General features: G+C 72.6%; 56 protein-coding genes (2 of these 56 only partly in view). 33 read left to right on the plus strand and 23 right to left on the minus strand.

Annotated features, from left to right (window positions below):
* From ACFYTE_RS24630 to ACFYTE_RS24640, 3 genes are all read left to right on the plus strand, one after another.
* A protein-coding gene (locus ACFYTE_RS24630) for a hypothetical protein (RefSeq protein WP_388714226.1) crosses the window boundary here: on the plus strand, positions 1 to 161 show its final stretch. It extends 193 nt beyond the left edge of the window; 161 of the gene's 354 nt are visible here — the last part of the coding sequence; its start codon lies off the left edge, out of view; the stop codon is at positions 159 to 161.
* A 21-nt stretch (positions 162 to 182) separates the two neighbouring features.
* Positions 183 to 1,898 (plus strand): cation acetate symporter, encoded by a 1,716-nt coding sequence (locus ACFYTE_RS24635; RefSeq protein ID WP_388714229.1) that lies wholly within the window; start codon positions 183 to 185, stop codon positions 1,896 to 1,898.
* Between the two features lie 94 nt (positions 1,899 to 1,992).
* A complete protein-coding gene (locus ACFYTE_RS24640; RefSeq protein WP_388714232.1) occupies positions 1,993 to 3,198 on the plus strand; it encodes a sensor histidine kinase in 1,206 nt (401 codons plus the stop codon).
* Between the two features lie 24 nt (positions 3,199 to 3,222).
* Here the strand turns inward: ACFYTE_RS24640 and ACFYTE_RS24645 are convergent, their stop codons facing one another.
* From ACFYTE_RS24645 to ACFYTE_RS24665, 5 genes are all read right to left on the minus strand, one after another.
* Positions 3,223 to 3,393, minus strand: coding sequence for a hypothetical protein (locus ACFYTE_RS24645; protein ID WP_388714235.1), 171 nt, complete (start codon positions 3,391 to 3,393; stop codon positions 3,223 to 3,225).
* A gap of 116 nt (positions 3,394 to 3,509) precedes the next feature.
* The gene (locus tag ACFYTE_RS24650; RefSeq protein WP_388714237.1) at positions 3,510 to 4,460 is read right to left on the minus strand and encodes a cytochrome c oxidase assembly protein; all 951 of its coding nucleotides are present in this window, start codon (positions 4,458 to 4,460) and stop codon (positions 3,510 to 3,512) included.
* A 340-nt stretch (positions 4,461 to 4,800) separates the two neighbouring features.
* A complete protein-coding gene (locus ACFYTE_RS24655; protein ID WP_388714240.1) occupies positions 4,801 to 5,826 on the minus strand; it encodes a 6-phosphofructokinase in 1,026 nt (341 codons plus the stop codon).
* 253 nt (positions 5,827 to 6,079) lie between these two features.
* Complete coding sequence (locus ACFYTE_RS24660; RefSeq protein WP_388714243.1) at positions 6,080 to 6,808, minus strand: type 1 glutamine amidotransferase; 729 nt, start codon at positions 6,806 to 6,808, stop codon at positions 6,080 to 6,082.
* 31 nt (positions 6,809 to 6,839) lie between these two features.
* A complete protein-coding gene (locus ACFYTE_RS24665) occupies positions 6,840 to 8,078 on the minus strand; it encodes a MurT ligase domain-containing protein (RefSeq protein ID WP_388714246.1) in 1,239 nt (412 codons plus the stop codon).
* Between the two features lie 151 nt (positions 8,079 to 8,229).
* On the opposite strand from ACFYTE_RS24665, the gene def reads away from it, so the two are divergent.
* On the plus strand, positions 8,230 to 8,769 hold the full coding sequence (gene def, locus ACFYTE_RS24670) for a peptide deformylase (RefSeq protein ID WP_388714249.1): 540 nt from the start codon (positions 8,230 to 8,232) through the stop codon (positions 8,767 to 8,769).
* A gap of 110 nt (positions 8,770 to 8,879) precedes the next feature.
* Here the strand turns inward: def and ACFYTE_RS24675 are convergent, their stop codons facing one another.
* Positions 8,880 to 9,521, minus strand: a complete 642-nt coding sequence (locus tag ACFYTE_RS24675) for a TetR family transcriptional regulator (protein WP_388714253.1) — start codon at positions 9,519 to 9,521, stop codon at positions 8,880 to 8,882.
* 169 nt (positions 9,522 to 9,690) lie between these two features.
* On the opposite strand from ACFYTE_RS24675, the gene ACFYTE_RS24680 reads away from it, so the two are divergent.
* Positions 9,691 to 10,917 carry an acyl-CoA dehydrogenase family protein gene (locus tag ACFYTE_RS24680; RefSeq protein ID WP_388714254.1) on the plus strand — a complete coding sequence of 409 codons (1,227 nt, stop codon included), beginning with the start codon at positions 9,691 to 9,693 and terminating at the stop codon, positions 10,915 to 10,917.
* Positions 10,918 to 11,153: 236 nt separating this feature from the next.
* On the opposite strand, the gene ACFYTE_RS24685 is transcribed toward ACFYTE_RS24680, so the two are convergent.
* From ACFYTE_RS24685 to ACFYTE_RS24720, 8 genes are all read right to left on the minus strand, one after another.
* Positions 11,154 to 11,675 (minus strand): cupin domain-containing protein, encoded by a 522-nt coding sequence (locus tag ACFYTE_RS24685; protein ID WP_388714257.1) that lies wholly within the window; start codon positions 11,673 to 11,675, stop codon positions 11,154 to 11,156.
* Between the two features lie 7 nt (positions 11,676 to 11,682).
* Positions 11,683 to 12,897, minus strand: coding sequence for a cytochrome P450 (locus ACFYTE_RS24690; protein WP_388714260.1), 1,215 nt, complete (start codon positions 12,895 to 12,897; stop codon positions 11,683 to 11,685).
* A gap of 8 nt (positions 12,898 to 12,905) precedes the next feature.
* Positions 12,906 to 13,958 (minus strand): type III polyketide synthase, encoded by a 1,053-nt coding sequence (locus ACFYTE_RS24695; protein WP_388714262.1) that lies wholly within the window; start codon positions 13,956 to 13,958, stop codon positions 12,906 to 12,908.
* Positions 13,959 to 14,872: 914 nt separating this feature from the next.
* A complete protein-coding gene (locus ACFYTE_RS24700; protein ID WP_351733442.1) occupies positions 14,873 to 15,106 on the minus strand; it encodes a DUF6213 family protein in 234 nt (77 codons plus the stop codon).
* A gap of 25 nt (positions 15,107 to 15,131) precedes the next feature.
* Positions 15,132 to 16,517, minus strand: coding sequence for an NADP-dependent succinic semialdehyde dehydrogenase (locus ACFYTE_RS24705; protein WP_388714266.1), 1,386 nt, complete (start codon positions 16,515 to 16,517; stop codon positions 15,132 to 15,134).
* A 103-nt stretch (positions 16,518 to 16,620) separates the two neighbouring features.
* On the minus strand, positions 16,621 to 17,091 hold the full coding sequence (locus tag ACFYTE_RS24710) for an NUDIX domain-containing protein (protein ID WP_388714269.1): 471 nt from the start codon (positions 17,089 to 17,091) through the stop codon (positions 16,621 to 16,623).
* Entirely contained in the window at positions 17,088 to 18,626 is a 1,539-nt protein-coding gene (locus ACFYTE_RS24715; RefSeq protein ID WP_388714272.1) for an ATP-dependent DNA ligase, read from the minus strand. Before ACFYTE_RS24715 ends, ACFYTE_RS24710 begins: the two co-directional genes overlap by 4 nt.
* A 29-nt stretch (positions 18,627 to 18,655) precedes the next feature.
* Complete coding sequence (locus ACFYTE_RS24720) at positions 18,656 to 19,648, minus strand: NAD(P)/FAD-dependent oxidoreductase (protein WP_388714275.1); 993 nt, start codon at positions 19,646 to 19,648, stop codon at positions 18,656 to 18,658.
* 78 nt (positions 19,649 to 19,726) lie between these two features.
* Between ACFYTE_RS24720 and ACFYTE_RS24725 the strand changes: the two genes are divergently transcribed.
* The 6 genes from ACFYTE_RS24725 (at position 19,727) to ACFYTE_RS24750 (ending at position 25,237) form a co-directional block, all read left to right on the plus strand.
* Positions 19,727 to 20,353, plus strand: a complete 627-nt coding sequence (locus tag ACFYTE_RS24725; protein WP_388714278.1) for a helix-turn-helix domain-containing protein — start codon at positions 19,727 to 19,729, stop codon at positions 20,351 to 20,353.
* Between the two features lie 291 nt (positions 20,354 to 20,644).
* Positions 20,645 to 21,622, plus strand: a complete 978-nt coding sequence (locus ACFYTE_RS24730; protein WP_388714281.1) for an NADPH:quinone oxidoreductase family protein — start codon at positions 20,645 to 20,647, stop codon at positions 21,620 to 21,622.
* Entirely contained in the window at positions 21,619 to 22,800 is a 1,182-nt protein-coding gene (locus tag ACFYTE_RS24735) for an acyl-CoA dehydrogenase family protein (RefSeq protein ID WP_388714284.1), read from the plus strand. The genes ACFYTE_RS24730 and ACFYTE_RS24735 overlap by 4 nt, the downstream gene beginning before the upstream one ends.
* The gene (locus ACFYTE_RS24740) at positions 22,797 to 23,882 is read left to right on the plus strand and encodes an acyl-CoA dehydrogenase family protein (RefSeq protein ID WP_388714287.1); all 1,086 of its coding nucleotides are present in this window, start codon (positions 22,797 to 22,799) and stop codon (positions 23,880 to 23,882) included. Before ACFYTE_RS24735 ends, ACFYTE_RS24740 begins: the two co-directional genes overlap by 4 nt.
* 184 nt (positions 23,883 to 24,066) lie before the next feature.
* A complete protein-coding gene (locus ACFYTE_RS24745) occupies positions 24,067 to 24,930 on the plus strand; it encodes a phosphatidylinositol-specific phospholipase C/glycerophosphodiester phosphodiesterase family protein (protein ID WP_388714290.1) in 864 nt (287 codons plus the stop codon).
* Positions 24,931 to 25,042: 112 nt separating this feature from the next.
* Entirely contained in the window at positions 25,043 to 25,237 is a 195-nt protein-coding gene (locus tag ACFYTE_RS24750) for a hypothetical protein (RefSeq protein WP_388714293.1), read from the plus strand.
* A 1-nt stretch (position 25,238) separates the two neighbouring features.
* On the opposite strand, the gene ACFYTE_RS24755 is transcribed toward ACFYTE_RS24750, so the two are convergent.
* The 3 genes from ACFYTE_RS24755 to ACFYTE_RS24765 form a co-directional block, all read right to left on the minus strand.
* Positions 25,239 to 25,598 (minus strand): DUF779 domain-containing protein, encoded by a 360-nt coding sequence (locus tag ACFYTE_RS24755; RefSeq protein WP_388714296.1) that lies wholly within the window; start codon positions 25,596 to 25,598, stop codon positions 25,239 to 25,241.
* Between the two features lie 147 nt (positions 25,599 to 25,745).
* On the minus strand, positions 25,746 to 26,093 hold the full coding sequence (locus tag ACFYTE_RS24760) for a VOC family protein (protein ID WP_388714298.1): 348 nt from the start codon (positions 26,091 to 26,093) through the stop codon (positions 25,746 to 25,748).
* A 196-nt stretch (positions 26,094 to 26,289) separates the two neighbouring features.
* On the minus strand, positions 26,290 to 26,505 hold the full coding sequence (locus ACFYTE_RS24765) for a hypothetical protein (RefSeq protein ID WP_388714301.1): 216 nt from the start codon (positions 26,503 to 26,505) through the stop codon (positions 26,290 to 26,292).
* A 132-nt stretch (positions 26,506 to 26,637) separates the two neighbouring features.
* Between ACFYTE_RS24765 and ACFYTE_RS24770 the strand changes: the two genes are divergently transcribed.
* From ACFYTE_RS24770 to ACFYTE_RS24800, 7 genes are all read left to right on the plus strand, one after another.
* Positions 26,638 to 29,109 carry a SpoIIE family protein phosphatase gene (locus tag ACFYTE_RS24770; RefSeq protein WP_388714304.1) on the plus strand — a complete coding sequence of 824 codons (2,472 nt, stop codon included), beginning with the start codon at positions 26,638 to 26,640 and terminating at the stop codon, positions 29,107 to 29,109.
* A gap of 228 nt (positions 29,110 to 29,337) precedes the next feature.
* Positions 29,338 to 30,135 carry an SAM-dependent methyltransferase gene (locus ACFYTE_RS24775; RefSeq protein ID WP_388714306.1) on the plus strand — a complete coding sequence of 266 codons (798 nt, stop codon included), beginning with the start codon at positions 29,338 to 29,340 and terminating at the stop codon, positions 30,133 to 30,135.
* Positions 30,136 to 30,517: 382 nt separating this feature from the next.
* Positions 30,518 to 32,260, plus strand: a complete 1,743-nt coding sequence (locus ACFYTE_RS24780; RefSeq protein WP_388714308.1) for a sensor histidine kinase — start codon at positions 30,518 to 30,520, stop codon at positions 32,258 to 32,260.
* 117 nt (positions 32,261 to 32,377) lie between these two features.
* Positions 32,378 to 32,797: a roadblock/LC7 domain-containing protein gene (locus tag ACFYTE_RS24785; protein ID WP_351733392.1), complete on the plus strand. Its 420-nt coding sequence runs from the start codon at positions 32,378 to 32,380 to the stop codon at positions 32,795 to 32,797.
* Positions 32,794 to 33,150, plus strand: coding sequence for a DUF742 domain-containing protein (locus ACFYTE_RS24790; RefSeq protein ID WP_388714311.1), 357 nt, complete (start codon positions 32,794 to 32,796; stop codon positions 33,148 to 33,150). The genes ACFYTE_RS24785 and ACFYTE_RS24790 overlap by 4 nt, the downstream gene beginning before the upstream one ends.
* Positions 33,131 to 33,748: an ATP/GTP-binding protein gene (locus ACFYTE_RS24795; protein WP_388714314.1), complete on the plus strand. Its 618-nt coding sequence runs from the start codon at positions 33,131 to 33,133 to the stop codon at positions 33,746 to 33,748. The genes ACFYTE_RS24790 and ACFYTE_RS24795 overlap by 20 nt, the downstream gene beginning before the upstream one ends.
* Positions 33,745 to 35,001 (plus strand): cytochrome P450, encoded by a 1,257-nt coding sequence (locus tag ACFYTE_RS24800; RefSeq protein ID WP_388714316.1) that lies wholly within the window; start codon positions 33,745 to 33,747, stop codon positions 34,999 to 35,001. The genes ACFYTE_RS24795 and ACFYTE_RS24800 overlap by 4 nt, the downstream gene beginning before the upstream one ends.
* Positions 35,002 to 35,388: 387 nt before the next feature.
* Here ACFYTE_RS24800 and ACFYTE_RS24805 read toward each other — a convergent pair whose 3' ends face one another.
* From ACFYTE_RS24805 to ACFYTE_RS24825, 5 genes are all read right to left on the minus strand, one after another.
* Entirely contained in the window at positions 35,389 to 36,615 is a 1,227-nt protein-coding gene (locus ACFYTE_RS24805; protein WP_388714319.1) for a cytochrome P450, read from the minus strand.
* A 161-nt stretch (positions 36,616 to 36,776) separates the two neighbouring features.
* Entirely contained in the window at positions 36,777 to 36,980 is a 204-nt protein-coding gene (locus tag ACFYTE_RS24810) for a hypothetical protein (RefSeq protein ID WP_388714322.1), read from the minus strand.
* Positions 36,934 to 38,094: a cyclophane-forming radical SAM peptide maturase AmcB gene (gene amcB, locus ACFYTE_RS24815; protein ID WP_388714325.1), complete on the minus strand. Its 1,161-nt coding sequence runs from the start codon at positions 38,092 to 38,094 to the stop codon at positions 36,934 to 36,936. The genes ACFYTE_RS24810 and amcB overlap by 47 nt, the downstream gene beginning before the upstream one ends.
* Entirely contained in the window at positions 38,091 to 38,786 is a 696-nt protein-coding gene (locus ACFYTE_RS24820; RefSeq protein WP_388714328.1) for a tetratricopeptide repeat protein, read from the minus strand. Before ACFYTE_RS24820 ends, amcB begins: the two co-directional genes overlap by 4 nt.
* Positions 38,734 to 39,189 (minus strand): AAA family ATPase, encoded by a 456-nt coding sequence (locus tag ACFYTE_RS24825; protein ID WP_388714331.1) that lies wholly within the window; start codon positions 39,187 to 39,189, stop codon positions 38,734 to 38,736. The genes ACFYTE_RS24820 and ACFYTE_RS24825 overlap by 53 nt, the downstream gene beginning before the upstream one ends.
* Before the next feature lie 258 nt (positions 39,190 to 39,447).
* Here ACFYTE_RS24825 and ACFYTE_RS24830 point away from each other — a divergent pair, with 258 nt between their 5' ends.
* The 11 genes from ACFYTE_RS24830 (at position 39,448) to ACFYTE_RS24880 (ending at position 52,149) form a co-directional block, all read left to right on the plus strand.
* Positions 39,448 to 40,173, plus strand: a complete 726-nt coding sequence (locus ACFYTE_RS24830; protein ID WP_388714334.1) for a cupin domain-containing protein — start codon at positions 39,448 to 39,450, stop codon at positions 40,171 to 40,173.
* The gene (locus tag ACFYTE_RS24835; RefSeq protein WP_388714337.1) at positions 40,170 to 41,225 is read left to right on the plus strand and encodes a hypothetical protein; all 1,056 of its coding nucleotides are present in this window, start codon (positions 40,170 to 40,172) and stop codon (positions 41,223 to 41,225) included. Before ACFYTE_RS24830 ends, ACFYTE_RS24835 begins: the two co-directional genes overlap by 4 nt.
* Positions 41,222 to 42,331: a hypothetical protein gene (locus tag ACFYTE_RS24840; protein WP_388714340.1), complete on the plus strand. Its 1,110-nt coding sequence runs from the start codon at positions 41,222 to 41,224 to the stop codon at positions 42,329 to 42,331. Before ACFYTE_RS24835 ends, ACFYTE_RS24840 begins: the two co-directional genes overlap by 4 nt.
* A 1-nt stretch (position 42,332) precedes the next feature.
* Positions 42,333 to 43,181, plus strand: coding sequence for a hypothetical protein (locus tag ACFYTE_RS24845; protein ID WP_388714343.1), 849 nt, complete (start codon positions 42,333 to 42,335; stop codon positions 43,179 to 43,181).
* Positions 43,182 to 43,284: 103 nt separating this feature from the next.
* Positions 43,285 to 43,848, plus strand: coding sequence for a hypothetical protein (locus ACFYTE_RS24850; protein ID WP_388714346.1), 564 nt, complete (start codon positions 43,285 to 43,287; stop codon positions 43,846 to 43,848).
* Between the two features lie 75 nt (positions 43,849 to 43,923).
* Positions 43,924 to 45,693, plus strand: coding sequence for an asparagine synthetase B family protein (locus ACFYTE_RS24855; RefSeq protein WP_388714349.1), 1,770 nt, complete (start codon positions 43,924 to 43,926; stop codon positions 45,691 to 45,693).
* A 48-nt stretch (positions 45,694 to 45,741) separates the two neighbouring features.
* Positions 45,742 to 47,094: an aldehyde dehydrogenase family protein gene (locus ACFYTE_RS24860; protein ID WP_388714352.1), complete on the plus strand. Its 1,353-nt coding sequence runs from the start codon at positions 45,742 to 45,744 to the stop codon at positions 47,092 to 47,094.
* Positions 47,095 to 47,969: 875 nt separating this feature from the next.
* Entirely contained in the window at positions 47,970 to 48,590 is a 621-nt protein-coding gene (locus ACFYTE_RS24865) for a hypothetical protein (RefSeq protein ID WP_388714354.1), read from the plus strand.
* Positions 48,591 to 48,711: 121 nt separating this feature from the next.
* The gene (locus ACFYTE_RS24870) at positions 48,712 to 49,701 is read left to right on the plus strand and encodes an Acg family FMN-binding oxidoreductase (RefSeq protein ID WP_388714357.1); all 990 of its coding nucleotides are present in this window, start codon (positions 48,712 to 48,714) and stop codon (positions 49,699 to 49,701) included.
* A gap of 333 nt (positions 49,702 to 50,034) precedes the next feature.
* Positions 50,035 to 51,582 (plus strand): cytochrome c oxidase subunit I, encoded by a 1,548-nt coding sequence (gene ctaD / locus ACFYTE_RS24875; protein WP_388714445.1) that lies wholly within the window; start codon positions 50,035 to 50,037, stop codon positions 51,580 to 51,582.
* A gap of 3 nt (positions 51,583 to 51,585) precedes the next feature.
* A complete protein-coding gene (locus ACFYTE_RS24880) occupies positions 51,586 to 52,149 on the plus strand; it encodes a hypothetical protein (protein ID WP_388714359.1) in 564 nt (187 codons plus the stop codon).
* A gap of 33 nt (positions 52,150 to 52,182) precedes the next feature.
* Here the strand turns inward: ACFYTE_RS24880 and ACFYTE_RS24885 are convergent, their stop codons facing one another.
* A complete protein-coding gene (locus tag ACFYTE_RS24885; protein WP_388714361.1) occupies positions 52,183 to 52,671 on the minus strand; it encodes an inorganic diphosphatase in 489 nt (162 codons plus the stop codon).
* Positions 52,672 to 52,884: 213 nt separating this feature from the next.
* On the opposite strand from ACFYTE_RS24885, the gene ACFYTE_RS24890 reads away from it, so the two are divergent.
* From ACFYTE_RS24890 to ACFYTE_RS24905, 4 genes are all read left to right on the plus strand, one after another.
* Entirely contained in the window at positions 52,885 to 53,241 is a 357-nt protein-coding gene (locus ACFYTE_RS24890; RefSeq protein WP_388714363.1) for a hypothetical protein, read from the plus strand.
* Between the two features lie 249 nt (positions 53,242 to 53,490).
* Positions 53,491 to 53,691, plus strand: a complete 201-nt coding sequence (locus ACFYTE_RS24895) for a hypothetical protein (protein ID WP_388714366.1) — start codon at positions 53,491 to 53,493, stop codon at positions 53,689 to 53,691.
* 277 nt (positions 53,692 to 53,968) lie between these two features.
* Positions 53,969 to 54,499, plus strand: a complete 531-nt coding sequence (locus ACFYTE_RS24900) for an alpha/beta fold hydrolase (protein ID WP_388714369.1) — start codon at positions 53,969 to 53,971, stop codon at positions 54,497 to 54,499.
* A 137-nt stretch (positions 54,500 to 54,636) separates the two neighbouring features.
* Positions 54,637 to 55,179: the 5' portion of a MerR family transcriptional regulator gene (locus tag ACFYTE_RS24905; RefSeq protein WP_388714372.1), read on the plus strand. Its footprint extends 252 nt past the window's final position; only the first 543 of its 795 coding nucleotides appear in the window; its start codon is at positions 54,637 to 54,639; its stop codon lies beyond the right edge, outside the window.

Below are 55,179 nucleotides of genomic sequence, written 5' to 3' on the forward strand. Positions count from 1 at the left end.
CGCTGCCCCTGGTGTTCGCGGCGGCCCCGCAGGCCCGCCGCCTCGAATGGCTGGTGCTCGGCTTCGGCCTGTACGCGCCGCTCGTCCTGCTCGCCCGCTGGTACGTGCGCCGCGCCGAACGCAACGAGCGCGACCTGGTGCGTCTGGTCGAGGACCGCTGAGACGGGGGATCGCAGACCACCGTGAACACCAGCTACGCCGTCACCGCCGTCGCCCTCGTCGTCGTCGTCACCGTCCTCGTCGGCGCCTTCGGCCTCAGGGTCTCGCGCACCACCTCCGACTTCTACGTCGCCTCGCGCACCGTCGGACCCCGCCTCAACGCCGCCGCCATCAGCGGCGAATACCTGTCCGCCGCCTCCTTCCTCGGCATCGCGGGTCTTGTCCTGGTGCAGGGCCCGGACATGCTCTGGTACCCGGTGGGCTACACGGCGGGCTATCTGGTGCTGCTCCTGTTCGTCGCCGCACCGCTGCGCCGCTCCGGCGCCTACACGCTGCCGGACTTCGCCGAGGCCCGGCTCGCCTCACAGGGCGTGCGACGGCTCGCCGGGGCGTTCGTCGTCGGCGTCGGCTGGCTGTATCTGCTGCCCCAGCTCCAGGGCGCCGGGCTCACCCTGGCGGTGCTCACCGACGCACCCGACCCGCTCGGCGGGATCATCGTGGCCGTGGTCGTGGTGGCGACGGTCGCGGCCGGCGGCATGCGCAGCATCACCTTCGTGCAGGCCTTCCAGTACTGGATCAAGCTCACCGCCCTGCTCGTACCCGCCCTGTTCCTGGTGCTCGCCTGGCAGGGCGACGGCGCTCCCCGGCACGCCTTCGACGAGCCGGCCACCTTCCGGGAGCAGCGTTCGCTGCGCGTCAAGGACACCCTCGACCTGCGGCTCGACCGGCCGCTGACGGTCACCGTGAGCGGCACGGTCGACGGCCGCCGGCACCACACCGACCGGGTCGCCCTGCCCGTCGGCACCCACCGCTTCGAACGCGGCACCCGACTGGCCTTCGCGCCCGGCGACCCGGTGCCGGCCGCCGTACAGGGCGCGGGCGGCGGCATGTCCGCCTCGCTCGCCACGGGGCGCGAGGAACGCCCGCTGTACGCCACGTACGGGCTCATCCTCGCCACCTTCCTCGGCACCATGGGCCTGCCGCACGTCGTCGTCCGCTTCTACACCAGCCCGCACGGCGTCGCCGCCCGCCGCACCACCGTCGCCGTCCTCGCCCTGATCGGCGGCTTCTATCTGCTGCCGCCCGTGTACGGGGCGCTCGGCCGGCTGTACGCCCCCGAACTCACCATCACCGGCGACGCGGACGCCGCGGTCCTGCTGCTGCCCGGCCGGATGATCGGCGGCCTCGGCGGCGACCTGCTCGGCTCGCTGGTGGCGGGCGGCGCCTTCGCCGCGTTCCTGTCCACCGCGTCCGGACTGACCATGGCCGTGGCGGGCGTGCTCACCCAGGACGTGCTGCCGTCCCGCGGAGTGCGGCACTTCCGGCTCGGCACGGTGCTCGCCATGGCGGTGCCGCTGGCGGCGAGCGTGCTGGTCGGCGGGCTGCCGGTCGCCGACGCGGTGGGGCTCGCCTTCGCCGTCTCGGCGTCGTCCTTCTGCCCGCTGCTCGTCCTCGGCATCTGGTGGCGGCGGCTGACCCCGCCCGGGGCCGCCGCGGGCATGCTGGTGGGCGGCGGTTCCGCGTTCGTCGCGGTGGCCGCGACCATGGCAGGACTGCCCGGCACCGGTTCCCTGCACGCGCTGCTCGCCTGGCCCGCGCTGTGGTCGGTGCCGCTCGGCTTCCTCACCATGGTGATGGTGTCGCTGGCCACCGCGACCCGGGTGCCGCCGGGTACGGCGGCCATCCTGGCGCGGTTCCATCTGCCGGAGGAACTGCACGCTCCGCTGGAGGGGGCATGATGCGCCGTCGGACGTCCGCGGCGGCGTCTTCGCCGGTCACGCGGTTCCCCGCGCCCCTTCGGGGCGCTACCCGGTCGCGCGCGGAGGCCGGGCGATGACCGGTTTCCTCGCGGGCCTGTGTGTCGCCGTCCTCCCGCTGCTCGCCGCCGGCTTCTGGCTCGGGCGGCGCACCGCGCGCCCGCAGAGCCTCGGCGACCTCGGCACGCCCGTCGAGCACGCCACCTTCCAGACCCTGCACACCGCCTCGCTCGCGGCGCCCCCACTGCGCGCGGGCCTCACCGAGGAGACCGCGCGCAGGTCGGCCCGCAGGCTGCGCACGCTGCTCGGCACCGACGCCCTGTGCCTGACCGACCAGAAGGAGGTCCTGGTCTGGGACGGCGTGGGCGGCCACCACCGCGGGGAGGTCATGGAGCGGCTGGCCGGGCCGCTGGAGACCGGCCGCGGCGAGGCGTTCCCGCTGTCCTGCGCGACCCCGGACTGCCCGGTCCGCTGGGCCGTGGTGGCGCCGCTCACCGTCGACGACCGGGTGCACGGGGCGCTGGTCGCCTGCGCGCCGCGGGAGTCGGCCGTGCTGGTCCGGGCGGCGGGCGAGGTGGCCCGCTGGGTGAGCGTCCAACTGGAGCTGGCCGACCTCGACCGGTCCCGCACCCGGCTCATCGAGGCCGAGATCAGGGCCCTGCGGGCCCAGATATCCCCGCATTTCATCTTCAACTCGCTCGCGGTGATCGCCTCGTTCGTCCGCACCGATCCCGAGCGCGCCCGGGAACTGCTGCTGGAATTCGCCGACTTCACCCGCTACTCGTTCCGCAGGCGCGGCGACTTCACCACCCTCGCCGACGAACTGCACGCCATCGACCAGTATCTGGCGCTCGTACGGGCCCGGTTCGGCGACCGGCTCGCCGTCACCCTGCAGATAGCGCCCGAGGTGCTGCCGGTCGCGCTGCCGTTCCTGTGTCTGCAACCCCTCGTCGAGAACGCCGTGAAGCACGGCCTGGAGGGCAAGTCCGACGCCTGTCACATCCAGATCACCGCCCAGGACGCCGGCGCCGAGGCGCTGGTCGTCATCGAGGACGACGGCGTGGGCATGGACCCCGAGGAACTGCGCCGGATCCTCGCCGGCGAGATCGGCCCCTCCGGCGGCATCGGCCTGTCCAACGTCGACGACCGGCTCCGCCAGGTCTACGGCGACGACCACGGCCTTGTCATCGAGACCGCGGTGGGAGCCGGCATGAAGATCACGGCCAGGGTGCCGAAGTACCGGCCGGGGGTGCACTCGGCGGCCCGGCGCACCAGCGAGTGAACCCGACCCGGGGCGAGCCGCCGCTCAGCCGCTCTGGGTCACGATCATGGCCAGGGTGAGCAGCCCCAGCACGACCCAGCCGAACCACAGCCAGCCGTTGCTGCCGAGCGCCACCGAGTAGGCCGTCACCACGACGAGTCCGCCGACGGTGAGCACCCCCATCGCCTTCGTGGAAGCATGCGTAGAACCGGGCATCGCGACACCCTCCTCCTGGTCCGTTCCCTCCATGGTGCCCCGTACCCCGTGGGAACGAATCCGCCCGGTACGGCCGGGCCGGAAGGAGACCTCGGCGGGCGCCCGCCGGTCCGGGGTCAGTCCTGGCGGGCGTTGAGCGAGGCCAGATAGGCGTTGTAGGCCTCCAGCTCCTTGTCGCCGTCCCGGTCGGCGGCCCGGTCCGTGCGCCTGGCCTGCCGCTGCTCGGAGCCGTACCACTGGAACAGCAGGGCGATCAGTACCAGCACCGACGGGATCTCGCTGAACGCCCAGGCGATGCCGCCCGCGGCGCTCTGGTCGGAGAGCGCGTCGATACCGAGCGAGGCCGCGGGGTTGCGGAACGTGTCGACCATCGGCGTGGACGCCATCATCAGCGCGATGCCGAAGAACGCGTGGAACGGCATACCGGCGAACAGTTCCAGCATCCGCATCAGATGTCCGGGCCGGTGCGGGCCCGGGTCGATGCCGATGATCGGCCAGAAGAACACCACACCCACGGCGAGGAAGTGCACCATCATCGCGATGTGCCCGGTCTTCGAGCCCATCAGGAAGTCGAACAGCGGGGTGAAGTACAACGCGTACAGGCTCGCGATGAACATCGGGATGGTGAACGCGGGGTGGGTGACGATCCGCATGTAGCGGCTGTGCAGCAGCGCCAGCAGCAGCTCGCGCGGACCCTTGTGGCCCCGGGCCGCGACCGGCAGGGCGCGCAGCGCCAGGGTGACCGGGGCGCCCAGCAGGATGAGGATCGGCGACAGCATGCTGATCACCATGTGCTGCACCATGTGCACGCTGAACATGACCATGCCGTAGTCGTTCAACTTCGTGCACATCATCAGCACGATGGTGAGCACACCCAGCACATACGAGACGGTCCGTGCGATCGGCCATGCGTCACCGCGCCGCCGTAGCCGCACGACACCCCACGCGTACAGGCCGAGCCCCAGCAGACAGGCGACGAGAAAGAACGGATCCGCCGACCACCCGAGCCCTCGTCCGAGGGTGAACGGCGGCAGATCCATGGTCATGCCATGCCCGCTGTGATCCATTCCGCAGGCTCCTGTTTCGTGGGGTTTGTACGCTGTCCGTCCCGAGACAGCCTAGAACCGCCCCACCCCCCACCCACGCCCGGGGTCAGCCCACCCCCCACCAGAAGCCCGAACAACAGCGCGCTCAGCGACACTGAGCCTGCACCCGGCCACAAAGAACACCCCCCACGGCGGTCCCCCGAGGGGCGCGGGGAACTGCGCGCTCAGCGACACTGAGCCCGCACCCGGCCACAAAGAACACCCCCAACGGCGGCCTCCCGAGGGGGGCGCGGGGAACTGCGCACTCAACCCCACTCACCCCGCACCTGACAACGAACCCCCACCCCCACGGCGCCCCCCGCTAAAGCACACACTCCGCTTCGTCGTACCGCTCCACCGGCACCGTCTTCAGCGTCTCCACGGCCTCAGCCAACGGCACGGTCACGATGTCCGTACCCCGCAGCGCCGTCATCCTCCCGAACTCCCCACGGTGCACGGCCTCCACCGCATGCCACCCGAACCGCGTCGCCAGCACCCGGTCGTACGCCGTGGGCGTCCCACCGCGCTGCACATGCCCGAGGATCACCGGCCGGGCCTCCTTGCCCAGCCGCTCCTCCAGTTCGAGGGACAGCTGCCGGGCGATCCCGGCGAACCGCTCGTGCCCGTACACGTCCCGGCCGCCCTCGTCGAAGTCCATGGTGCCGGCCCTCGGCTTGGCCCCCTCCGCGGCGACCACGATCGCGAACCGCTTGCCCGCCTCGAAGCGCTCCCCGACCCGGCGCGCCAACTCCTCGATGTCGAAAGGGCGTTCCGGTACGACGATGGCGTGCGCGCCGGCCGCCATGCCGGAGTGCAGCGCGATCCAGCCGGTGTGCCGCCCCATGACCTCCACGACGAGCACGCGCTGATGCGACTCCGCCGTGGTCTTGAGCCGGTCGAGGGCCTCGGTCGCGACACCCACGGCCGTGTCGAAGCCGAAGGTGACGTCCGTGACGGCGATGTCGTTGTCGATCGTCTTCGGCACGCCCACGATGGGCAGGCCGCTGTCCGAGAGCAGCCGGGCCGCCTTCAGCGTGCCCTCGCCGCCGATCGGGATGATCGCGTCGAGGCCCAGCTCCGCGACATGGCCGCGGGCCCGCTCCACCCCGTCCCGCAGATGGGACGGCTGGACCCGGGAGGAGCCGAGGATGGTGCCGCCGCGGGCGAGGATGCCGCCGACGGCGTCGAGGTCGAGCTTGAGCCAGTCGCACTCCAGCAGGCCCTTCCAGCCGTCCCGGAAACCGATGGCCTCGTCGCCGTGGTCGGCGACGGCGCGGTGCACGACGGACCGGATGACGGCGTTCAGGCCGGGGCAGTCGCCGCCGGAGGTGAGCACACCAATGCGCATAGCCCGAAATACCTTCTCGACGTGGGCCGGGGGCCGGACCACGCTGTCCGGCTCGATCCCGGCCACCCTACCGGCGCGAGGGGGTCGCTCCCCAGCGCCCGTCCGCCTGCTGGACGCGCCCGCACATGTGAGCGGACGGGCTGTCAACAGCGCCCCGAAGGGGCGCGGGGAACTGCGCGACCAGCCACAACGCCCCCGCAGCCGCACAACGACGTCCCCTCGGCGGGGCGGAACGTTCAAGCCAGCGCAGCGCTCACGCGGGTTGCTGCGCCGAGCCGATCCGCTCGTTGCGCAGCGCCTCGTACCAGCGGTCGTCCACCGGCGGCAGCGCGTTCACGTCGAGCGCCAGCTTCAGCAGCAGATCGGCGATCTGCGGGTTGCGGGCGAGTACCGGCCCGTGCATGTACGTGCCGAAGACGGTGTCGTTGTACGCGCCCTCCGTGCCGTCCCCGGTGCCGTTGCCGCGGCCGAGCCGGACCTGGGCGAGAGGGCGGGCCGAGGGGCCGAGGTGGGTGACGCCCTGGTGGTTCTCGAAACCGGTCAGCTGGGGCAGGCCCAGGCGCGGGTCGACGTCCCCGAGGACGTCGCCGACGCACCGCTCGCCCTCGCCGCGCACCGAGACCACGTCGAGCAGGCCGAGGCCGGGCTCGCGCTGGCCGAGGTCGTTGATGAACTCGTGGCCGAGGATCTGGTAGCCCGCGCACACCGAGAAGACGATCGCGCCGTTCTCCACCGCCTTGTGCAGACCCCCGTCGCGGCGCAGCCGCTCCGCCGCGAGCCGCTGCGGCCGGTCCTCGCCGCCGCCGATCAGATAGATGTCGCCGGAGGTCGGGATCGGCTGGTCGCTGCGCACGTCGAGCCGGGCCACGTCGAGTCCGCGCTGCCGGGCCCGGCGCTCCACGACGAGCGCGTTGCCCTGGTCGCCGTAGGTGCTCAGCAGGTCCGGGTAGATCCACACCAGACGCAGGCTGTTGTCGCTCATGAGGTGATCGTCCTTTGTGTCGAGTGTGCCGTCAGTTTCCGACCCGGCGGCGCAGGTCCTGGAACGCGGTGTAGTTCGCGATGACCTCGATGCGGCCCGGCGGGGACTGCTGGACCGCCTGGTCGAGGCTGTCGCAGACCTGGAAGTGCTGGTTCGCCACCTCCAGACGCACCGCGAGGTCCAGCTTCCGGTCGCCGATGACGACGATCGGGTGACCGGTCAGACGGGTGTAGTCGACGTCCCACAGCCAGGAGGTGTCGGTGCCGTCGGCGCCGCGCGCGTTCACGGAGAGGATCACCGGGGTGGGCGGCGGGTCGATCAGGGAGAAGGTCTCCAGCCAGCCCGCCGGGTTCTTCGCCAGCAGCAGACGCAGATCGCGGCCCAGGAACTGGACGACGTCATAGCGCCCGGCGACGGCCTGCACCTGGTACATGCGCTCCAGGGCGACCTGCGGCGGCACGCCGAAGACGGCGGCGACCGCCGCGGAGCTGGCGGCGTTGGCCTTGTTGGCACGGCCCGGCAGCTGGAGGTGAATCGGCCAGGCGGAACCGTGCGGGTCGAGGACGTGGTCCCCGGACAGCGCCCAACTCGGCGTCGGGCGGCGGAAACCGCACTCGCCGCAGTACCAGTCGTCGCCGGGGCGCTGCATCACACCGCCGCACGACGGGCAGGACCAGGCGTCGTCCTTCCACATCTGGCCGGCCGCGACCCAGATCACATTGGGCGAGGAGGAGGCGGCCCACACCACCAGCGGGTCGTCGCAGTTGGCGACGACGACGGCCTTGGAACCGGAAAGGCCCTCGCGCCAGTTCTCGGCGAGCATCCGGGTCTCGGCGGCCCGGTCGAGCTGGTCGCGGGAGAGGTTCAGCAGCGCGATGCACTTCGGGTCGGTGTCCCGGGCCACGCCCGCCAGGTACTTCTCGTCGACCTCGATCACGCCGTAGCGCGCGTCCGAACCGCCCGCGAGGGCCGAGGTGATGCCGGCCGGCATGTTGGCGCCGAGCGCGTTGGAGACGACCGGGCCCGCGGCGCGCAGCGCCTCGGCGATCAGCCGGGTGGTGGTGGTCTTGCCGTTGGTCGCCGACACCAGGACGACGTCCAGGTTCTGGGCGAGCCGGGCGAGGAGGTCGGGGTCGAGTTTCAGCGCGACCCGGCCACCGATCACCGATCCGCTGCCGCGCCCGGCGGCGCGGGACGCCGCCGCGACCGCCTTGCCCGCGGTCACGGCCAGCTTGGCCCGCGGCGTGAGCGGGTCCGAGTTGCCTGCCATCAGTTCTCGATCCTCCTTGCGTACGCGCCGCGCCTGAGCCATCCGGCAACGTGGTGTGGACGTCAGCCTATCGAGATCCGTTCGCACACCCGAATCCCGGCCCACGCCTGCGCGGCGGGGTGTGGGCCCAGGGAACCGTACCCTTGCGGCCATGCGAAACGGTTCGATCCGGGGAGCCCGCGGGCGGGTCCGGCCCCTCACCCTGCACGGCGACCCGGTGCTGCACGCCCGTTGCGCGGAGGTGACCGACTTCGGGGCGGGGCTTGCGGAGTTGGTGGAGGACCTGTTCGCGACGATGTACGCGGCGCGCGGGGTGGGGCTCGCGGCGAACCAGGTCGGCGTGTCCTTGCGGGTGTTCGTCTACGACTGTCCCGACGACGAGGACGTGCGTCACCTGGGGCATGTCGTCAACCCGCGGTTGGTGACGGCGGACGGGGTGGTGGTGCGGGGCCCCGAGGGCTGTCTGTCGCTGCCGGGCCTCGAAGCGGCGACGGAGCGGTACGACCACGCGGTCGTCGAGGGTTTCTCGGTGACCGGCGAGCCGGTCACCGTGCACGGCACGGGGTTCTTCGCCCGGTGCCTGCAGCACGAGTGGGACCACCTGGAGGGCGGGGTGTACGCGGACCGGGTCAAGGGCTGGCGCCGCACGCGTCTGCTCCGCCGGGTGAGGCGCGCGCCGTGGCATCCCTGACCGCGGTGTGTCGTTGGTGTGCGGATGTGTGTCGGGTCGTGGGGTGGGTGCGGGTGCGTTGTGGCTGGTCGCGCAGTTCCCCGCGCCCCTTTGGGGCGCTGTCGTGGGGGTCAGAAGCCTGGGCTGCCCAGTTTGTCGGCTGCCGCGGCCAGTCGGCCCCACAGCAGGTCGGCCAGGCTCTTCACCAACTCCGCGCGTGAGCAGGGGCGATCGCCCAGCCACCAGTCGCCGGCCGCGTGCATCATGCCGACGATCCCGTGGCCCCACACCCGGGCCAGCTGCTGGCTGCCCGGCCCCAGGTCGAGCCGTTCCTCGATGACCTGGGCCAGTTCCTCGCCCATCCGCCGCAGCAGCGGAGCGCTGTGCCTGCCGACGTCGAAGCCCTGATCGCTCTGCGAGCCCTCCGCCGGATGCATGAGGAAGCGATACACCTGCGGCCGGGACTCGATCGCCGCGAGATAGGTGTCCAGAGTGGACTCGACCCGCTCCCGCCGCTCCGCCGGGGCGTCCAGCGCCGCCCGCAGCGAATCGAGCAGCGCGTCCGTGTGCCGCTTGGCCAGGGCCGCGTAGAGGCCGCCCTTGTCGCCGAAGTGGCGGTACAGGATCGGCTTGGTGATGCCGGCCTCCGCGGCGATGGCGTTCATCGAGGCCTTCGGGCCATCACGCAGCACCACTCTGTCCGCGGCCTCCAGCAGCTCCCGCCGTCGGCGGTCGGCGGACCGCTGCTGGTCGGTCCGCTGCGTGGTGTCCATGTGATCTCCCCACCCGTGGTGATTCGGTGACGCCTGCGCAAACTAACACTGTCGGTGCCCCTGACATCGAACGGGAGGGCGACGGGCCGGTGGGAGTTGACTTTTCCTACCAGCCGGTAACAGACTCCTGTTACCGCAAGTAACATGCACGTGCCGCGCTGGAGGGGACATGGCCGAGTTCACCATGGAGCTCAACGACGAACAGAAGGAGGTCAAGGAGTGGCTGCACGGCTTCGCCGCCGACGTCATCCGCCCCGCGGCCGCCGAATGGGACGAGCGTGAGGAGACTCCCTGGCCGGTCATCCAGGAGGCGGCCAAGGTCGGCATCTACTCCCTCGACTTCTACGCCCAGCAGTACTTCGACCCCACCGGGCTCGGCATCCCGATGGCCATGGAGGAACTGTTCTGGGGCGACGCCGGCATCGCCCTGTCCATCGTCGGCACCGGCCTCGCCGCCGTGGGTGTCCTCGCCAACGGCACCGAGGAGCAGATCGGCACCTGGATCCCGCAGATGTACGGCGACGCGACCGACGTCAAGGTCGCGGCCTTCTGCTCCTCCGAGCCCGACGCCGGCTCCGACGTGGCCTCGATGCGCACGCGTGCCGTGTACGACGAGGCCAAGGACGAGTGGGTGCTCAACGGCACGAAGACCTGGGCGACCAACGGCGGCATCGCGAACGTCCACGTCGTCGTCGCCCAGGTGGACCCGGAGCTGGGCTCCAAGGGGCACGCCTCGTTCATCGTGCCGCCCGGAACCCGGGGGCTCACCCAGGGCCAGAAGTTCAAGAAGCACGGCATCCGCGCCTCGCACACCGCCGAGGTCGTCCTGGACGACGTCCGCGTACCCGGCTCGTGCCTGCTCGGCGGCAAGGAGAAGCTGGACCAGCGGCTCGCACGGGCCAGGGAGCGGGCGCGGGCGGGCGGCGAGCGGGTGAAGAACGCGGCGATGGCCACGTTCGAGGCGTCCCGCCCGGCGGTCGGCGCGATGGCCGTGGGCACGGCCCGGGCCGCGTACGAGGTGGCCCTCGACTACGCGCGGACGCGGGAGCAGTTCGGCCGGCCGATCATCGACAACCAGGGGATCGCCTTCCAGCTCGCGGACATGCGCACCCAGATCGACGCGGCGCGGCTGCTGGTGTGGCGGGCGTCCTGGATGGCCGTCAACGGCAGGCCGTTCACCGCGGCCGAGGGCTCGATGTCCAAGCTGTTCGCCAGCGAGACCGCGAAGAAGGTCACCGCCCAGGCGATCCAGATCCTCGGCGGCAACGGATACACCCGCGAGTACCCGGTGGAGCGGATGCACAGGGACTCCGCCATCTACACCATTTTCGAAGGCACCAGTGAGATCCAGCGCCTGGTGATAGCCCGCACCCTGTCGGGCATGCCGATCCGCTGACGACACAGACCCCGGCGCGGATCCGGGGGTATCGCCGGGCCGCCACGCGGTGGCCGAGGACGTCGCCCAGCCGCTCTGCGGGGTCCTCGACGAACTGATGCGGCAGGGGCCGGTCCACCGGATCCGACCGCCCGACGGCGAGGGCCGCCGCCGCGGCGAGGCGACGCAAAAGGCTGCCCGCCCGGGCGCCGGGCGGCCCGTGACGGGTCGCGGCGGCTCCCGGGCGGGGCCTTGGATCACTTGTGCCGTAGCGGAGTCAGTTGTTCGATGTCGTAGCGCTTGCGCAGCGCCTCGATCGCGTCGTGGTCCGGCGGGCCCCCGTCGCCCAGGATCTCCAGCAACTCCTCGAAGTACCGCTCGTGATCGGGCGGGGGAGACGCCTGGAAGAACATCTTCGCGGGGTTGTCCGTCGGATTGGCGAAGGCGTGCGGGCAGCCCGGCGGCACCACGATGACGGTGCCGGGCGTCGCCCGCACCACCCTGTTGCCGGAAGACGACTCCCACTTGCGCCAGTTGTCGGGCGTGCGGACCCGCGGTTCGAAGGCCAGCACGTCCAGTTCGCCCTCCAGCACGTAGAACAGCTCCTCGCTGCGCGTGTGCACATGGGCGCCGACGTCGAACCCGGGCGGGACCTCCACCTCGAAGGTGGAGGCCGTCCGCGAGTGCGTGCCGGTCACCTTGAACGTCACGCGCTGGGCCGGCGCCTGGACGATGCGCCCGTGTCCCGGCGGTACGAGCAGCCCCTCCGTCGCGGTCATCGTCACCTCACCACATCACGGGCAGCGTCTCGGGGCCGCGGACCACCGCGCCGCTGCGGAACGGAACCTCATCCGGCGGCACCGCGAGCCGCATCCCCGGTATCCGCTCCAGCAGGGCGTCCACCAGGAGTTGCGACTCCAGCCGGGCCAGCAGGCCGCCGGGGCAGTGGTGCGGGCCGGAGCCGAACGCCACATGCGCGTCGGGGGCCCGGTCGAAGTCGACGGTCCGCGGGTCGGGGAAGACGTCCGGGTCGCGGTTGGCGGCCGGGTACGACACATGGACCGGGTCGCCGGCCCGGATCCGTACGCCCCCGATCTCGACGTCCTCCAGGGCGATCCGGGGCAGTCCGACCGCATTGCGGTGCGGGACGTACCGCAGCAGCTCGTCGACGGCCCGGGGCCTGATCTCCGGCTCGGCGCGCAGCCGTTCGAGCAGATCGGGGCGGGTCATCAGCAGGTAGAGCATCCGACCGCTGTGGTGGGTGACCGCCTCGCCGCCGATCTGCAGGAGGACGGCCAGCCCGACCGCCTCCTCCAGCGACACCTCGCCGCGGCCCACGGCGCCGCCGAGCAGCGAGGCCACGTCCTCGGCCGCACTGTCCAGGCGCACCCCGATGAGGTCCGCGAAGTACCCGTACATCTCGTCCTTGGCCCGCTCGCCGTCCTGCTCGCCCTGCGCGCAGGACAGGATCTGCCGCGTCCAGGTGTGCATGTCCTGCCGGTCGGCACCGGGAACGCCCATCAGCTCGCAGATCACCGCGATGGGGAACGGGCCGAGGACCGCCGCGGTCAGATCGGCCGGCGGGCCCGCCCGGAGCAGGTCGTCGACCAGCTCGTCCAGCAGGGCACGGGCCTTGTCGCGGATCCGCTCCACGCCCTTCGCGGTGAACGCGGGCGCCACCGAGCTGCGCAGCCGGGTGTGACCGGGCGGGTCGCGGAAGGCGACCGCGCCACGGGACGGGACGACATGCGGGGCCGGCCGGGTTTCCTGCCGGTCCGTGACCGCCTCGCGGCCGAACCGGGGGTCGTCGGCCACCGCCCGCACGTCCTCGTACCGGGTGACCAGCCAGGCCCAGCCCTCGCCGCCCGGCAGTCGGATCCGGGTGACCGGACCCTCCCGCATCAGCTCGTCGAGCACCGGGTCGACGTCGATCCCGGTCGGCTCGGGCGCCGGCCGGTTCCGTACCGTCGGCACGGACCCGGCGAGTGTCTCTTCCGCCATGTCGTCGCTCAGCCCCTTTGCACCCAGCTGCCCACGGTCATCTCGGCGGTGATGCCGGGCCCGAAGCCGGCGAGCAGCCCGCGCGCCCCGTCCTCGGCGCCGCCCTCGTCGAAGAGCCGGCGCAACGCGTCCAGCACCACGGCGCTGGCGATGTTGCCGTACTCGGTCAGCGTGGACCGGCTGAACCGGAACGCGTGCGGTTCGACCTTCAGGAACTTGCTGAGGTCGTCGAGTATTCGGGGTCCGCCCGCGTGGATGACGTAGAAGTCCAGCGCGGACGCGTCCCAGCCGTGGGTGCCCGCGAGGTCCTGGAGCGCCGGGGCGAGCGGTTCCATCGTGGTGGGGACCCGCTTGTCCAGCAGGAAGTGGAAGCCCGTCGCGCGGACGTCGTAGGCGATCCAGTCCTCGGTCTTCGGGATCAGGTAGGACCCGTTGCGCTGGAGTTGCACGCCGGTGCCGCCCTGACCGCGCACCACGGCCGCGGCGATGCCGTCGCCGAACAGGCCGTTGGAGAGCAGCGAGCCGACGCCCAGGTCGGTGGGCTGGTAGCACAGCGAGCAGAACTCGCAGGCCACGATGAGGACGTTGGACTCGGGGTAGGCCGTGCAGAAGTCGTGGGCCCGGTTGATGGCCGCACCGCCGGCCGCGCAGCCCAGCTGGGCGATCGGCAGCTGCCGGGTGGTGCTCGGGAAGTCCATCTCGTTGATCAGCCACGCGGTCAGCGACGGCATCATGAAGCCCGTGCACGACACGTAGACGATGACATCGATGTCAGAGGTCAGGAGTTCCGCGTCGTCGAGTGCCCGTTGGATCACCGCGGGGACCCGGGCCTTCGCCTCCGCCTCGTAGAGCTTGTTGCGTTCCTCGAAACCCGGGTGCTTCAGGGTCTCCTCGATGGGCTGCACGATGTGCCGGGTGCGTACGCCCGTGTTCTCGATCAGTCGGAGGGCCAGTGGCAGCTGCGGATGGTCCGCGTGACGCGTACGCGCCAGTTCCAGTGTCTCCTCCATCGTGATCACGTTCTCTGGTACGGACACCGAGGGTCTGCACAAAGTCGCCATGAGCCGTCCCTGCTTTCGCCGTCCGGGGGTCTTCGCCCACCGGTGAGAAGGTGGTGTCCTCAGGTTCGCCCGACGGGGCGACGATCTCGCGCCGGGTTACTCCGAACCGGGGACCACGAGTCGTAAACGGACCTCGGCCCACGGCGCCCCGGCGGTGGACGCGATGCCGCCAACGGCCAAGGAATCACTGGCTTCCACGACCTTTTGGCCGGTCCACGAGCCGAGGGCGAATCGGCTCGTGGCGATGATCACGGAGCGCCGGGTGAGCCGGGTCGCGCTCGCCCGGCCGGCCCCGGAGCGGCGAGGGACGGCGGCCGCGCACCGGCGCGCTGTCCCGCACCCGGCCCAACGGGCCGCCGACCGGCCGAAGTCGACCACCTTCTTCACTCTGCCGGCCGAGTGCGAGGAGGCGCGGGCGCCCGGCCGGGGCATGCCCCGGCCGGAGGCCGCGCCTTGCCGTCGGCGGCCGACTGCTGCATCGTCGAGGGACAGATCGGGTTGCCCCACCGGAGGGTTGGGGGCCGCGCAGGAAGTCGGACTCCTGGACGTCGAGTTCGCGGTGGATGGGGTCGGCCCGGGCGGTGAGCTGTTCGCCGTCCGCGCGCGCGGCGACCGCCAACTTCGCTGCGCCGAGCGGGTATCACGCCCGCATCGCGGACTCGCTGCGCCGTCACCACGGCTCGCCGGACAGAGCCGCGCCCACTTCTCGCGTGACCGTTCCCCGGAGGCGCACCCGCGGGTGACCGCATCCGTGCAGGCGGCCCCGGACACGGGCCGCCTCGACAAGGAGAGCGTCCCCCTCTGCGGAAGCTGTACCGGACGCAGGAGGGCTGTTGCGGAGCGTGCTGTGAAGGGGGCGCAGCCTGCCGCGAGCGCGCTCACGGACGGCTGCCGCCGCCGGCGCGGAGCGCGCGTTACGGCGGGCCGCTGCTGTGGGCGATGCAGGCCACGTCGATGCGGTCGGCCAGCTTCGCGAGTTCGATCGTCAGCGCGGCCACCGTGTCCTCGTCGAGCCCGTCCTGCCCGGCCTCGACCAGTCGCAGCCACCGGCCGCCCACCGTGCGGAGCAGTTTGCTCACGTCGGCCGCGGCCACCTGCAGGGCACCGCGGTCGTCGACGATCAGAGGCAGGGTCACTTCGCGGTTCACAGATCGGATCGTAGCCCCGGAAAGGTCACAGACCCTGCCATACCGTGGTGATGTTGCAGAACTCGCGGATCCCGTGCCCGGACAGCTCACGCCCGTACCCGGACCGCTTGACCCCGCCGAAGGGGAACGCCGGATGGGAGGCGGTCATCCCGTTCACGTACACGCTGCCCGCCTCCAGGTCCGCCACGAACCGGTCGGTCTCGGCCTCGTCCCGCGTCCACACGTTCGAACTGAGCCCGAACGGCGAGTCGTTGGCGATCAGTACCGCCTCGTCGAGGTCGTCGGCCCGGTAGAGCGTGGCGACCGGCCCGAACGCCTCCTCGCGGTGGATGCGCATCTCGCGGGTGATCCCGGCGAGCACGGTCGGCAGGTAATACCAGCCGGGCCCCTTCGGGCGGTGACCGCCGCACAGGACCTCCGCCCCGCCGCGCCGTGCGTCGTCGACCAGGTCCTCCAGGTCGGCCCGACCCCGCTCGGTGGAGAGCGGGCCGACGTCCGTGTCCTTCGCCATCGGATCGCCGACCGTCAGCGCCCGCATCCCGGCGACGAACCGTTCGGCGAAGGCGTCGTAGACGTCGGTGTGCACGATGAACCGCTTGGCGGCGATGCACGACTGCCCGTTGTTCTGCACCCGCGCGGTCACCGCGACCTGAGCGGCCCGGTCCAGGTCGGCGGACGGCATGACGATGTACGGATCGCTGCCGCCCAGCTCCAGCACCGTCTTCTTCACCATCTGGCCGGCGACGGAGGCGACGGCCCGGCCGGCGGGTTCGCTGCCGGTCAGCGTGGCGGCCTTGACGCGCTCGTCGCGCAGCACGTCGGCGACGGCCCCGGAACCGATGAGCAGGGTCTGGAAGCAGCCCTCGGTGAAGCCCGCCCGGTGGAAGAGGTCCTCCAGGTAGAGGGCGGTCTGGGGCACGTTGGAGGCGTGCTTGAGCAGGCCCACGTTGCCCGCCATCAGGGCCGGGGCGGCGAACCGGATCACCTGCCACAGCGGGAAGTTCCACGGCATCACCGCGAGCACCGGCCCGAGCGGCCGGTAGCGCACCCGCACGCGTGACGCGCCGGAGTCCCGCGCGTCGGAGCCGGCGGGTTCCTCGTCGGCCAGCAGTTCCTCGGCGTGCTCGGCGTACCAGCGCATCGCCTTGGCGCACTTCGCGGCCTCCGCGCGGGCCTGCCCGAGCGGCTTGCCCATCTCGGTGGTCATGGTCCGCGCGATGTCCTCGGTGTCCTCGTCCAGGAGGTGCGCGGCCCGGAGCAGCAGCCGTCCGCGGTCCTCGAAGCCGCTCGACCGGTAGGTGCGGAACGTGGCCTCGGCGAGCTGGAGCCGGCGCTCGATCTCCTCCTCGCCCATGGCCTCGTACGTCTTGAGCGTCTCGCCGTTCGCCGGGTTCACCGTCGCGATGGGCATGGCCGACCTCCCTCGGAGCGGTCTGTGCTACGACCTTCCCGCGCGGCGCAGGGCTCCGCAAGGCGTGCAGGCCGTGGCGCTCCGCCGCCCCTCGGGGCGGCGCTCACCGGCCGGCCGCGAGCTGAGCCAGCCGGTCGAGGAACGCGGCCTGCGCCCGCACGATCAGCTGCCCGGCCCGGTCGAGCCCGAACCAGGCCACCCGGTCCAGCTCCGGGAACTCCCGGGGCCGCCCGGAGCGCGGCGGCCACTCCATCCGGAAGGTTCCGGGCACCACGTCCGCCGGGTCCAGGTCCCCTTCCACCGCCCACGCCGTGACGACCTTGCCGCCCGCTTGTCTGACCTCGCCGAGCGGTAGGGCCGCACCGTCCGGCGGCGGCAGGCCCAGCTCCTCCTGGAACTCGCGCCGGGCCGCGTCCCAGGCGCTCTCGTCGGCCCCGTACTCGCCCTTCGGCACGGTCCACGCCCCGGCGTCCCTGCGGGCGAAGAAGGGGCCGCCCATGTGGCCGAGCAGCACCTCCAGACCGTCCTCGGCGTGCCGGAACACGAACAGGCCCGCGCTGCGCCGGCCGGTCACGGCCGCACCTCGGGGTGCGCGGCGAGCAGCGACTCGACGGTGTCGGCCTGCTCCGGCCGCTTGTCCTCGCGGTAGCGGATCACACGGGCGAAGCGCAGGGTGACACCGGCCGGGTAGCGGGAGGACCGCTGCAGGCCGTCGTAGGCGATCTCCACGACGAGTTCGGGGCGTACGGTGACCACCCAGCCGTCGTCCGCGACGGCCAGCTCGCGCAGCCGCTCGGTCTGCCAGGTGAGCATCGCGTCGGTCATGCCCTTGAACGTCTTGCCGAGCATGGCGAAGCCGCCGTCCGGGCCGCGCGCGCCCAGGTGCAGGTTGGAGAGCCTGCCGGTGCGGCGGCCGTGTCCCCATTCGGCGGCGAGGACCACCAGGTCCAGGGTGTGCACGGGCTTGACCTTCAGCCAGGACGCCCCGCGCCGGCCCGCGCTGTAGGGCGCGTCCAGCGCCTTCACCACGACGCCCTCGTGGCCGCGTTCCAAGGTCTCGGCGAGGAACCGCTCCGCCTCCCGGACGTCCTCGGGGCCGGCCACCAGGGCCCGGCGCACCCGCATCGGCTCGGGCACCAGCCGGGCCAGCTCGGCGTGCCGCTCGGCGAACGGCAGGTCCAGCAGATCGCGGTCGCCGGCCGCGAGGGCGTCGAAGAACACCGGGGAGACGGGGACCTCCCGGGCGGCCCGTGCCACGTCCACCCGGGAGCCGACCCGCCCGGCCGTCTCCTGGAACGACCGGGGCCGGCCCGCCGGGTCGAAGGAGATCACCTCGCCGTCCAGGATGAACCGTTCGCCCGTCAGCTCCAGGGCGGCGGCCGTCACCTCGGGCAGCCGGTCGGTGATGTCGTCGAGCGTACGGGTGTGGATGCGCACCGAGTCGCCGTCCCGGTGCAGCTGGACGCGGATGCCGTCGAGCTTCTCCTCGACCGCGCAGGCGCCCAGCTTCTCGACGGCCTCCGCGACCGAGGCGGCGGTCCGCGCCAGCATCGGCTGCACCGGACGGCCGACGGTGAGCCGGAACCGGTCCAGCGCGCCGGGACCGTCCGCGAGCAGCGCCGCGGCGACCGCCTTGAGCGACCCGGCGAGCATCACCGCCCGCCGGACCTCCGCCGGGTCCGCCCCGGTCGCCTGCGCCAGGCCCTCCACGGCGACGGCGTCCAGGGCGCCCTGGCGCACCTCGCCGGTGAGCAGCCCGTGCAGGAAGCGCTGTTCGTCCTCGGTGGCCGCGCCGAGCAGCGCGCCGACCAGCCGGGTGCGCTCCGCCTGCGAGCCGGGTCCGGCGAGCTTGCCCAGCTCGGTGAGGCGGGCGTCCACCTCGCGCACGGTGAGGGACGGCTCCGCGGCCGGCGGCACGCGCCGGCCGAGCACCTTCCAGCCGACGCCGAGCCGGCCCTGCGGCGGCCGGCCCGCCAGATACGGGATGACGATCGGCACGTCGTCCGGCTCCGCGTCCCGGAACAGTTCGGCGAGCAGGGCGGTCTTCCGGGACCGGGCCGCGGTGGCCGCGACCTCCCGGGACACATGGGCGAGCCGGGCCAGCAGCATGCAGCCATGGTGCAACGGCGGCGCCGGGACTACACCCCGACGGCCGCGTCCAGATCGGCGAAGAGCAGTTCCCCGTTGATCGCCGCGCCCGCCCGGTAGCCGCGGCTCGCCGCGTTCACCACCTGTTCGGCGAAGCCGCTCGCGTTGCCCGCCGCCCACAGGCCCGGCACGCTCGTCAGGCCCCGCTCGTCGACCACGGGGAAGGTGCCGAAGGGCGTCTCGCGCATCTCGGCGCCCAGCCGTACCAGCAGATCGGTCTGCGGCACCGCCCGCGGCGCCACGAACAGCACCTCGCGGTCGTGGACCGTGCCTTCCCCAAAGGGGGTACCCCCGGCCAGCCGCACCCCGGTCAGCCGGTCGTCGGTGACCGCGAGCCCCGCGACCTCGCCCGGGACCACCCGTACCCCGGCAGCCGCCAGCCTGCGCAGATCCTCGTCGGACAGCTCGTCCTCGGCGACCCGGTGCAGGAAGAAGGTCACGTCCTTCGACCACTGGGTCACCATCAGCGCCTGGTGGACGCTCGACGGGGAGGTCGCGAGCACGCCGAACGCCCGGTCCCGCACCTCCCAGCCGTGGCAGTAGGGGCAGTGCAGCACATCCCGGCCGAAACGCTCGGCGACCCCGTCGACCGGCGGCAGCTCGTCACGCAGCCCGGTCGCCACCACCAGGTGCCGGGCGCGCACCGTCCCGCCGCCGGCCAGCGTCACGCCGAAACCGGTGTCGCGCGTCACGTCCACCGCGCGGTCCCGGACCAGTTCCACGCCGTAGCGCGCGATCTCCGCGCGGCCCGCGGCCAGGAACTCGGCGGGCGGCATGCCGTCGCGGGTCAGATAGCCCTGCATGTGCGCGGCGGGCGCGTTGCGCGGCTCACCCGCGTCGACGACCAGCGTGCGGCGCCTGGCGCGCCCCAGGACCAGCGCGGCGGACAGCCCGGCCGCCCCGCCGCCGACGACGATCGCCTCGTAGGTTTCCGTCTTGTCCGTCTCCTGGGTCTTCTGGGTCTTTTCGGTCTTCTCGGTCATGGTCGACCACCTCCACGGAGACAGTCGCCCGCACGCTGCCGCGTTGACAAACGCGTTTGCCGAAACTGCAATGGATCCATGACTGACGCGAACGACCGTGCCATGGACCGCGCGGACGACGACACGGACGACGTACTCGCCGAGGTCGGCCCGCGCCTGCGGCGGATCCGCAAGGAGCGGGGCGCCACGCTCGCCGGGCTCTCGGCGGCGACCGGTATCTCGGTGAGCACGCTCTCGCGCCTGGAGGCGGGCCTGCGCAAGCCCTCCTTGGAACTGCTGCTGCCGATCGCGCGGGCGCACCAGGTGGCGCTGGACGAACTGGTGGGCGCCCCGCCGGTCGGCGACCCCCGGGTGCCGGCGGCCAGGCCGATCGAGCGGTACGGACGCACGCACTGGCCGCTGACCCGTCAGCCCGGCGGGCTCCAGGCCTTCAAGGTGCTCGAACCGCAGCGCAGCCAGGAGCCCGATCCGCGCACGCACGAGGGCTACGAGTGGCTGTACGTGCTCTCCGGGCGGCTGCGGCTGGTGCTCGGCGAGCACGACGTGGTGCTCGCGGCGGGGGAGGCGGCGGAGTTCGACACCCGGGTCCCGCACTGGTTCGGTTCGACGGGGGAGGGGCCGGTGGAGTTCCTCAGTCTCTTCGGGCCGCAGGGCGAGCGGATGCACGTACGGGCGCGGCCGACACGGCGCGCCGAGGACGACTGACGGCGACTGGCGACGGCTGGCGGTGATTGGCGGCTGTCCGCGGCCGGCGGCGGCTGCACGCGGCCCGGGTCGCCGCCGCGGCGGCCGCGAAGGGACACGGCGCCGCATGCAGCTCGTCGCCGTGTCCGCGGGGCTGAGCACCCCGTCCTCCACCCGTCTGCCGGCGGACCGTCCGGCCGAGGCGGCCCACGGCGAGCGCGGTGACTCGGGTCGACTGTTCCCAGGTTGGCAAGCGACCGCTTAGTATGCGGTCGAGCCCGGTCAGCCGACGCAGTCCCGTGGAGGTCCCGCATGCAGGCATGGCACGTGCACGAGATCGGCGAACCGAGCGAGGTGATGCGGCTGACGGAGACGGAGCGGCCCACGCCCGGCGCCGGCCAGGTCCTGCTGCGGGTGCGCGCCGCGGGCGTCAACTTCCCGGACGCGCTGATGTGCCGCGGCCAGTACCAGGTGCGCCCGCCGCTGCCGTTCACCCCGGGAGTGGAGATCTGCGGCGAGACCGCGGACGGCCGCCGGGTGATCGCCACCCCGGCGCTGCCGCACGGCGGCTTCGCCGAGTACGCCGTCGCCGACGCCGCCACCCTGCTGCCCGCGCCCGCCGCGCTGGACGACGCCGAGGCCGCCGCGCTGCACATCGGCTACCAGACGGGCTGGTTCGGCCTGCACCGCCGGGCCCGCCTGGAGGCCGGCGAGACCCTGCTCGTGCACGCCGCCGCGGGCGGGGTCGGCAGCGCGGCCGTCCAACTGGGCAAGGCGGCAGGCGCCACGGTCATCGGCGTCGTGGGCAGCGCCGACAAGGCCGCCGTCGCCCGGGAACTGGGCTGCGACACCGTCATCGACCGGCGCGCCGAGGACGTCGTCGCCGCGGTCAAGCAGGCCACCGGCGGCCGGGGCGCCGACGTGGTCTACGACCCGGTCGGCGGCGACGCCTACGCCCAGTCCGCGAAGACCGTCGCCTTCGAGGGCCGCATCGTCGTCGTCGGCTTCGCGAGCGGCACCGTCCCGAGCCCGGCGCTCAACCACGCCCTGGTGAAGAACTACTCGGTCCTCGGCCTGCACTGGGGCCTGTACCGCGCCAAGGACCCCCAACTGGTCCTGCACTGCCACGAACAGCTCACCGAACTGGCCGCGCGGGGTGCGATCCGGCCGCTGGTGAGCGCACGGGTGCCGCTCGACGGGGCCGCGGCAGCCGTCCAGCGCGTCGCCGACGGCGTGACCACCGGCCGGGTAGCCGTCGTACCGGCACCGGAGAACGGGGCCGGCGCATGACCGACGCCGAGGAACTGCGCCGCCGTACCCGCGCGTTGCTGGCCGGGCAGCCGCCCGCGAGCAGCGGACGCCTCGACTTCCTGCGGGCCCGCTTCGACGCGGGACTGGCCTGGGTGCACTACCCGAAGGGACTCGGCGGCCTCGGCGCCCCCCGCGCGCTCCAGGCCGTCGTGGACGCCGAACTGGAGGCCGCCGGCGCCCCCGACAACGACCCGCGGCGGATCGGCATCGGCCTCGGCATGGCGGCGCCCACCCTCCTGCGCCACGGCACCGAGGAGCAGCAGCGGCGCTTTCTGCGCCCCCTGTGGACGGGCGAGGAGGTCTGGTGCCAGCTGTTCAGCGAGCCGGGCGCCGGATCCGACCTGGCCGCGCTCGGCACCCGCGCCGTCCGCGAGGGCGACACCTGGGTGGTCGACGGGCAGAAGGTGTGGACGTCGAGCGCTCACCTCGCGCGCTGGGCCATCCTGATCGCCCGCACGGACCCGGACGTGCCCAAGCACCAGGGCATCACCTACTTCGTCTGCGACATGACCGACCCCGGCGTCGAGGTGCGGCCGCTGCGCCAGATCACCGGCGAGGCCGAGTTCAACGAGGTCTTCCTCACCGGCGTCCGCATCCCCGACTCCCGCCGCCTCGGCGCGGTCGGCGACGGCTGGCGGGTGGCGCAGACCACGCTCATGAACGAGCGTGTCTCCATCGGCGGCATGCGGCTGCCCCGGGAGGGCGGCATGATCGGCCCGGTCGCCGGGACCTGGCGGGAACGCCCCGAACTGCGCACCCACGACCTGCACCAGCGCCTGCTCGGTCTGTGGGTCGACTCCGAGGTGGCCCGCCTCACCGCCGAACGCCTGCGCCAGCAACTCGTCGCGGGCCAGCCAGGGCCCGAGGGCTCCGGCATGAAGCTCGCCTTCGCCCGGCTCAACCAGGAGATCAGCGCCCTGGAGGTGGAACTCCTCGGCGAGGAGGGCCTGCTGTACGACGACTGGACGCCGCGCCGCCCCGAACTCGTCGACTTCACCGGCCGCGAGGCCGGCTACCGCTACCTGCGCGCCAAGGGCAACAGCATCGAGGGCGGGACCAGCGAGATCCTGCTGAACATCGTCGCCGAGCGGGTCCTCCGACTACCCGCCGAGCCCCGCACCGACAAGGACATCGCCTGGAAGGACCTGGCCCGATGAGCACCGATCCGGACCTGCTCTACTCGCCGGAGGAAGAGGCGCTGCGCGCCGCCGTCTGCCGTCTGCTCACGGACCACTGCGCCGCGGCGGACGTCATCGCCCGCACCGAGTCGGACGCCCCGCACGACGTGCCGCTGTGGAAGTCGCTCGCCGGCGCCATGGGCCTGGCCGGCCTGCTGGTGCCCGAGGAACTCGAAGGCCAGGGCGCCACCCACCGTGAAGCTGCCGTCGTCCTGGAGGAGTTGGGGCGGGCCGTGGCGCCCGTGCCGTATCTGACGAGCGCCGTGGTGGCCACCGAGGCGCTGCTGGCCTGCGGCGCGGACGACCTGCTGGCCCAACTGGCGTCCGCGACGGCGATCGGCGCGCTCGCGGTCGCCTGGCACACCGCACCGGGCGCCCCCGTCAGGCGGGTGCGGCTCGAAGACGGCGCGCTGCACGGGGAGTTGACCGGGATCGCCGACGCGGCCGGCGCCGACGTGCTGCTGGTGCCCGCCGACGACGACGGTCTGTACGCGGTCGACGCCGCCGCCGTGACCGTCCTTCCGCAGGTGTCCCTGGACCTGACCCGGCCGGTTGCCCGTGTCGTCCTCGACGGAGTGCGGGGCGCGCGCCGTCTCGGCGAGGCCGAACCCGCCGTACGACGGGCCCTGCGCGTCGGCGCCGGACTGCTCGCCTCCGAGCAACTGGGCATCGCGGAATGGGCGTTGACCGAGACGGTCCGGCATCTCAAGGAACGCAGGCAGTTCAACCGGCCGGTCGGCGGATTCCAGGCGCTCAAGCACCGGCTCGCCCTGCTGTGGCTCCAGGTCGTCAACCTCCGGGCCGCCGCGCGGGCCGGCGCCGACGCGCTGGCCACCGGCACGGACACCGACGTCGCGGTCGCCGTCGCCCAGGCGTACGCGGCGCCCGTCGCGGCGCGTGCCGCCGAGGAGGCACTGCAACTGCACGGCGGTATCGGGATGACCTGGGAGCACCCGGTCCATCTGTACCTCAAGCGGGCCAAGGCCGACTCGATCGCCCTCGGTACGGCGGGCGCGCACCGCGCGGCGCTCGCCGAACTGGTCGACCTGCGAGCACCCTGACCCGGCCCGGCGGCACACGGCGGCAGCCCGCCCCCGCTGGGGCGGGCTGTCCCCGGGTGTCCCATGCGGGCGAAGTGAACGCACGGCGGCGGTCCGGCCAACTCCCCGCACGAACAGGTCACTCGGGCCACGACGGCACGCATACTCCCTTCGGTCCCACCCGGCCCCACCAGGGAGGCAGAGCATGGCCCTCACCACTCGTCGCAGAGCCCTCACGACCCTCGGCGCCGCCCTCGCGGGCGCGGTCGCCCTGCCCGCCGCGCAGGCGTGGGCGGGCGACGCCTCGCGCGGCCCGCGTCCGCTGTGGCGCGCCCACGCCCACAACGACTACGAGCATCCGCGTCCCCTCTTCGACGCCCTCGACCACCGCTTCGGCAGCGTGGAGGCCGACATCTTCCTCGTCGGCGACCAACTCCTCATCGGCCACGACGTGACCGACCTCGACCCGTCCCGCACCCTCGAATCCCTGTACCTCGACCCCCTTGCCGCCCGCGTGCGGGCCCACCACGGCGCGGTGTACCGCGGCGCGCGCAGGCCCCTGCAACTGCTCATCGACATCAAGACCGAGGGCTCCTCGACCTACCTCGAACTCGACCGTCATCTGCGGCGCTACAAGCACCTGTTCACCAGCTACGCGCACGGCCGGGTGCACCACGGGCCGGTCACCGCGGTGATCTCCGGTGACCGTGCCGCCCGAACGCCGATGGCCGCCCAGAGCGAGCGCCGCGCGTTCTACGACGGCCGGCTGACCGACCTCGGCAGTTCGGCACCGGCCTCCTTCATCCCGCTGATCAGCGACAACTGGACGCTCAACTTCAGCTGGCTGGGCGAGGGCCCGTTCCCGGCCGCCGAGCGGCAGAAGCTGCGCGGCATCGTGGGGGCGGCGCACGCGCGCGGGCAGCAGGTCCGCTTCTGGGCCACCCCGGACACGGCGGGCCCGGCCCGGGACGCGCTGTGGGCCGAACTGCTCGCCGCCGGCGTCGACTACCTCAACACCGACGACCTCGCGGGCCTCGAAGCGTTCCTGGACGCCCACGCCGTGGCGTAGCGGCACCGGAACACCACTCGATCGGGGGACACGTCAGCCGCCCGGACGAACCCTCCGCTACGCCACACTTGCGGCCGAACGCCGCGAACTGGCGTGGCGGAGGAGGTTCGCGATGGCCGTTTCCATCTCTGTGGTGCTGCTGCTCCTGATCCTGGCCGTGGTCTTTCTGCGCAACGGCGCGCTGAAGATCTCCCACGCCCTGATCTGTGTGCTGCTCGGTTTCTACCTGGCGAGCACGAGCATGGCCCCGACCATCCAGAGCGGGCTCACCGCGACCGCGGACCTGGTGAGCGGCCTGCGGCCGTGAGCTAGGCGTCGACCACACGCGAACGGGTGAGGAACCGCACGCCCTCGGGGGCCTCCAGGGAGAAGCCGCTGCCCCGTCCGGGCACCACGTCCACGATCAGCCGCGTGTGGCTCCACACCTCGTACTGGCTGCGCGACATCCAGAACGTGACCGGCTCGTCCACGCCCTCGACCGCCAACTCGGCCAGCAGCACGTCCGAACCGCCGGTGCGGAACTCGCCGTCCGGGTAGCACATGGGGGCGCTGCCGTCGCAGCAGCCGCCGGACTGGTGGAACATCAGCGGGCCGTGCGCGGCGCGCAACCGGCGGACCAGGTCGGCGGCCTGCGGGGTGAGTTCGACGCGCGGAGTTTCCTGATACATGATCACCGTCCTGGTCGAGGGCTGTGCGGCCTTAAGTCTCACGGCTCGTCAGGTCGCCGTCCACAGCGGCGAGTTGCCCGGTACCGCCGAACTCGCGTGCGGGACCCTGGTCCGGGCGGGGCCGCGACGGCTCGCGCCCGCGGGTCCTCAGCGGTGGCTGAGGACATTGATCACCCGCCCGTCGGGGTCCCGCACGAAGAAGCGGCGCACGCCCCACTCCTCGTCGGTGAGCGGATGCACGATCTCGGCGCCCCGTTCCCGCAGCGCGGCATGGGCCGCGTCGACGTCGTCGACCTCGATGCTCACGTCCGGGACCACCGGCCCGGTACGGTCCTCGGTCAGCAGGCTCAGCTGCGCCGTCGGGTTCCCGGGGGAGGTGAGCGTGACGATCCAGCCCAGGTCCATGACCACCCGCAGACCGAGGGCTTCGTAGAAGTCGGCGCTCTGTCGCGGCGCGGCCGACCGGGCATTGGGCACGACACGGCGAACGTTCATCTGGCGGCTCCGTCCATCGTCCGACGACCGGGTACAGGGACGGACGAGCCTAGCCCTTGGCGCGCAGCAGCACACCCGCGGCCGGGCGCAGTCTTACCGGGGCCGGGGGTGTTCCGCGCGCCAGCGGATTGTCGGGGGCGACGGTTGAATCCTTCCGGGCCGACGGTGTTGCGCGCAGCACCGGATCGCGCGAGCGTCACGGCGGGCTCGACGACCTCGGCGGCGCCCCACCGGCCGTGCGTCCGGCGGCCGCAACCTGTTCCGGACCGTCGCCGCCGAGGAACTGTTCGGCTACATCGAGCAGGAGTGCCGCCCGGGCGTCGGCGGGGTCGCGCTTCGTGGCGGTGCCGTCGCCCTCCGCCCCGATGACCTGCCCGTCCTGTGCACCGACCCCCTGGTCACAGCCCGCCACGACGCCGCCTTGCCCATCGCCTGGCATCCGGTGCCGGCCCGCCGCACGTCCGGTCCCGGGGGCGCCGGCGGCCCGGACCGTGCACATCCGGCGGCCAAGCAGGACCATATTGTCGTGTAGAGGATGGGACAGATGGCATCTGGGCGAAATGGATCCGAAGAGCCTCCGACCGCCGGGCCGCGCGATCTTATCGACGCGTCCAACGACGCGGTGGCGGTGATCTCCGCACGGGGCACCGTCGTCGCGTGGACCAGCGGCGCCAAGGCGCTGCTCGGCTATGCCGCATCGGAGGTCGTCGGCCGCTCCGGCGCCCGGCTGCTGGCGCTGGCCGGGGACCCTCTGCGGCTCGCGGGCATCGTGGAGCGGTGCCGCGAGGGCATGGGCTGGAGCGGCCTGATCCCGCTGCGGCACCGGGACGGCCACCGCATCGAGGTCGACCTGCGGGTGTCGGCGGCGTTCCGGATCGCCGAGGAGGAGTGCTTCCTGGTCTCGGCCCGGGAACAGCTGCCGCAGTGGACGATGGGCCAGTCCGTCCTTGACGGGTTCCTGACCCGTTCCCCGGTCGGCATGGCCGTGATGGACCCCCAGCTGCGCTACCTCTGGCTCAACGACACCCTGGAGCGGTTCGGCGGCGTGCCCCGGGAACAGCGGCTCGGCAAGCGGCTGAGCGAGCTGCTGCCCGGCTTGCAGGCGGAGACGCTGGAGAGCCTGATGCGCAAGGTGATGGTGACCGGAATCCCGGTCATCGACTACGAGTACGAGGGCTGGAGCTGGGCCGATCCGCACCGTCAGCACGCCTACTCCTCGTCGTTCTTCCCGCTGGTCGACGCCGCAGGCTCGCTCACCGGCGTCTGCTACATGGTCCTGGACATCACCGAGCGCTGGCACGCGCGCCGGCTCCTGTCCATGGTCAACGAGGCGGGGAGCAGCATCGGCAGGACCCTCGACGTGATGCGGACCGCGCAGGAACTGGCGGACTTCGCCGTCCCCCGCTTCGCCGACTTCGTCGTCGTCGACCTGCTGGAGCCCGTGCTGAGCACACAGGGTCACGGGGCGTGGCTGTCCGACGCCGGACCGGCCACCGCACGGCCCGTGATGCGCCGGGCCGGGATGAGCTCGGCGCGGGACGGCTGTCCGGAGGCGGTCGCGCAGATCGGGGACCGGGTGGACTTCATCCCCCCGCCGCACGACCTGAATCTCCTCGTCGAGGGCGATCCGATCTTCACCCCCGTCCTCGACGCGTCCGATCCGCTGTGGGTGTCCGAGGAGCCCGTACGCGCGGCCCGGATGCGCGAGTACGGACTGCACTCCATGATCGCCGTGCCGATGCGGGCCCGGAACGCCGTCCTCGGCCTCGCCACGTTCATGCGCTCGCTCAACCCGGTCTCCTTCCACCCGGACGACGTCCTGCTGGCCCGGGAGCTGGTCGCGCGGGCCGCGCTGTGCGTCGACAACGCGCGCCGCTACAGCCGGGAGCACACGGCGGCGGTCACGCTGCAGCGCAGTCTGCTGCCGCACGCCCTGACCGGCGGCACGGCCATGGGGGTGGCGTCCTCCTATCTGCCGGCCAACGCCACCGGCGGGGTCGGCGGCGACTGGTTCGACGTGATCCCGCTCTCCGGTGCCCGGGTGGGGCTCGTCGTCGGCGACGTCGTCGGGCACGGCATCGCCGCCGCCGCGACCATGGGCCGGCTGCGCACCGCCGTGCAGACCCTCGCCGACATGGAGATGCCGCCCGACGAGCTGCTGGCCCACCTGGACGACCTCGTGCTGCGGCTGAGCGAGGAGGAGCCCGACGACGAGGCCTCCCACCAGACCGTGACCACGTTCCTCGGGGCGACCTGCCTGTACGCCGTCTACGATCCGGTGACCCGGCGGTGCGCGATGGCCCGCGCGGGCCATCCGCCGCCTGTGGTGGTCACCCCCGACGGCCAGGTCTCCTTCCCGGAGCTGCCCGCGGGACCGCCGCTCGGCCTTGGCGGGGTGGCCTTCGAGGCCACCGAGATCGAACTGGCCGAGGGCAGCCTGCTCGGCCTGTACACCGACGGCCTGGTCGAGGGGATCGACCGCGACATGGGCGAGGGCATGGCCCGGCTCGGCCACCTGCTGTCCCGGCCGGACCTCGACCTCGACACCCTGTGCCGCACCGCCGCGCAGCAACTGATGCCCACGCCGCAACTGGACGACATCGCGCTGCTGCTGGCGCGCGCGCACGGCCTGGGCGCCGACCGGGTCGCCTCCTGGGAGGTGCCGCTCGACCCGGCGGCCGTCGCCGAGCTGCGCGCCCACGCCACCCGGCAGGTGACGCAGTGGGGCTGCCCGGAACTGGCCATGACCACCGAACTCATCGTCAGCGAGCTGGTCACCAACGCTCTTCGCTACGGCTCGCCGCCCGTGCGCGTGCGGCTGATCCGCGACTCCCGGCTGACCTGCGAGGTCGCCGACGCCAGCAGCACCGCCCCGCGGCTGCGGCACGCCCGCAGCATGGACGAGGGCGGCCGTGGCCTGTTCCTCGTGGCCCAGCTGGCCCATCGCTGGGGCGCCCGGTACGTGGCCGACGGGAAGATCATCTGGGCCGAGCAGGAGATCCCGCCGCCCCACTGAGACCGCCTGATGCAGGGCGAACTCGTCGATGATTGACGGGAGTTGTGAAAGGTGACAAGAATTCAACTACTTCCCTGTGGCTGAGGTGGGCGAAGGGGCGCCAGGGGCCACGTTGCAAAGGGTCTGATCCGCCAACCGCCCCCGGAAACAGTGAAGTTGATGTGAAAGGCTGTGGTGGTCCGGCCGCGGGCAAGAGGGCTGTGGCGGTCACCGAGAGGAGAGCGCAGCGTGCGACAGGACGGCTTCCGCGCCGAGGAGATCGACACCAGCAGGCCGCACCCCGCCCGGATCTACGACTATCTGCTGGGCGGCAAGGACAACTACCCGGTGGACCGCGACGCGGGCGACGCCCTCGCCGCCGCGGCGCCCGAGGTGCGCATCGGCGTCCAGGCCAATCGCGCCTTCCTGCGCCGGGCCGTCCGCTACGTCGTCGGCAGCGGCGTCCGGCAGATCCTCGACATCGGCACCGGACTGCCCACCTCGCCCAACGTGCACGAGACGGCGGAGGAGCTGGCCCCGGACGTCCGGGTCGCGTACGTCGACAACGATCCGATCGTGCACACGCATGCCGGCGCGCTGCTCGGCGGCTCCGGCGGGCGAGGCATCGTGCTCGGGGACCTGCGCGACCCGCGGGCCGTCGTGGACCATCCCGGCGTCCGCCGGGTCATCGACTTCGACAAGCCCGTCGCCCTGCTGCTGGTGGCTGTCCTGCACTTCCTCACCGACGCGGAGCGGCCCGGGGAGGTCGTCGCCACCCTGTGCGACGCGCTCCCGGCCGGCAGCTACCTGGTGCTCTCGCACGCCACGGGTGACTTCGCCGACCGCAGCGCGGCCCAGGCCGTCTACACCAGGGCCACCGCCACCCTGAACCTGCGCTCGCACGCCGCGGTCGAGCGGTTCTTCGACGGCTTCGCGCTCGTCGAACCCGGCCTCGCCCAGGTTCCGTTCTGGCGCCCCGATGCCCCTCCGCCGGCCGGCTCCGACGCGATCGGCTTCTACGGCGGCGTGGCCCGCAAGGCGGCCTGAACGGTCGGCACACGCCATCTCGCCAACCGTGATCGGCTGAAACTAGTCCCCTGCTGAGCGTGGAAAACGGTGGGGGAGGCGGCTCACACCCCAAGGGGTGGAGAGTAACCCCTGGGAAAGCTGGGGCGTTTGGGGCATTGCGCCGTCGGTATCGATCAAAGTTCTCTACCACGTACTCCAGTTCGGGTGGCCAAATTCCGACGAAGTTGGCTCCTGGGCGGACTGTGCAACTTGTCCGGTATCCGCGATCGGCGGGATGGCTAGCATGAGCCGGGTGCCGTCCGGACGGAGGACCCACTCCCCGTGGGGAGCCGCTCCGACCTGCGGTCGATGCGTGCCGATCGACCTTGCCCTGCTCTCAAGGATCCAGAGGGACCGCGGAATGTCAGTGCCTGCTCCCACCAGCCAGCCCCGGACCGCCAAGGCGTCCCGCACCGCACGGGCCGTACCCCCGGCCGTGCTGCTGGTGACCGCCGCGGCGGCCGGCGGCGTCTCCGCGGCGGCGCCCGAGGCCGCCCGCGGCTGGACACTGGCGGTGGCCGGGGCCTCCTGGCTCTGTCTGTCCTGCGCCGTCCTGGTCGGCTCCCGACTCTCGCGGCGCGCCCGCCGCACCGCCGACCAGCAGGCGACGCAGATCAGCGCCCTCCACGCACAACTGGCCCAGCAGCACGCGGCCTCCCTGCACGTGGCGAACGTCGCCCTGCCGGCCGTGTCGAAACAACTGCTGGACGGGGCGAGCGCCGACGAGGCCCTGGCGGGCGCCGCCTCCGTCGCCGAACCCGAACTGCGGCGCATCACACACTCCTTCGCCACCCTCATGGAGGACGCCGTACGGCAGGCCGCCGCGGTCCGCTCCGAGCACGACGAGGCCCAGCGTGAGACGGCACAGGCGGCGGCGGAGCTGGAACGGTTGACCGAGCGGACGCTGCCCGCCGCCATCGACCGGCTGCGCGAGGGCGCCTCGGCGGAGGTCGTGCTGGCCGAACTGGACTGGCCCACCCTGCCGTTGCTGCGCACGCCCGCGGAGCGGTTCATACGGGAGATGGCCCTCAGCGAGCGGCGCGCCGCCGCCGCGCAGGCCGCCTCCGCGAAGGCCCTGAGCCGGGTCCAGGCCAAGGCCGTCAGCATGCTCGCCGACCTCCGCGAGATGCAGGAACGGCACGGGGAGGAGGTCTTCGGCGATCTGCTGCGCCTCGACCACAGCACCTCCCAGCTCGGCCTCATGACCGACCGGCTGGCCCTGCTCATGGGCGGGCGCTCCAGCCGCGCCTGGAACAAGCCCATCGTGATGGAGAGCATCCTGCGCGGCGCGGTCGGCCGGATCGCCGCCTACCAGCGGGTCCGGATGCACTGCTCGACGCAGGCCGCGATCTCCGGCTACGCGGCCGAGGGCGTCATGCACCTGCTCGCCGAACTGATGGACAACGCCGCCAACTTCTCGCCGCCCATCGACGAGGTCCACGTCTACGTGGAGGAACGTACCGCCGGAATCGTCGTGACCATCGAGGACAGCGGCCTGAAGATGGCCGACGCCGCGATGCGGCACGCCGAGAAGGCGGTGGCGGGGCAGGCGACCGACCTCGCCTCGCTCCAGGGCACCCGACTCGGCCTGGCCGTGGTCGGCCGGCTCGCCGCCAAGTACCGCATCAGCATCAACTTCCGGCCCTCGTCGCGCGGCGGCACGGGCGTCGTCGTCCTGCTGCCGCCCCAACTGCTCGCCCAGCAGCGCGAGCCCGCCCCCACCACGACCGAGTCCCGCGCGGAAGCGGTGATCCCCACCCCGGGACCCGCCCCCGCCGTGGAGAGTGACCTGTTCGGCCCCGACCGCCCGGACACCCCGCGCGCGACCGAACCTGAGCCGTTCCTGCCGCGCCCGTCCGGCTCCACCCCCAACGGGCTGCCGGTGCGCGCCCCCGGCCGGACCATGGCCGAGGCCGAACTCGAACGACAGCAGCGCAAGTCGGCCGACGACGCCCCCGCGCGCGACGCATCCCGACCGGGCGCCCGCGGGGCGGCACGCGACGCGGGCGCGCGGTTCGGCGCCTTCCACCGCGGACGCCGGTCCGGCGCGGGCGGCGGCGTCCCGTCCGGCGAGGCGGAGCCCGAGCCGCCCGCCTCGGAGTAGCACCACGGCGCCTTCCGCACGGCGCCCAGAGCCCTGGCATCCCCTGCCCCCTCTTCGTGAGATTGGAGGAACGGGCCGGTGACCGGACAACCGGGCACCACCGTCCCATCACCTGCCATGCAGACCACCGACAACAGCCTGACCTGGCTTCTGCAGAACCTCCTGGAACGCACCCCCGGGACGCGTCACTCCCTGGTGCTGTCCCGGGACGGCCTGAAGCTCTGCTGGACCGTAAACCTGACGCTGGATCAGGCCGACCAGCTCGCCGCGATCTGCTCGGGCATCCAGGCCCTCGCCCAGGGCGCCTCCGTGGAGTTCGGCGACGGCACCGGCGGCGTCCGCCACTCCATGACCGAGTTCCACGGCGGGCTGCTGTTCATCGTGGAGGCCGGCGAGGGCGCGCACCTGGCCGTGGTCGCGGACGAGGACGCCGACCCGGGCGTGGTCGGCAACCAGATGACGGAACTGGTCGAGCAGATCGGCGAGCACCTGCGGGCCGAGCCCCGCCAGCCCATGGCGGGGAGTGCCTCCTCGTGATGCGCAGGCCCGTGGACACCGGTGATCCCGATCGGCTCTACACGGTCACGGGCGGGCGCAGCCGTGCCGACGATCCCTTCGACCTGGTCACCCTGGTGGTCAGCGAGTGCGAGCCGACCGCCGGCATGCAGTCGGAACACGTCAGGATCCTCGAACTGTGCCGGCATCCCACGGCCGTGGTCGAGATCGCCGCGGAGCTGAAACTTCCGATCACCGTGGTGCGCATCCTGCTCGGTGACCTGCTGGCCACCAGCCGGATCACCGCACGCCACCCGCGCGCGGCGCAATCCTTCGCTTCGCTACCCGAAACCGCCCTTCTCAAGGAGGTGCTCGATGGGCTCCGCAATCTCTGAGCTGCCTTCCAGCCGCGCGCCCTTGGCCGATGCCGCCGAGACCGGACTCAAGATCGTCGTCGTGGGCGGTTTCGGGGTCGGCAAGACCACCTTGGTCCGCTCGGTGAGCGAGATCCGGCCGCTGAACACCGAGGAGGTCATGACGCAGGCCGGTGTCGGCGTCGACGAGATCAGCGGGGTGCGGGCGAAGACCACCACCACTGTGGCCTTCGACTTCGGCCGGATCAGCCTCAACGACCGCATGGTCCTGTACCTGTTCGGCGCCCCCGGGCAGGAGCGCTTCTGGTTCCTGTGGGACCGGCTCTTCTCCGGCACGCTGGGCGCGGTCGTCCTGGTCGACACCCGGCGGATGAACGACTCCTGGTACGCGATCGACCGTCTCGAACAGCACCGGACGCCGTTCGTGGTGGCCGTCAACCGCTTCGACGACGACGCGTCGCGATACTCCCTGGACGAGATTCGCCAGGCGCTCACCCTGCCCGAGCACGTGCCGATGATCGAGTGCGACGCGCGGGTGCGGGCGTCGGGCAAGGACGTGCTGATCACGCTCGTGGATCACCTCTACCAGATGGCCGCGGTCAAGGAGAGCGCATCGTGACCGACACCGGATCCGACCCCACACCGCCCCCGGGCTGCCCGGCCCACGAGGGCGCGGTGCCGCTGGCCGGTCTGGAGTACCAGCAGACGCCCGCACAGCTGTACCGCAGCCTGCGGCGCGAGCACGGCGCCGTCGCGCCCGTGGTGCTGGACGGGGACGTGCCCGCCTGGCTCGTGCTCGGCTACACCGAGGTCAGCTATGTGACCAGCCATGACGAACTGTTCGCCCGGGACTCGCGGCGCTGGAACCAGTGGTCGGCCATTCCCGCCGACTGGCCGCTGCTGCCCTTCGTCGGCTACCAGCCCTCGGTCCTGTTCACCGAGGGCGAGGAGCACCGGCGCCGGGCCGGCGTGATCACCCAGGCACTGGAGGGCGTCGACCAGTTCGAACTCGCCCGCGACTGCCAGATCATCGCCGACCGGCTCATCGCCTCGTTCGCCGGCAGCGGCCGGGCCGAGCTGATGAGCGCCTACGCGCACGCCCTGCCGATGCGGGCCGCGGTGCAGATGTGCGGGATGCCGCACGAGGGCACCGACACCCAGCAACTCGTGGACGACCTGCGGATCTCGCTGGACGCCGCGGAGGGCGACGACCCGGTCGCTGCCTACACCCGGGTGGCGGAACGCATCCAGCGGCTGGTCAAGGAGAAGCGGGACAAGCCGGGCCCGGACGTCACCTCCCGGATGCTGCTCGACCCGGCCGGACTGACCGACGAGGAGATCGTCCAGGACCTGATCTCCGTGATCGCCGCGGCCCAGCAGCCGACCGCCAACTGGATCGGCAACACGCTGCGGCTGCTGCTCACCGACGAGCGGTTCGCGCTGAACGTCTCGGGCGGCCGGCTCAGCGTGGGCGAGGCGCTCAACGAGGTTCTCTGGCTGGACACGCCGACCCAGAACTTCATCGGCCGCTGGGCCGTGCGCGACACCCAGCTCGGCGGGCGGCAGATCCGGGCGGGCGACTGTCTCGTGCTGGGGCTGGCCGCGGCCAACACCGATCCGCAGATCTGGCCCGAGTCGCATGTCGGCGCGGAGAACTCAGCCCATCTGTCGTTCAGCAACGGTGAGCACCGCTGCCCCTACCCGGCCCCGCTGCTCGCCGACGTCATCGCCCGTACGGCGGTCGAGACGCTGCTGGAGCGGCTGCCGGACCTGGTCCTGGCGGTGGAACCGGAGGAGCTGACCTGGCGGCCGTCCATCTGGATGCGCGGCCTGACGGCCCTGCCGTCCCTCTTCACCCCGGTGGTGCAGTAGGGCACCCGTCGGAGGCAGCGGCGCACCCGTCCGTGACAGTGGCGCACCCGTCCCAGGCGGTGGCGCACCGGCCCCGTCCGGGGCCGGACGGCGAGCGGCACGGCGGACCGGGTCACGGCGGGCAGATCGTGACCCGGTCCGGCCGCGCGTGGCGGCCCGCCGGTCCGGGCGGCGCGCGACGTGCACCGGCGTCGCGCTCGGTCGACGTGTGTGACGGGCAGGTCGCCGTCGAGTCCGGTCACGCCGGACTCGGTGAGCTTCCGGCCCGCGCAACGCCCGAGCCGGAGGCGGCGCGGTGGCGTGCGGCCTGAACCGGGCACAGGGCTCAGAGCGCGTGCGGCCCGAACCCGGCGGGCTCAGGCGGTGTGCGGTGTGAACCGGGTGGGCTCAGGCGGTGTGCGGTGTGAAGCGCACCGGCAGCGACTGCGGCCCGCGGGTGAAGACGCCCTGTTCCACCGGGTCGAACCCGTCGGCCAGTCGGGCGTCGGGCATCGCGTCCAGCAACTGGTCGACGCCGATCTCGACCTCCGCCTTCGCCAGCAGCGCGCCCACGCAGAAGTGCCGGCCGAGCGCGAACGCCAGATGGTCGGCGGCGGCGGAGAAGGCGGTCGTCGTGGTCAGGTCCGTACGGAAGATGTCGAACCGGTCGGGATCGGCGTACCGGCCCTCGTCGCGGTTGGCGGCGCCGATCAGGCAGGTGACGGTCGCGCCCGCCGGTATGGTGCCACCGCTGAGCGTGACCTCGGTCGCCGACTGCCGCATGATCATGTGGACGGGCGGCGTGTAGCGCAGCGTCTCGGCGAACGCGCGGGGGATCAGGCCGCGGTCCTCGCGGACGGCGGCCAACTGCTCGGGGTGCGCGAGCAGGTTGGCGAAGATGCTGGCGATCGCCTTGTCGGTGGTCTCACCGCCCGCGGCGAGCAGCAGGCTGCAGAAGGCCTTGATGTCCTCGTCGCTCATCCGCACGCCGTCGACCTCGGCGGCGCACAGCGTGGACAGCAGGTCGTCGCCGAGGTTCTGGCGGCGCTCCCGGATGATCGGGATCATGTACTCGGCGAACTCCACCCGGGTGCGCTCACCGGCCGCCGCGACCTTCGGGTCACCGGACAGGTTGCCCAGGAAGGCGATGACCGACGTGTACCAGCCGTGGAACCGCTCGTGGTCGCCCTTGTCGAGGCCCAGCATGTCCGCGATGACGTTGACGGGGAAACGGGTCGCGTAGTCGTGGACCAGGTCCGCGGAGCCCGTGTGCCGGAAGGCGTCGATCAGCTCACGGGAGTTGCGCTCGATGACGGGCAGGAACTTCTCCTGCAGATCGCTGCCGCGGAAGGCCGGTGCGACCAGGGCCCGCCGTACGGAGTGCTCACGACCGGACAACTGCAGGATGGTCTTGCCGTGCACGGGCTCGATCTGCCAGTTGTAGTTGTCGGTGGTGAACTCCCCGTTCTTGTCCTTGAAGACGCGCTCCACGTCCTCGTAGCGCGAGATGATGTAGCTCTGGGTGGCGTCGTGCCAGATGAGGGGCGCGCTCTCCCGCATCACTCGGTAGGCAGGATAGGGATTCTCGGCGAACTCGGGCGAGAGTATGTCGGGTACCTGCTGAGCGGTGGACATGGGGCTCCTAGAGTGAGTCATGGCCTGCGGGCACAAGGTTATTGATCAACTACGCACCCCGACAGCCGTGTGTCCGCCTACTGGTCGCCTTACGGCCACCCTTGGCCGAAAACCGCCCATGACCGCGCGGTCGGACGGCGCTCCCGCGCGGCCGGCCGGACTCAGGAACCGTCGGCGGGCGTGTGCAGCCGGTCGACGTCGGTGCCGCCCGAGTAGAGCGTGGCCGCGTGCACGCAGGGGCCGCCGCCGCAGTCCGCGCAGTCCGGTCCGGCGCCCACCAACGGCGCGAGTTCGGCCCGCAGCGACCGAATGCGGGCGTCAACTCCCGTGGTGTTCCCGTGCTCTTGCGGCGACTCGTTCCGCATCGCGTATCAGTCCCTCCATCAGTAGCTTCCTGCTGTTGCGGCAGAAGTGGGTCTCGGTGGTGTCAAGGCGCCCGGTCTCGAAGTACTTGTTGGCGGCCTGGCCGCCACGGCAGTAGGCGAACAGGTCGCATGCGGCCCGGCACGCGTCGATCCCGGCGAGCGCCTCCGCGACCCACCCCGTGGCCGCGGCGCGGGCCAGGCATCCCGCCAGCCCGTGTTCCCGTACGTCACCGGTGGTGAAGGGTCCGTGCCGGGGCGAGGAGAAGCCCGCGAGGTCCGGGCTCATCGGCACCACCTGCCCGTCCCAGGTGACCATCGGCAGCGGATCGACCGGCCGGTCGGCCAACCGGTCGGCCCGGCCGGCGAGTTCCGCCCTGATGTACCGGTGCGCGTGCTCCACGTCGCGCAGCGACATGCCCGGGTCGGCCCGGCCCAGGGCGGCCAGTTCGGCCCAGAACTCCGCGGGGTCCCCGTCGTCACGGACGGTACGGGAGTTGACTCCCTTGCGTTCCACGAGGTTCACGCCGAGCACCCGGCAGCCCAGACGGGCGAACCACCGGTGCAGTTCGGCCGCCCGGCGCGGGCTCGGGTCGGTCACGACGGCGATGGCGCCGAACGCGATGCCGTGGTCCCGGAGCAGCCCGATCCCGCGCAGCGCGCGACCGGTCGCGTCCCGGCCGCCACGGTCCAGCCGCCCCGAGCCGGGGCCGGGACCGTCGACGCTGACGGACACCTCGATGCCCCGTTCCACGAACAGCCGGCACCACGCTTCGTCGATGAGCGTGGCATTTGTCTGCACGGCATGACGCACCGGGTGGGCACGGCCCTCGGGGAACCGGTCGAGCAGCCCGCGCAGCCGGGACAACCCGGTGGCCAGCGGCTCTCCGCCGTGCCACAGCACCTTGACCGGGTGGTGCGTCGACCAGGAGTCGACGGTCCGCGCGACGGCGTCGGCGACGTCGTGGGACATGAAGCGGGCAAGGCCTCGCGCGGGCAGATAGCAGTAGGAGCAGTCGAGGTTGCACAGCGGCGTGGGTTGCAGCAGGACGAGGGAACCCGTGCGGGCCAGCCGCGCCGTGGGCTCCGGCGGGGACGGTGGCGACGACCGTTTCATGGGCTCCCCGCTTCCCCGGACGCGTCACGGATCACCGCGTCCCCGGGGCGGCCGGCGACGGGCTGCCCGCCACCCGTCGCTCCGGTCACCTGCCCGGCTGCGGTGAGGAGTTCGCGTGTCTCCTCCTCACCGTAGTGGTCGGCGAGCCCCTTGTAGAGACGCAGGGCCTGACGATGGGCGGCCACGGCCTCCGCGCGCCGGCCCGCGCTCAGGAGCGTGGATCCGAGGTCGTTGGCGGCGACGGCCTGCCGGTGCCGGTCGTCCAGGTCCGCGTAGGCGCGGACGGCGCGCAGATGGGCGGCGACGGCCTCGTCGTACCGGCCCAGTGCGGCCAGCGCGAGACCCGAGTCGTTCCAGGTCGTGGCGAGGCGTTCTGGGTCGCCCACCTCCTCGAAGACCGCGCGGGCGGACGCGTGCGCCGCCAGCGCCTCCCGGGGCCGCCCGGTCTCCCGGAGCGCCCGCCCGAGGTTGTTCCGCGTGGTGGCCGCGCGGTGCCGGTCCCCGGTCGAACGGAACATCTCCCAGGCGCGGGTGTGCGCGACGACCGCCTCCTCGAACCGGCCCTGCTTGAACCGGGCGCGGCCGAGGTTGTTCCAGGTCGACGCTTCGGTATGGGAATTGCCCGTCGCACGGGCCAGATCACCGGCCTGCCCGTGGGCCTCGACCGCCTGGCAGATGCGCGGCCGCCACACCCAGGGCCCGCAGCATCGCCTCCAGCAGTTGTTCGGGCCCGGCGGGCGTCTCGTCGTAACCGTGGCAGTCCACGAACAGCGCGCCGCCCGGGAACCAGCCGCGTTCCCGCGCCGCATGGGCGGCCCGCACCGCCAGCGCGGTCTTGCCCACGCCGCCCAGCCCGGCCACCGCGGTCACCGCGACCGGGGTGCCGGCCGTGCCGGGCGGGGCCAGGGCCGCGAGCAGGGAGGCGAGTTCTTCCTCGCGTCCCGTGAACTCGCTCGCCGCCGGCGGGAGCGCGTCCTCTACGTGCGGCATGGGCCCGTAATGGTGGTGATGTTCCACCTTCTTCCCGATCGCCTCGCCACGGAAGGTGCCGTTCCTGAAGTCGATCCGGTCGCCGCCGTAGGTGTCCCCGTCCACAGGACACATCATCACCCCGCCCGGACGCCCGGCGAAGTCCGTTACGGTTCGACCGCGCCCCGAAGGGGCGCGGGGAACTGCGCGACGTACTCCCCGCTGCCGGGCTGCTGTTCACCCGGCGTTCGGCCGCGTGTCAGCCGTTGGTTCGCGGGCCACCTCGCCGCGTTCTGGATCAGCGGACTACCATGCGCATGCGTTCGTGGGCGGCACATGGGGGAGGCGCGGTTGTCCGGCAGCTCGCGTGAAGGTTCGGCAGGCATGACGGCCCGGGGCATACGGACCGTGGAGGACGGCCGGGGAGGGTGGGCGAGGCTGCCGCGCGGTGTGCGGCTGTACCGGCTACGATCCGACGGCTCCGTCCTGCTCGGCGACCGTGACGGGGCCCGGGAGCTGGGACCCGAGCGGGACCTGCTCCGGTTCATCGACGACGGGCAGTTCGCCCACTATCTCGTCGGGGACGCCGCCACGTCCCCCGAGCGTCCCTCCAACGCCACCGTCAAACTCGGCATCGTCGGCCCGCGCAGCGCCTTCACCCCGCATGCGCACGGCGGGGAGCACTACGTCCTCAGCCTCGGGTACGCGGCCTGCGGTCTGTACGACGGGGAGCGCGGCCGGGTCACCGAAGTGCCGCTCGCGCCGGGCGAATTGATCCGCATCCCGGAGATGATGCCGCACTCCTTCGCGAACCGGGACACCACCCCGCTGACCATCCTGGCCGCCAACACCGGCTACGGCATCGACCACGAGGACTACGCGATCACCGCACCCGAGGCGGAGCGCAGGGCGGCCCAAGGCGCGTACGGCAGCGCCGGGCCGCCCACGGGCGCGAGCACCCTCGCCCGTACCGACTACCTCGAACTCGCCGCCGCCCTGCGCGACATCGAGCGGGTCCAGCAGGCGCGGGGACCGGGCGTCACCACCGTGCGCGAGCGGCTGGCCGCCCGGCTGCGCCGGCTCGCACAGCAACTGGAGGGCCGTCGATGATCTGCCCGCACTGCGAGAAGTCTCTGCTGCGCAAGGAACGGCCCGGCAACACATGCGGCACGTGCGGACGCCGATACGCCCTCGACCCCAAGACCAACCCGCTGGGCCTGCACGACCTGCGGGTCCGCCGGATCGCCGCCGGGCTCACCCAGGACGGCCGACTGCCCTGCACCCCGGGCCAGTTGTGGTACGCCCTGGCGCGCAAGTCGCTGCGGGACACCCGGGTCGACACGGGCTGCGCCATCGTGCTGGGTGTCTTCGGCGCCATCGCCGCGCTCATCGCGGTGGGTTCGGAGGTCGTGGCGTTCGGCGTCGTCGGCGGCCTGTTGCTGCTCGCGGCGCTCGGCTTCGTGGTCGCGCGGACGATGGGCGTCGGCCGGGGCCGTCCCCGGCTCAGCCGGGCGGCCTTCCGCACCGGCCCGCTGGAGGAATGGAAGAGCGTCTACGGCTCGCTGCCGCCCGGGGTGATCGACGACAGCCGCTATCCGTCCCCGGACGCCGTCCCCACGCACGGCGCAGCCGGCCCGGCACCGGCCGCCCCGTCCGACGGGCTCGTGCTGGTCTGCCCCGACCGCTCCGTCGCCGTCTTCCTCGACGCGGCGGGCCTGACCGCCCGTCATCGGCTCACCCTCGTCGCCGACCCGGCCGCCCTGCCCGCCGCACCCGGCGCGGGCCCCGTACTGGTCCTCCACGACGCGGACGCCCGCGGCCTGCTGCTCGCCCGCCGCATCCGCACCGCGCAGCCGGGGCGCCGGGTCGTCGACGTCGGGCTTCCGCTCGCCGCCGTACACGGTCTCGCGCGGGCCGTGCCCGTGCGCGGCGAGCCGCCCGGTTCGGTCGTCATGGCCCGGCTGCGCGACAGCGGGGAGTTCAGCCGCGACCAGCTGAGGTGGCTGGCCAAGGGCTGGGGGTTCCCGCTCGTCGGGGTGCCGCCCGCCAAGCTGCTGGCCGTCGTCTCCCGGGCCGTCGAGCGGGCCGGCGCGGCGGCCGATACGCAGCGGCGGCGGGCCGCGGACGTCGGATTCCTGACCTGGCCGCAGGAGGACGGATGATCTGCCCCAACTGCCAGGCGTCCCTGCTGCGCAAGGAACGCGCGGGCGGTGTGTGCGCCGCCTGCGGGCGCGCCTTCGCCCTCGATCCCAAGGTGCACGGCCGCGGCATGCACGACACCCGCATCCGGCGCATCGCCGAGAAGGCCACCGACGCAGGCCGCCGGAAGGTCACCGTCACCCAGCTGTGGTACCTGGCCCGCAACGCCAACCGCACCTGGACGGCGGCCCCGGCGAGCGGACGCCCCGCGTGGGTCGGCCGCTCGGTGGCGGTGGTCCTCGTCGCCGGTCTTGTGGTGCTGGCGTTCCTGGTCGAAGAAAGGTCCCTCTTCGGTCTCCTCTGGTGGGTGAGCGCGGCCGTGGCCGCCCTCGTGTATGTGGTGGCCAAGGGCAAGCCGTACCGTCCCGCGCGCCGCGCCGGTGCCTATCTGTCGCCCTCGCTGCGGGACTTCCGGGCGATGATCTGCGTGCGCTGGGTCGAGGCGTACGGAAGCCTGCCGCCCGCAGTCGTCGACGACGAGATGTACCGGGAGCCGGGCGCGGGCAGGGTGCGGCGCACCGGCGGGCAACCGGAGCCGGAGGCGGTCGAGTTGCTCTGCCCTGACCGCGCCGTCCGGGTCTTCCTGTCGGCGAACGGACTTCCCCGGCGGCTGAACCTGACGCTCGCCGCCGACCTGGACGAACTCTCCGGGACCGGACCCCTCGTGGTCCTCCACGACGCGAGCCTGCGCGGGCTCCGGCTGGTCGCCGACGCCCGCGCGAGCCGGCCACCGCGGGCGGTCGTGGACGCGGGGCTGCCGGTGCGTGCCGTCGTCGGCAACAGCGCGGCCGTGACGCTCCACGAGGAACCGCCCGCGAGCGTGCTGCGGGAGCGGCCGCCCTGGCTGGCACGGATCGCCCGGACCGCACCCGAGGAGGCGGAATGGCTGATCCAGGGCTGGCGCAGCCCCGTCGCCGCGGTCCCGCCCGCCCTGCTGGCCTCGGTCGTCGAGCGAGCCGTCCGGGAGGCCCGCGGCGCCGCCGACCCGGAGCGGCAACCGGCCGCCGCGGTCGGTTTCATGAGCTGGCCGCGGCCCGCCGAACCACCGCTGACGAAGGACGGGACCTGACATGCCGACGGCCACGCGATCCACGAACCCGGTCGGCCGGCTGCTGCTGGAGCGGGCGATCACCGTCGCCGCACGCCGCGCCGCCACCCCCGGCGGCCTCCGCTTCACCGAGCGGCAGCTGTACTACGAGACCTGCCGGGTGCTGCGCCCGACACCCGCACCGGTGCGGCGCATCCCGTACAGTCCGGCCCCGCCGCTGAGGCTGTCCCGGTTCACCGAGGTGCTGCACGGCAGGGAGCCGGCCGGAATGCTGCCCGCCGCGGCCCCGGGCCGCGCGCTCGGCGGGCCCTCGCGCGAGCCCGACCTGTACGCGTACGGGCTGCCCCGGCTGCTGATCTGCCAGGACCGTGCCATCGCCCGGATGCTGCTGGCCAACCATGTGCATCTGGAGGCGGCCTGCCCCGTGCTGAGCGCCGAGGACGATCTGCCGCTCGACTCCCGGCTGGTGGCGGCCATGGAGCGCGCCGGGGACGCCACCGTGCACGTCCTGCACAACGCCGGCCCCTCCGGGATCGCCCTGCCCGCGCGGGTGCGTAAGGCGCTGGGTCCGGTGCCCGTCCGGGTCGTCTCGCTCGGTCTTGTGCCCCGGCACGTCCAGGCGCTGCGCCTGGTGTCCGGGCGCCGACCCGGCCCGGTGCCGCCGCTCGGACCCGTGCCGCGCGGGCTCAGGCCCTCGGAGGTCGACTGGCTCGCCGACGGCCGGTTCGCCGAAGTCGCCGCGGTACCGCCCGCGCGGCTGCTGCGCGCCGTGCTGCGCCTCACCCGCGGGACCCGGCCGGCCCGCCACTCCGTCTGGGGCGGGCTGCGTGAGCTGCGCACCGCCGGCTTCCTGACCTGGCCCGACACATGATCTGCCGCGATGTCCGACCCGGCCCCGCACCGCAGCGACGCCTGACCCGACCCCGCCCCGAGGACCGTATGCCCGAGCACCGCAGACCCAAGGACCGAAGCGCATGATCCGCCCACGCGAAATCGGCTACACGGACGAACTGCTCGCCGACCGCAGCGTCCACCGCACCTACGAGGACGGCCGGCAGGAGTGGCGTCGGCGCGGCCCGGCCGGCGTGGTGCACTGGCGCGACGACCAGGGAGGCACGGGCACCGACGAACTGCTGGGCGACAAGATCGTCAAGCGCACGCTCGCCGACGGCACGGTGACCTACGGGCGGGACCTCGGCTACGGCCGGACCGTGTGGGGACGCGGCGAAACCCTCCTGATCAACCGGACGTCGTTCGGCGGCCGGATGGGCGCCGTCCTCGTCGGCCTCGGCGTGGCGGGTCTCGCCGTCACCGCCGCCCAGCTGCCGCCGCTCAGCCTGACCCCGGAGGAGGAAGAGGAACTGCGCCAGCAGGCGCAGGCCTCGTCCTCCGGCGGGGGCGACGGCGGCGACGACGGTGGCGGCGACGACGGTGGCAGCGGCGACGGCGGCAGCGACCACGGTGGCAGCGACGTGGACTGGGACGGCGGGGACTGGGGCGACGACGACGGCGGCTGGAGCGACGACGACTTCGGCTGACGGCCCGCCCCTCGGCCCGACGGAAGGACGCGTGCACCCGGTGGCCGGGCACGCGGCAACAGGAAAGGACCTCAGATGGCGCGCTTCTGCGTCTGTCTCGCGTCGGGAACCGGGCCCGCCGACGGCCGGCCCGGCGCGGCCGATCTGCACCTCGCCGCCATGGGCGCCCCGGCGATCGCGCCGGGACTCGGACTCGTGCGGGGCGAACCCGGCCACGCCGAGGGGCCGTTCGACGCGCACGGGATGCGAGCCGTCGGAGAGGTCACCCTGCACAACCGCGCCGAACTGCGCGCCGCCCTCACCGCCGACGGCGCCCCCGCCCCGCCCGAGGCCGCCGACGGCGAACTGCTGCTGCGCTGCTGGGCCCGGCTCGGCGCACGCGGCGTCGCGCTGGCCGAGGGCATGTTCGCGCTCGCCGTCCTCGACGGCGACGACCTCGTGCTGATCCGCGACCACGTCGGCGCCCGCACCCTCTTCTACGCCCGTGCCGCGGACGCCTGGGCGGCCGCCACCTCGCTGCGCGCCCTGCGCCGCTGGCCCGCGCTGGGCACCCGCATGAACCTGTCCGCCGTACGCTCCTTCCTCACCTTCGCCTATCTGCCCGGTGACGAGACGCTGCTGGAGGGCGTGCGCGAAGTGCTTCCCGGCCGGGTGCTGCGGCTCGCGGCCGACGGGACCGTGACCGAGACGGTCCACTGGGAACCCCGGGAGCGGCTCGACGGGCCGGCCCGCGGATCCGACGACCACGTCCTCACCCTGCGCGCCCTCCTCGAAGAGGCCACCGCACGACGGCTGCCCGACGCCGAGCCCGTCGGCGTCCTGCTGTCCGGCGGGATCGACAGTTCCCTCGTCACCGCGCTCGCCGCGAAGCTGCACAGCCACCCCGTGCACACCTACTCCATCAGCTTCGGCGACGAACTGCCCAACGAACTCGGCTACTCGGGCCTCGTCGCCGCCCACTGCCACACCCGGCACCGGGTGCTGACGGTGTCCGGCACGGCGGTCGCCGCCCGGCTCGCCGACACGGCCGCCCTGCTCGACAGCCCGGTCGGCGACCCGCTGACGGTGCCGAACCTGATGCTCGCCGAAGCGGTCGCCGGCGACGGGCTGCGCACCGTGCTCAACGGGGAGGGCGGTGACCCGGTGTTCGGCGGGCCGAAGAACCTCCCCATGCTGGTCCAGGAGATGCACGCCGGGACTCCGGGAGCGCACGGGTCGCCCTGGTACCAGGACCGGGCCACCGCCTATCTGCGGTCCTACCGCAAGTGCTGGACCGACCTGCCGGACCTGCTGACCGCCGGTGCGCTGTCCGCGCTGGAGTCGGCGCCGCCCCCGCAGCGCTTCGTCGAGCCGTACCTCACGGGCCCGGACCGGATGACCCACCTCCTCAACCAACTGCTCCACTGCAATCTGCGCACCAAGGGCGCCCATCACATCCTCACCAAGGTGGAACGGCTGACCGCGTCCCAGGGAATCCAGGGCCGCGCCCCGCTGTTCGACCGGCACGTGGTGGACCACGCCTTCGCCACCCCGCCCGCGCTCAAACTCCGGGGCACGGCCGAGAAGTGGGTGCTGAAGGAAGCCGTACGGGACCTGCTGCCCGCCACCGTCGTGGACCGGCCCAAGAGCGGAATGCGGGTTCCGGTGCAGCAGTGGCTGAACGGGCCGCTGCGTGAGCTGGGCGGCGACCTGCTGCTCGGCCGGGACGCGCGACGACGGGGGCTGTTCCGGCCGGACACCGTACGCACCTGGTTGCGCGGCGAGGGCACGCTGCTGCCCCGGCAGGGCGGCAAGCTGTGGCTGGTGCTCACCCTGGAGCTGTGGTTGCGGGCGTACGACCTGTGAACCTCCGCCTGTGAACCTCCACGAACGGACCGAGGAGACGACCGACTCGTGAACACCCTTCTCATCGACCCCCGCACCGGCCGGGACCGGGGCACCGCCCCCGTCGCGCGCGAGAGCGAGGTGCGGTCGGCGGTCGAGGCCGCCCGCGCCGCCCTGCCCGGCTGGCGCGGCCTGACCCCCAGGGAGCGGTCCCGGCGACTGGAGCGGCTGGCCGCGCAGGTGGAGCAGCACGCCGACGCGTACGTCGCACGGGAGGCCGCAGGCACCGGCAAGCCCGACAGCGAGACCACGGGCGAGGTGGAACAGGTCGCCGACCTCTTCCGGTTCTACGCCTCCGCCGTCCGCGCCCAGTCGGCACCGGCCGCCGGACGGCTGGTCGACGGCCACGAGAGCTGGGTGCGCTTCGAACCCCTCGGGGTCGTGGGCGTCGTCGTGCCCTGGAACTACCCGCTGATGATGGCCGCCTGGCGGTGCGCCCCGGCCCTCGCCGCAGGCAACACGGTGGTCGCCAAACCCGCCGAGACCACCCCGGACACCCTGCGACTCCTCGCCGAGCACGCCGCCGAAGCGCTCGGCCCCGACGTCCTCACCGCGCTGCCCGGCGACCGGCAGACCGGCCGGCTGCTGGTCGAGGCCGACGTCGACATGGTCGCCTTCACCGGCAGTGCGACGGCCGGGGCCGATGTGGCGGCACGTGCCGCCGGGCGCAGGGTCAGTCTCGAACTCGGCGGCAACGCCCCCGCGCTGGTCCTGCCCGACGCGCCCGAAGGCACCTGGGCCCAGCTGGCCCGCGCCTGCACCTACAACGCCGGGCAGAGCTGCGCCGCTCCCGCCCGGGTCATCACCCTGCGGGAGAACTACGAGTGGACGGTGGAACAACTGGCCGCCGCGGCCCGTGACCGCCTCGCGGGACGGGACTTCGGACCGCTCAACAACCCGGACCAGCTGGCCCGCTACGACGGCATCGTCAAGGCGTCCGCCGCCGGCCGGAACATCGCCGTCGGCCTCGCACCGCGGCCCGGCGAGGAGGACGGCTTCTGGCGGCCCGCCCGGATCCTGGCCGACCTCCCCGACGACGACCCGGCGGTGGTGGAGGAGGTCTTCGGCCCGCTGCTCACCGTGCAGTGGGCCGCCGGCCTGGACGCGGCCGTGGCGCTCGCCAACTCCGTGCCGCAGGCGCTGGCGGCGAGCGTGTGGACCGGCGACCTGACCACGGGACTCGATCTCGCCGGTCGCCTGAACGCGGGGGAGGCCTGGCTGAACTGCCACCTGGTGCAGACCGCCGAACTCCCGCACGGCGGCCGGGGGGCCTCGGGCCACGGCACCGACCTGAGCACACTGGCCCTGCACGAGTACCAGCGCCCCAAGACGATCACCGCCCGCCTGACACCGGGAGCGTGAGCCCCCTTCCACCCCCCTGACTCGCCAGCGGTCACCTGAACCCACCGCGGCATCAGGCGAGCGGGTGGGCCCGAACTCACGGCGGCATCAGGCCGCCGGGGTGTCCGGAACTCATGGTGGTGTCAGGCGAACGGGTTGGGCCACGCGGCGGCATCAGGCGAGCGTGGTGGTCGGAACTCACGGTGGTGTCAGGCGAACGGGTTGGGCCACGCGGCGGCATCAGGCGAGCGTGGTGGTCGGAACTCACCGTCGTATCACGCCGACGGGGTGGCCCGAACCCGCCGCGGCATGACGCCGGGTGTGGGAGTGAGGCGGGCCGTCGCTGCCCGCGGCACGACGCGGGGTACCCGGGCCGCCAGGCCTTGGCGGGCCGCCGTTCGGTGTCGGCGCCGTGCTGTCGTGCGCCCATGGGCGGCCGCCTTCGGTGCGGCCGTGAACGGCGTGACGCCGCCGGCCGGGCGACTTCCGGCGTGTGCGGCAGGGCCGGTCCGGCGGTGCGCCGGTCCCGGAACTGGTCGACGGATTGCGGCCCGGCAGCCTCCTCGGCCCGCGCCCACCAGGCCGCCCGCCCGTCCGCCGACGCCCCACTCCGCGGTCACCGGCCGGGACGACCGCCGCGACGGGTCGCAGCCCGCGCACTGCCCGCCTCCCCCTGACGGCGGGCAGCCCCCCGCCGTCCCACGACCCCGTCGATCCTCGTGCGGGCGCACGTGAACGTCGGTCGTGATGCCAACAGGTACCGGACCACGGGACGTTCGGGCCCGTGGTCCGGGACCTGCAGCCCCTCCGCACGGTCTCGACGGCGCGGGACATTGAAGACGCAACGAGAGTCGACCGCATCCTGCGTGACACACCCTTCGGAAGGGATGAGCACCATGGCCGTGCACGACCAACCCCACCCGCACCGGGTATTCCGCTTCCCGTCCCCGCGCAGGGCGGCAACGGCTCCCGCCACCGACGAGACGACCGCCGCCGCGCCCGCCACCCGCGCGTACGCGTTCGCCGGGCTCCGCATCCTGACCGCGTTCGTCTTCCTGTGGGCGTTCCTGGACAAGACGTTCGGCCTTGGCTACGCGACCCCGTCCGGCAAGGGCTGGATCGACGGTGGCTCACCCGCCGAGGGGTTCCTCAGCGGTGTCGCGGCCGGACCCATGAGGTCCACCTTCCACGACTGGGCCGGGGCAGCCTGGACGGACTGGCTGTTCATGCTCGGTCTGCTCGGCATCGGCCTCGCCCTGCTCGCGGGCATCGGCCTGCGGCTCGCCGCGGTCGGCGGCACCGCCATGATGGCGCTGATGTGGATCGCGGAGTGGCCGCCGGCCAAGCACCTGTCCGACGGGTCGCCGAGCATGTCGACCAACCCGTTCGCGGACTACCACGTGATCTACGCCGTCGTCCTGATCGCCCTCGCCGCCGCGGGCGCCGGCGCCACCTGGGGTCTGGGGAGGGTCTGGGCGCGGCTGCCCTTCGTCAGCCGCAACCGCTGGCTGCTGTGAGGGCCGCACGCCCTCCCCACCGGGGCACCTCCGCTCACCGGCGGGGGTGCCCCGCACCCTTGCGCGCCCCCCGGCGGCACGACGCGGGGGAGCGGCCGTTCACCGAGAAAGAGGAGGCATCATGCGCGCCCGAGCCGTGCTGGACGCAGCCACCGTGGAGCCGCTGCTCGCGGCCGCCGTCGCGGCACCGTCGATCCACAACACCCAGCCCTGGCGTTTCCGTGTGGACCCCGACAGCCAGGTGCTGGAGGTCCACTCGATGCCGGGGCGCACACTGCCGCTGACCGATCCCACGCACCGCGCCCAGTATCTGTCCGTGGGCGCCGCCGTCTTCAACCTCCGGCTCGCCGCCGTGCACCTGGGCCGGCGAGCGGAGGTGCGGCTGCTGCCTGACCCGCACCAACCCGGCCTGCTGGCCGCCGTACGGCTGACCGACCCGCTCGGCATGGACGAGGAACACCTGGACCGCGGTCTCCACGAGGCCATCGCACGACGGCACACCAGCCGGATGCCGTTCACCGGACGCCCGGTGCCCGAGCCGGTCGTGGCGGAGATGGCGGCGGCCGCGCAGGCCGCCGCCGCCCGCCTGCACATACCGGACATCGCCGGTACGCGGCGGCTGCTGCGCCTGACCGCCGCGGCCGAGGCGCGCAACCACGCCCACCCGGCACGCACGGCCGAAACCCTCGCCTGGATCAACGCCCCGGGCGCGAACACCCCCTACGGCATTCCCCTCACCGCCCTCGGCCCGTCCGACGCGGGCAGGCGGATACCGATGCGGGACTTCACCGGACCCCTGCGCCTCGTTCCCCGGCCCGCCGTGTGGTTCGAACGCCATGTCCAACTGGCCCTGCTGTGGACGCCCCACGACCGGAGGGACGACTGGCTGAGGGCCGGGCAGGCGCTGCAGTACGTGCTGCTCACGGCGACCGCCCACGGTCTGCGCACCTCACTGCTGCACCAGGCCATGGAGTGGCCCGACCTGCGGGCCGCGACGGCCCCGCCGCACCACAAGCGGTGCCATCCGCAGATGCTGATCCGGTTCGGCTACGGACCGGACGGCACCGGCACACCGCGAGGCCCCGGGCTGCCCGCTCCCGCCGCCGGGTGAAGAGGGCCCGTTGGGCCCCATCCGAGGGCCGATCCGGGGCTGTTCGGCCCTATCAGCCCCGGGTGCCCCTGCGGCGATCATGAGGCGGCGGCCGGGAAGGCCAGGTTGACACCCGCATCCATGGCACTTCCCGGTTCGCCGTCCGATGGCAGAAGGGGAGGACACCGTCCGGTGGACGAGACGCAGCAACAACAGGTGGAGACCGAACGGTCGGGGGAGACGGCGGTGATCTCCGCGCCCGCGGGGACGTCCCGCCGCGGAGCGAGGGCGGTGGGCGGACGGCCGTCGTGGACGGAGTGGCTGACGACCACGGACCACAAGAAGATCGGGACGATGTACCTGGTCAGCGCGTTCGTGTTCTTCGTCGTCGGCGGGGTGATGGCGCTGCTGATGCGCGCCGAGCTGGCCAGGCCGGGCCTGCAGATCATGTCGAACGAGCAGTTCAATCAGGCGTTCACGATGCACGGCTCGATCATGCTGCTGATGTTCGCGATGCCGCTGTTCACCGGTTTCGCCAACTGGATCATGCCGTTGCAGATCGGCGCGCCGGACGTCGCCTTCCCCCGGCTGAACATGCTGGCCTTCTGGCTGTTCCTGTTCGGCTCGTCGATCGCGGCGTTCGGCTTCCTCACCCCGGACGGTGCCGCCGACTTCGGCTGGTTCCTGTACGCCCCGCTGTCGGACGCCGTCCACTCGCCGGGCCTCGGCGCCGACCTGTGGATCATGGGCGTGGCGCTGTCCGGCTTCGGCTCGATCCTGGGCGCGGTCAACTTCATCACCACGATCGTGTGCATGCGCGCGCCGGGCATGACGATGTTCCGGATGCCGATCTTCACGTGGAACGTGCTGCTGACCGCACTGCTGGTCCTGATCGTGTTCCCGGTCCTGGCCGCGGCGCTGTTCGCCCTTGAGTGCGACCGCAAGTTCGGCAGCCACATCTTCGACGCCGCCAACGGCGGTGCGCTGCTGTGGCAGCACCTGTTCTGGTTCTTCGGGCACCCGGAGGTGTACATCCTGGCGTTGCCGTTCTTCGGCATCGTCTCCGAGGTCATCCCGGTCTTCTCCCGCAAGCCGATGTTCGGCTACATGGGCCTGATCGCCGCGACCATCGCCATCGCCGGCCTGTCCGTGACCGTGTGGGCGCACCACATGTATGTCACCGGCGGTGTGCTGCTGCCGTTCTTCTCCTTCATGACCTTCCTGATCGCGGTCCCGACCGGGGTGAAGTTCTTCAACTGGATCGGCACCATGTGGAAGGGCTCGTTGTCCTTCGAGACACCGATGCTGTGGACCACGGGCTTCCTGATCACGTTCGTCTTCGGTGGCCTGACCGGAGTGATCCTTGCGTCACCGCCGATGGACTTCCACCTCTCCGACTCGTACTTCGTCGTCGCCCACTTCCACTACACCGTCTTCGGCACGGTCGTGTACGCGATGTTCGCCGGATTCCACTTCTGGTGGCCCAAGTTCACCGGCAAGATGCTCGACGAGCGCCTCGGGAAGATCACGTTCTGGACGCTCACCCTGGGCTTCCACCTGACCTTCCTGGTCCAGCACTGGCTCGGCGTGGAGGGCATGCCCCGCCGGTACGCCGACTACCTGGCCGCCGACGGCTTCACCGCCCTCAACACCCTGTCCACGGTAGGGGCGTTCCTGCTCGGCCTCTCGGTCCTGCCCTTCTTCTACAACGTCTGGAAGACCGCGAAGTACGGCAAGCCCGTCGAGGCCGACGACCCCTGGGGCTACGGCCGTTCGCTGGAGTGGGCGACCTCCTGTCCGCCGCCGCGCCACAACTTCGCCATGCTCCCTCGCATCCGCAGCGAGTCCCCGGCGTTCGACCTGCACCACCCCGAGATCGCCGCGTTCGAGGAGGCGAGGTAGTCCATGCCCCAAGCGGTTCTCGCCCTGGGACTCGCGGCGGTGACCGTGTCGGGCGCCGTCTGGTACCTGCCGGCGCTCGCCGACCTGCGCGCGGGAGCCGACCGGCCCGTCTCCCGGCGCGGCGCCGCGACGGCCTGTGTCAGCGGCTGGACCACGAGCGGGATCGTCGCGGCACTGCTGCTCGTCTCGCAGTCGTGGTGGACGCCTTGCGCCGCGGCGGTGGCCGGCGCGGTCGTCACGGTGGGCCTTCGAGCCCGCGCGGCTGTGCAGCGCCGCCGCGAGGCGCGTGAATCGGCGCGTGGCTGGGCGGAGTTGGGCCGCGCGCAGCAGGCAGCCGGTCCCGCGCGTGCCCGGACCGTCGTCGCCCTGCTCATCGGCCTCGGGCCCGCTGTCGCCGTCGTGGCCCTCGGGGTGGTCGCGTGGCCCGAGCACGCAACGGACCGGTGGGCGGTCGCCGTCCTTCCCGCCGCCGTGGTCGGGCTGTCGCTCGCCGCGGCCGTCGCGTACCTCCGGATGACCCGGAGCGCACACCGCCGCCGCATCGGCACGGTCGGCCACCGCCGGTGAGGTGCACAGCACCCGGGCGGGCGCTGTGCGGCCTTATCGAGGGCTCTCGGCGGCACGGTCGCGTGCCGTGCCGATCTCCGCGTACGCCGCGTCCCGGCCCTCCCAGTGCGAGCCCTCGACCGACTTGCCCGGCTCCAGGTCCTTGTAGACCTCGAAGAAGTGTGTGATCTCCAGCCGGTCGAACTCGGGTACGTCGGCGATGTCCTGGACGTCCTGGTACCGCGGGTCGTGTGCGGGCACACACAGGACCTTCTCGTCCGGTCCCGCCTCGTCCTTCATGCAGAACATGCCCACCGCCCGGCACTCGACGACGCACCCGGGGAAGGTCGGATCACCGGTCAGGACAAGGGCGTCGAGCGGATCGCCGTCGCGGCCGAGCGTGCCTTCGATATAGCCGTAGTCGGCCGGGTACTGGGTGGAGGTGAACAGCATCCGGTCCAGCCGGATGCGATGGAGGATGTGGTCCATCTCGTACTTGTTGCGGGAGCCCTGGGGGATCTCCACGATCACATCGAAGTTCACGACGTCCTCCTCCTGTGGTTCCCCGTACCTCCAGTGTGCCCCTCGGCTGGGCCAGGGCCAGTCGCCGCCCGAAGCTGATCGCAACGCTCTGTGTCTGTTCGTCACGGAGGGGCACGGCCCAATCCAAATGCACGGCGCCCACGTACCACAAGCAGAGGCCGCGGCGCGGGGTGCGCCGTCTGGTCGGCGGGTTTCCGTGCAGCGGCGTCTTCGATGCGACATGCGATCGAAAAGAAGGTATCCATCATGCGAGCGCAATACGTGATGCGGCTTGCCGCGGCGTCCGCGGCGGGCGTCCTGGTGGCCGGCGGCGCCGCGATCGGCGCGGCGGGCACCGCCGCAGCGGCCACCCCCACCGTGCACACCCGTGTGACCGCCGACCGGTGTTTCGACCGCGACTGCTTCGACAATCGCTTCGATCACGGTTTCGGCTTTGACCACGGTTTCGGCTTTGACCACGGTTTTCGCCACGGTTTTGACCACCGCTTCCACCACCGCTTCGACCACCGCTTCGACCACCGCTTCGACCACCGCTTCGACAACGGAACCATCGTGATCATCGTCCGGTAGCGGCGGGCGCAGGAACAGGGGACCGCACCGGCGAAAAGGGCGCCTGACGGGCATCTGCCTGGTCAGGCGCCCTGCTCCGATGCACGCACCAGGTCCTGACGGGGGCGACGCACCCTCGTCGTCGGTGGTGACGCGGCACGGCCGCGAGAGGCCGTCGGCGTGGGCGCGGGGGGCGCCACCACGGTCGGCGTATAGAGGTGCGGTGCGCTCGCCCGAGGGGGTGCGAGCAGGTCCATCAGGTGTGCGGCGGTGGGACGCAGTCCGGGGCCCTTGGCCATGCGCGCGGCCACCGTCGAACGCAGTCCTGCGGGCACCGCGCTCAGGTCCGCCTCATGGTGGCTCGGCATGGCGCTGGAGGGCGTGCGACGCGAGGCATGGCTGTACGGGGGAGTGCGATACGACAAGCAGGTCCGGGCGATCCTCGCTCCCGAATGGCGAGCCCTTGCATGACGACCGAGGTCGGCATGAGCGACGCCGTCCGCGCGGTCGTCTCCGCCGGCGGCGACCTCTGCGCGCTGGACTCGCCAGGGAGTGAGGGCGGGCCCGTGGGCGCCGATTGACATCGGTCATGCGCCCCGGTCCGCCGCCCGGTCGGCCGGGTGCCGGGTCGGTTCGGCGAGCGCATCGGCGGTGGGCGTGCTCGGTGGTGGGCCGAACTCGCGGGTCAGAGCGTCGAGTTGGGCGTCGATCTCGGACAGGGCGAGCAGCGCGGTCGCGAGGGCCCGGTATGTCGGCCAACCGGATCGCCGGGATCGTCGCGGACGCTCTGGACGCGCTCGGTTACTCGCGGTACACGGTGTCCGGCGGCGACGTGGGCGGCACCGTCGCGGAACTCCTCGCGGCCGAACACCCGGACCGGGTGGCTGCCCTGCACCTCACGAACATCGCCCCGCAGCGTGCGCTCACGGCGGACCCGGCGAAGCTGGCGCCCGACGCGGCGGCCTACCTCGGCCGGTCGGCGCAGTGGTTCCGGACCGAGGGCGGGTACATCGCGGAGCAGTCGACGCGGCCGAACACGCTCGCCGTCGCCCTCGGCGACTCACCCGCCGGCCTCGTGGCGTGGATCGTCGAGAAACTGGAGTACTGGTCCGACGAGTCCGCCTTCACTGCGGACGAACTACTCACCTGGGTCACCGCCCACTGGGTCACCGGCACGATCGGCACCTCGTTCACCACGTATGTCGAACCGGTCACCCTCCCCGACCGCGGAGGCGTTCCTGAACGTTTGCGATTATGTGGAACACCGTGCCGGCGGTGATGAACCGGAGGCCGGCGGAGTGGGGAACGCCCAGGGGCTCCGCCTGGCCGGACCGGCACCCGCCCCGGTCGGATCGCGTCGGTTGACCCTCCCCTTACGTCAGGCTTGAGGCTGTATGCCGACGAAAGGGCAGGTGGATGAGCTACTCCGTGGGGCAGGTCTCGGCCTTCGCCGGGGTGACGGTGCGTACGCTGCATCACTACGACAAGGCGGGGCTGCTCTCGCCCAGTGGGCGCAGCCATGCCGGTTACCGGCTCTACAGTGACGCCGACCTGGCGCGTCTGCAGCAGATCCTGTTCTACCGCGAGCTTGGCTTCTCCCTCGATGAGATCGCCGCGATCTTCAAAGACCCGCAGGCGAACGCCCTGGAGTATCTGCGGGCCCGGCAGCGGCAGCTGAGTGAGGAGATCGCCAGACTGCGGCGATTGACCGAGGTGGCACAACGAGCCATCGAGGTCCAGCAGATGGGGGTGTCCCTGACCCCTCAGGAACGTTTCGAGGTCTTCGGTGAGATCACCTTCGACCTGAGCTACGCCACCGAGGCAGAGGCGAAGTGGGCGCACTCGCAAGGACAGCGCGAGGCGATGGCGCGCGCTGCCGCCCACACCAAGGAAGACTGGCGGCAGCTCATGGGCGAGGCCGGTGCCTGGCGCGCGGAACTGCTCGCGGCCTTCGACGAG

This window comes from Streptomyces sp. NPDC004629, from assembly GCF_042873595.1.
Classification (GTDB): domain Bacteria; phylum Actinomycetota; class Actinomycetes; order Streptomycetales; family Streptomycetaceae; genus Streptomyces.

Excerpts from the sequence above, each read along its gene's own strand:
- ACFYTE_RS24640 (WP_388714232.1), top strand. The coding sequence starts at position 1,993 with ATGACCGGTTTCCTCGCGGGCCTGTGTGTCGCCGTCCTCCCGCTGCTC.
- ACFYTE_RS24645 (WP_388714235.1), bottom strand. The coding sequence starts at position 3,393 with ATGCCCGGTTCTACGCATGCTTCCACGAAGGCGATGGGGGTGCTCACC.
- ACFYTE_RS24650 (WP_388714237.1), bottom strand. The coding sequence starts at position 4,460 with ATGGATCACAGCGGGCATGGCATGACCATGGATCTGCCGCCGTTCACC.
- ACFYTE_RS24655 (WP_388714240.1), bottom strand. The coding sequence starts at position 5,826 with ATGCGCATTGGTGTGCTCACCTCCGGCGGCGACTGCCCCGGCCTGAAC.
- ACFYTE_RS24660 (WP_388714243.1), bottom strand. The coding sequence starts at position 6,808 with ATGAGCGACAACAGCCTGCGTCTGGTGTGGATCTACCCGGACCTGCTG.
- ACFYTE_RS24665 (WP_388714246.1), bottom strand. The coding sequence starts at position 8,078 with ATGGCAGGCAACTCGGACCCGCTCACGCCGCGGGCCAAGCTGGCCGTG.
- def (WP_388714249.1), top strand. The coding sequence starts at position 8,230 with ATGCGAAACGGTTCGATCCGGGGAGCCCGCGGGCGGGTCCGGCCCCTC.
- ACFYTE_RS24675 (WP_388714253.1), bottom strand. The coding sequence starts at position 9,521 with ATGGACACCACGCAGCGGACCGACCAGCAGCGGTCCGCCGACCGCCGA.
- ACFYTE_RS24680 (WP_388714254.1), top strand. The coding sequence starts at position 9,691 with ATGGCCGAGTTCACCATGGAGCTCAACGACGAACAGAAGGAGGTCAAG.
- ACFYTE_RS24685 (WP_388714257.1), bottom strand. The coding sequence starts at position 11,675 with ATGACCGCGACGGAGGGGCTGCTCGTACCGCCGGGACACGGGCGCATC.
- ACFYTE_RS24690 (WP_388714260.1), bottom strand. The coding sequence starts at position 12,897 with ATGGCGGAAGAGACACTCGCCGGGTCCGTGCCGACGGTACGGAACCGG.
- ACFYTE_RS24695 (WP_388714262.1), bottom strand. The coding sequence starts at position 13,958 with ATGGCGACTTTGTGCAGACCCTCGGTGTCCGTACCAGAGAACGTGATC.
- ACFYTE_RS24705 (WP_388714266.1), bottom strand. The coding sequence starts at position 16,517 with ATGCCCATCGCGACGGTGAACCCGGCGAACGGCGAGACGCTCAAGACG.
- ACFYTE_RS24715 (WP_388714272.1), bottom strand. The coding sequence starts at position 18,626 with ATGCTGCTGGCCCGGCTCGCCCATGTGTCCCGGGAGGTCGCGGCCACC.
- ACFYTE_RS24720 (WP_388714275.1), bottom strand. The coding sequence starts at position 19,648 with ATGACCGAGAAGACCGAAAAGACCCAGAAGACCCAGGAGACGGACAAG.
- ACFYTE_RS24725 (WP_388714278.1), top strand. The coding sequence starts at position 19,727 with ATGACTGACGCGAACGACCGTGCCATGGACCGCGCGGACGACGACACG.
- ACFYTE_RS24730 (WP_388714281.1), top strand. The coding sequence starts at position 20,645 with ATGCAGGCATGGCACGTGCACGAGATCGGCGAACCGAGCGAGGTGATG.
- ACFYTE_RS24735 (WP_388714284.1), top strand. The coding sequence starts at position 21,619 with ATGACCGACGCCGAGGAACTGCGCCGCCGTACCCGCGCGTTGCTGGCC.
- ACFYTE_RS24740 (WP_388714287.1), top strand. The coding sequence starts at position 22,797 with ATGAGCACCGATCCGGACCTGCTCTACTCGCCGGAGGAAGAGGCGCTG.
- ACFYTE_RS24745 (WP_388714290.1), top strand. The coding sequence starts at position 24,067 with ATGGCCCTCACCACTCGTCGCAGAGCCCTCACGACCCTCGGCGCCGCC.
- ACFYTE_RS24750 (WP_388714293.1), top strand. The coding sequence starts at position 25,043 with ATGGCCGTTTCCATCTCTGTGGTGCTGCTGCTCCTGATCCTGGCCGTG.
- ACFYTE_RS24755 (WP_388714296.1), bottom strand. The coding sequence starts at position 25,598 with ATGTATCAGGAAACTCCGCGCGTCGAACTCACCCCGCAGGCCGCCGAC.
- ACFYTE_RS24760 (WP_388714298.1), bottom strand. The coding sequence starts at position 26,093 with ATGAACGTTCGCCGTGTCGTGCCCAATGCCCGGTCGGCCGCGCCGCGA.
- ACFYTE_RS24770 (WP_388714304.1), top strand. The coding sequence starts at position 26,638 with ATGGCATCTGGGCGAAATGGATCCGAAGAGCCTCCGACCGCCGGGCCG.
- ACFYTE_RS24780 (WP_388714308.1), top strand. The coding sequence starts at position 30,518 with ATGTCAGTGCCTGCTCCCACCAGCCAGCCCCGGACCGCCAAGGCGTCC.
- ACFYTE_RS24785 (WP_351733392.1), top strand. The coding sequence starts at position 32,378 with ATGCAGACCACCGACAACAGCCTGACCTGGCTTCTGCAGAACCTCCTG.
- ACFYTE_RS24795 (WP_388714314.1), top strand. The coding sequence starts at position 33,131 with ATGGGCTCCGCAATCTCTGAGCTGCCTTCCAGCCGCGCGCCCTTGGCC.
- ACFYTE_RS24805 (WP_388714319.1), bottom strand. The coding sequence starts at position 36,615 with ATGTCCACCGCTCAGCAGGTACCCGACATACTCTCGCCCGAGTTCGCC.
- ACFYTE_RS24810 (WP_388714322.1), bottom strand. The coding sequence starts at position 36,980 with ATGCGGAACGAGTCGCCGCAAGAGCACGGGAACACCACGGGAGTTGAC.
- amcB (WP_388714325.1), bottom strand. The coding sequence starts at position 38,094 with ATGAAACGGTCGTCGCCACCGTCCCCGCCGGAGCCCACGGCGCGGCTG.
- ACFYTE_RS24830 (WP_388714334.1), top strand. The coding sequence starts at position 39,448 with ATGACGGCCCGGGGCATACGGACCGTGGAGGACGGCCGGGGAGGGTGG.
- ACFYTE_RS24835 (WP_388714337.1), top strand. The coding sequence starts at position 40,170 with ATGATCTGCCCGCACTGCGAGAAGTCTCTGCTGCGCAAGGAACGGCCC.
- ACFYTE_RS24840 (WP_388714340.1), top strand. The coding sequence starts at position 41,222 with ATGATCTGCCCCAACTGCCAGGCGTCCCTGCTGCGCAAGGAACGCGCG.
- ACFYTE_RS24845 (WP_388714343.1), top strand. The coding sequence starts at position 42,333 with ATGCCGACGGCCACGCGATCCACGAACCCGGTCGGCCGGCTGCTGCTG.
- ACFYTE_RS24850 (WP_388714346.1), top strand. The coding sequence starts at position 43,285 with ATGATCCGCCCACGCGAAATCGGCTACACGGACGAACTGCTCGCCGAC.
- ACFYTE_RS24855 (WP_388714349.1), top strand. The coding sequence starts at position 43,924 with ATGGCGCGCTTCTGCGTCTGTCTCGCGTCGGGAACCGGGCCCGCCGAC.
- ACFYTE_RS24865 (WP_388714354.1), top strand. The coding sequence starts at position 47,970 with ATGGCCGTGCACGACCAACCCCACCCGCACCGGGTATTCCGCTTCCCG.
- ACFYTE_RS24870 (WP_388714357.1), top strand. The coding sequence starts at position 48,712 with ATGCGCGCCCGAGCCGTGCTGGACGCAGCCACCGTGGAGCCGCTGCTC.
- ctaD (WP_388714445.1), top strand. The coding sequence starts at position 50,035 with ATGTACCTGGTCAGCGCGTTCGTGTTCTTCGTCGTCGGCGGGGTGATG.
- ACFYTE_RS24880 (WP_388714359.1), top strand. The coding sequence starts at position 51,586 with ATGCCCCAAGCGGTTCTCGCCCTGGGACTCGCGGCGGTGACCGTGTCG.
- ACFYTE_RS24890 (WP_388714363.1), top strand. The coding sequence starts at position 52,885 with ATGCGACATGCGATCGAAAAGAAGGTATCCATCATGCGAGCGCAATAC.
- ACFYTE_RS24900 (WP_388714369.1), top strand. The coding sequence starts at position 53,969 with ATGTCGGCCAACCGGATCGCCGGGATCGTCGCGGACGCTCTGGACGCG.